We start from the raw sequence: 57252 nt of genomic DNA, 5'->3' as shown, positions 1-57252 counted from the left end.
TGTCGAACACGTACAGCGCGTAGGTGTTGGCCTTGGTGTCGGTGCCAGCGTAGTTGCGCGAGATGGCGCCGTTCCACGGATCGTTCGGGTTCGGATTGGCCAGCGAGGTGCAGTTGAAACCGGTCGAGGCGCCCACAGGGCAGACGGTGGTCCTGCCGCCGTTGGCGGTGAAGCCAGTGGCGGTGGCGACGTTATAGCTGCTCTTCTGCGATTCTTCGTTCGACAGTTCAAGGCCCGTGGAGAAACTGTTCTTGAACCCGGCAATGTAGACGTCACCAAACAGGTCGGTCTGGTTGGTGGTGGTCTCGGTGTTGCTGACGCGGGTGTTGGCGCGGCGCCAGACGGTGCCACGGTTGACGTTGCCCTGGCTGTCATCCGGCTGGGTCAGGATGTAGTCCTGCATGCTGGTGCCGTGACGAAGGGTGTTCTTGATGGTCAGCGCGTCAGTCAGGTCGTGCTCGATGGCGAAGGTCGCGGTGTCGGTACGGCCTTTGCGGAAATCGCGGTCGGCCAGGCCGTAGAAGTTGCTGCTGTCGCCACCGTCATTGGGCTTGTCCGGATTGGCCTTGGTACGCGCTGCCGAACCCGCCGTCGGGATCGAATACGGAATGCCCGAATCCGGCGTGTCATTACTTTCCAGGTGATAGTAATCGAGGTTGACGCGGGTGTCGGTGCCCAGGCCGAACACCAGGGAAGGCGCGACGCCCCAACGGTCGTAGTCGACCTGGTCGCGACCGGCGACGTTGCTCTCGTGGCTCATCAGGTTCAAACGGCCAGCGGCGCTGTCGGTGAACTGGTAGTTGCCATCGAAGGTGTAACGCTGGGTCTGGTCGGAGCCCCAGGTGAAACCGCCATCCAGCGAGTTGCCCAGGTGGGCTTTCTTGCTCACCAGGTTGATCGTGCCGCCAGCCGCACCACGACCCCCAATGGCGGAGTTCGGGCCTTTGCTGACTTCGATGGATTCGACGGCGAAGATCTCACGGCTCTGCGAGCCGGTGTCGCGTACGCCGTCCAGGTAGGTGTCGCCCTGGGCGTCGAAGCCGCGGATGAACGGACGGTCGCCCTGTGGGTTGCCACCTTCACCGGCACCAAAGGTGATACCTGGAACGGTGCGCAACGCGTCTTGCATGTTCAGTGCGCCAGTGTCCTTGAGGACTTGTTGCGGGATGACGGTTACCGAGCGCGGCGTGTCGACCAGCGGTGCGGTGTACTTGGGTGAAGAAGCTTTTTCGACGTTGTAACTGGTCGCGTCCTGGGCTTCGCCAGTGATGGATGTGGCATCCAGGGCAATCGCGCCGTTCGACGCTTTTGCGTCGGTCTTCTCGGCAGCGAACGCCATGTGGCCTGCAGAGCCGGCGGTCAGCGCCATGCCAATCGCAGAAGCGAGCAAACGCGGTGAGCTGACAGGTAATTGTGCTTGTTGGCGCGACATCGGAATTTTCCTTCCCCAAGGATTTGAGGCCGCGAAATATAGGGTAGACGCGTCTTTGTATCAATTGCGAAACGTTACTATTTGCACTGAATTTACATTCTTTACAATTTGCCCTTACGATTTTTGGTGTTTCATTCGTCTGGTGGGTTTTACACTGACAATAAGAATCAATACCATTGCCATCCTTTTGCCTTCAGGACCGTTTCCATGCTGCTGCACATCAAGGGCTTGTTCACCAAAGACGAAGTGCGGCGCATCCGCGAGGCTCTGGAGCAGGCCGATTGGGCTGACGGGAAAATGACTGCCGGCTATCAGTCGGCCAAGGCCAAGCACAATCTGCAACTCCCCGAGGGCCATCCACTCGCCAAGGAAATTGGTGAGGCGATGATCGAGCGCCTGTGGAAAAACCCGCAATTCATGTCCGCGGCGCTGCCGCACAAAGTCTTTCCTCCGTTAGTGAACTGTTACACGGCGGGCGGCAGTTTTGACTTCCATATCGACAACGCCGTGCGCCAGCCCAAGGGCAGCGTCGAGCGCGTGCGCACTGACCTGTCCTCCACGCTGTTCTTCAGCGAGCCCGAGGATTACGACGGCGGGGAGCTGGAAATCCAGGACACCTACGGCGCGCAACGGATCAAGTTGCCGGCCGGCGACATGGTTCTGTATCCCGGCACCAGCCTGCACAAGGTCAATGCCGTCACCCGTGGCGCACGATTCGCGTCGTTCTTCTGGACGCAAAGCCTGGTACGCGAAGACAGCCAGCGAGCGCTCCTGTTCGAAATGGACGGAGCGATCCAGCAATTGACCCAGGACATGCCCGATCACCCTTCGCTGATCCGGCTGACGGGTACCTACCACAACCTGTTGCGCCGTTGGGTCGAGGTATGACGTTCCAGTTGCGCCGCGAAGAAGTGCTCGACGGCGAACGCCTCAGATCGATGCTCGACGAAAGCCCGGCGCGTGCGGCCCAGGCCATTCTGATGGCCGCCCGGGAAGGCGTTGTCGAGGCCCAGGCGCTGCTCGCGCAAATTCTGCTGGATGGGCAGGGTATCGCACAGGATCAGCCACTGGCGTTGCGCTGGTTTGACATCGCCGCCGGCCGGGGACATCTGATGGCGCGTAACATGCTCGGTCGTTGCCACGAACATGGCTGGGGTTGTACGGCGAATGCAGCGATTGCAGCCAGGCACTATCGCATGGCGGCAGACGCAGGCCTGGATTGGGCGATGTACAACTACGCCAATCTGCTGGCCACCGGACGCGGAGTGCTGGAGGATCAGATGCAGGCCTTGCGGTTCTACCGGCAGGCAGCCGAACTCGGCCATGCGAAGTCGATGAATCTGTTGGGGCGTTATCTGGAAGAAGGGCGGTTTTGCCCGGTGGATCTGCCGGCAGCCCGTGACTGGTATCGACGTTCGGCCGAGGGCGGAGACTTTCGTGGGCAGTTCAGTTTTGCCGCAGTGCTCGCCGATGAAGGCAACGTCGATGGCGCTGTGGACTGGCTGCGTCAGGCGTTGGTGGGTGGCAACCTGAATTTTCTGCGCGTCGCTGCACCGGCGCTCGCCAGTGCAATGGACTCACGCATTCGCTCGATGGCCGACAATTATGCCCGCCGCCGAGCCGAACTCGAAGATTCCCCCTGTAGGAGCGAGTTTACTCTCGATGGTCGTCAACGATGACGCTGGTTGCCTGAGGCCCCGCGGTGTCTGTGCCTCCATCGCGAGCAAGCTCGCTCCTACAGGTGCGGCGTTATACGTAGAACGATTTCAGCGGTGGGAAGCCATTGAACTCAACCGCGCTGTAGCTGGTGGTGTAAGCGCCGGTCGACAGCCAGTACAAACGATCACCAATGGCCAGGTTCAGGGGCAGGCCGTACTTGTAGTTTTCGTACATGATGTCGGCGCTGTCGCATGTTGGGCCGGCGATGACCACTTCTTCCATCTCGCCTTTTTTCTCGGTCCAGATCGGGAACTTGATGGCTTCGTCCATGGTTTCGATCAGGCCGGAGAACTTGCCCACGTCGGTGTACACCCAGCGCTCGACGGCGGTACGGGATTTACGGGCCACCAGTACCACTTCGCTGACCAGAATGCCGGCGTTGGCGATCAGCGAGCGGCCAGGTTCCAGGATGATTTCCGGCAGGTCATCACCGAAGTCTTCCTTGAGGAAGCGGATGATTTCCTCGGCGTAGGTTTCCAGGCTGTTGGTACGGGTGATGTAGTTGGCCGGGAAGCCGCCACCCATGTTGATCAGCTTGAGGTGGATGCCGTCTTCTTCTTTCAAGCGCTCGAAGATCACCTTGACCTTGGCGATGGCCGCGTCCCAGACGCTGATGTCGCGCTGCTGCGAACCGACGTGGAACGAGATGCCGTAAGGCACCAGGCCCAGGTCGCGGGCGAGGATCAGCAGATCCATGGCCATGTCGGTCTGGCAGCCGAACTTGCGCGACAGGGGCCAGTCAGCGGTGGTCGAACCTTCGGTGAGAATGCGCACGTAGATCTTCGAGCCCGGTGCGGCCTTGGCAATGTTGCGCAGGTCGGCTTCGGAGTCGGTGGAGAACAGACGCACGCCCTTCTCGTAGAAGTAACGGATGTCCTTGGACTTCTTGATGGTGTTGCCGTAGCTGATGCGGTCGGCGCTGACGCCGCGATCCAGCACTTTGTCCAGCTCGTAGATCGAGGCGATGTCGAAGCTCGAGCCTTTATCCTTGAGCAGGTCGATGATCTCGACAGCCGGGTTGGCCTTCACCGCGTAGTAGACCTTGGCGAACTCGAAACCGGCGCGCAGGTCATCGTAGGCCTGGGCGATCATCGCGGTGTCGATCACCACGAAAGGGGTTTCTTGCTTGTCGGCGAACGCCTTCATTTTCTGAAAAGTTTCGCGCGCGAAATAGTCTTCGACCTGGATCGACATGCTTGGGAGCTCCTATGGGCAAACTCGTGAAATCAATGGGTGCATGAACGCCCTCCGTATCCCCACTTTGGTTCGCCTACTTCCCAAGGCATGTCGCCGAAAGCAAAAAGGCCATGGGATGTGCAGCTTTCCCTTGGCCTTGCTGTCTCGTCGTCAGTACTTGAGCCGGATGGATCGTTTCCAGCATGGACGTTCGGCGCGAACTTTAGGGCGTGAGGGACTTGAGATCAACAAAAAATGTCGCGTTTTTGCACTCTTCTGACGTGCGTGACCGACATCACTCTTTGTAGCGGACAGAGATGACGGGCAGATGTTCCCCGGTGATTTTGAAGTGTTAAAAATACCTGCACGTTCGAAGCTTTTGTGCGCTTGATTGTAGGTAAGTACGTTAGCGGCAGCTTCGGCGACGTTGGCGGCGAGTGGGGTCTGTCGGAGGGGATTTGGCTTGCCGGGGAGGTAAAAAGAGGAGGGGGCCAGGGTTGCCAGTGTTGATATTTCTTTCCGGTGTGTGAAATGCGGAAAACATGGTCTTTTAATCGAGTAATTTTTGAATGCTAGGCCGCCATCGCGACGGTGCGACGCTTCGCCAAGCCCGCTCCCACAGAGTTCGAGTCATACACAAAATTTGTGTATAGCCCAAATCACTGTGGGAGCGGGTTTGGCGAAGCGTCGCACCGCCGCGATGGCGTCAGATCAGACCGCCGCCACCTCGGCTGGCGACACGATACTGGTCTTGCCCCCACGGGATTTGCCCGAACTCAGGTATTCGGCAATCGACTCCTGGGTGACTTCCCCGAGGAACACCCGCTCCGCATCCATCACCGGCAGCCACGAGCGGTTGAACTCGTACATGCGCGACAACAGGATGCGCAGGTGTTCGTCGTAGGCCGCCGTGGCGTTGAACTCGCGCAGGTACTGGCCGCAGGTGCCGGTCTGACGGTGCAGGTCACGGCGTCGTACATAGCCCAGTGCCTTGTTTTCAGCGTCGGTGACGACGACATAACGGCGGTCGTGCTCGTCCATCAACTCCAGCGCTTCGGCCACCGGCGTTTCCGGGCTGACCGATGGGGCATTGTCCGCCGCGTCCTCGGCTTTCACCAGCAGCAGTCGCTTGAGCGTGCTGTCCTGGCCAACGAAGTTGCTGACGAACTCGTCCGCCGGGTGCGCCAGCAGGGTGTCGGGGTGGTCGATCTGCAGCAGCTTGCCAGCGCGGAAGATCGCGATCTTGTCGCCCAGCTTGATGGCCTCGTCGATGTCGTGGCTGACCATGATCACGGTCTTGTTCAGCGCTCGCTGCATCTCGAAAAATTCGTTCTGGATCATCTCGCGGTTGATCGGGTCGACCGCACCGAAGGGTTCATCCATCAGCAACAGCGGCGCCTCGGCCGCCAGTGCGCGAATTACGCCGATCCGTTGCTGCTGGCCACCCGACAACTCCCGTGGATAGCGGTGCAGATACTGCTTGGGTTCAAGCTTGATCATGCTCATCAGCTCGCGGGCGCGGTCGTGGCATTTCTGTTTGTCCCAGCCGAGCAGTTTTGGCACGACCACGATGTTTTCCTCGATGGTCATGTTCGGGAACAGGCCGATCTGCTGGATCACGTAGCCGATGTTGCGGCGCAGCGTCACTTCGTCGAGGTCGGTGGTGTCTTCGCCGTTGATGAAGATCTTGCCCGAGGTCGGCTTGATCAGGCGGTTGATCATCTTGAGCGTGGTGCTTTTGCCGCAACCCGATGGCCCGAGGAATACACAGATTTCGCCTTCGTTGACGGTCAGGCTGACCGAGTCCACGGCTTTTACGTCTTTGCCGTTGCTTTGGAAGGTCTTGCTGAGGTTTTGAAGTTCGATCATTTGAGGAGTCCTTTTGGAGTCAACGAGCGTTGTAGCCATTGCAGGATCAAGTCGGCAAAGATGGCCAGGAGGCTGACCAGTACGGCGCCGACGATCAGCATCGACATGTCGCTGCGGCTGATGGAGGCGAGGATGAGTACGCCGAGACCGCCGGCACCGATGGTGGCGGCGATGGTCATGACACCGATGTTCATGACCACGGCGGTGCGTACACCGGCGAGGATCACCGGCACCGCGATCGGCAGTTCGACCATGCGCAGGCGCTGGCCGAAGGTCATGCCGATGCCGCGCGCAGCCTCACGGATGCCCGGCTCGACGCCGGTCAGGGCCAGGTAGGTGTTGCGCATGATCGGCAGCAGGGAATAAAGAAACACGGCGGTGATCGCCGGCATGGGCCCCAGGCCCTGGCCGAACTTGGAGTAGAACGGCAGCAGCAGGCCGAACAGGGCAATCGACGGCACGGTCAGCAGCACCGTGGCACTGGCTTGCAGAGGGCCGGCGAGTGTCGGGAACCGTATCATCAGAATGCCCAGCGGTACGCCGACCACAATCGCCAGGGTCACGGCGATGCCGACCAGGGTGATGTGCTGCCAGGTCAGGTGCAGGACCTGTGACCAGTCCAGATGGGAAAAGGCGTTGAAGAATTCCATGGCTCTTCCTCCTTAGTTGATAGGGTGCTGGCGCAGGAAATCAGCGGCCACGGTGGAAGGGCTCTGGTGATCGACATCGACCCGCGCGTTGAGCTCGCGCATGGTGTTGTCGTCGAACAGCTCGGCCAGTGGCTTGAGTTGTTCAGCCAGTTGCGGGTGGGCGTCGAGAAACGCCTGACGCACCACCGGTGCGGCGGTGTAGTCCGGGAAGTAATGCTTGTCGTCTTCCAGCAGCTTCAGCTTGAAGGCGTTAAGGCGTCCGTCGGTGGTGTAGACCAGACCGGCAAATACCTGAGCATTGCGCAATGCGGTGTAGACCAGGCCGGCGTCCATCTGGCGGATGTTCTTGCGTGTCAGGTTCATGTCGTACAGTTCGACCATGCCCGCCAGGCCGTCGGAGCGGTTGGCGAACTCGGTGTCCAGGGCCACGAGGTTGTTGGTCTCGGCCTCCTGGCGCAGCACTGTGTTCAGGTCGCTGATGGTGTTGATCTGTGGGTACTCATCAGCGACTTTTTTCGGCAGGGCGAGGGCGTAGGTGTTGCTGAATTTCGACGGAGTCAGCCAGACCAGGCCTTTCTTGGCGTCGAGTTCTTTCACCCGGGCGTAGGACTGTTTGCTGTCGAGTTTTTCAGTGACGTGGTTGTAGGCCACCAGCGACACGCCGGTGTATTCCCAGAGCATGTCCAGTTGTCCGCTTTCGTGGGCGCTGCGGGCCAGGTTGCTGCCCAGACCGCCGGTGACCTGCACGTCGTAACCCTTGGTGCGCAGGTATTGCGAGGTGATTTCCGCCAACAGGGTCTGTTCGGTGAATACCCGGGCGCCGATGCGCAACAGCGGTTTTTCCGCCGCTTGGGCAAAACCTGCGAGCAGCAGGATGCCGCCCAGTATCAAGCATAATTTTTTCATGACGATTCCTTTGCCGAGGCTTAAGACGGGCGCAAGCCGCGTTCGAGCCAGAGGCGGCTGGCGAGTGTCACCAGGCCGTCGAGCAGCAGCGCCAGCAGGGCGGTGCAAGCCGCGCCGAGCAGGAGTTGCGGCTGATTGTTCAGGGCGATGCCGGGGAAAATCAGGCTGCCCAGGCTGTTGGCGCCGATCAGGAACGCCAGCGGTGCGGTGCCGACGTTGATCGCCAGGGACACGCGCACGCCACCGATGATGATCGGCACGGCGTTGGGCAGTTCGACTTTCCACAGCACCTGGCGCGGGGTCATGCCGATGCCGGTCGCGGCTTCCTTGAGCGAGCCCTGCACGTTTTTCAGGCCTTCATAGGTGTTGCGCACGATGGGCAGCAGCGAGGCGAGGAACAGGGCGAAGATGGCGGGGCCACTGCCGATGCCCAGAATACCCAGGGCGATGGCGAGTACGGCGAGCGGCGGCACGGTGTTGCCGATGTTGAAGATTTGCATGAAGCGTTCAGCACGGCCCACCATCGACGGGCGGCTGAGAAAGATGCCGGCGGGAATTCCCACGACAAGGGCCGCCAGCATCGAGGCCAGGACCAGAATCAAATGCGCTTGCAGGTAAAACAATAAATCGTCGCGGTACTGTTGAATCGTGTTGATGCCAATCCAGTGGACCAGCAGGGCCAGAAGGGCGACCGCAACCGCACCTCCTACCAGCCCTTTGCCATAGCGAATAGCCACAGGCGGACTCCTGTTTTCTTTTGTCGGCGAACGCAGTCCCATGTGGCAGGCCATGACTGGCTGCCGGGCAGGGCGTTCGCGAGAAGCAGCTCATACCGAGCATGCCCCTGTAGGAGCGAGCTTGCTCGCGATGAAGGATCAGACGACACGGTCTATCTGACACCCCATCGCGAGCAAGCTCGCTCCTACAGGGGTAGGCGTACGGCATTGAGCCATGAGCGCAGCCTCGTCAGGCTAACTTGCTGATTTTCCAGCCCCTGATACGAGTGTCGTAGCAGGGGAGTGGACGCCTCCACCTTTTAAAAGGTTCCATAATTAGCAGCATTTGGCCACCCTTCATCCTCGCCCGGCGCTTTGCATTGACAGCAAAGCGCCGGGCGAGCGGTGGTCCGACGCCTTCGGTTTACGCTATACTCGCCGCCCTTTTTTGAATCACCGCCAGGCGATTTTCCATGACCAGACAGGCCGCCGAAGTCGCGAAGCGCCGCACTTTTGCCATTATTTCCCACCCCGACGCCGGTAAAACCACCATCACCGAGAAGCTGTTGCTGATGGGCAAGGCGATTGCGGTCGCGGGTACGGTGAAGTCCCGTAAGTCGGACCGCCATGCCACGTCCGACTGGATGGAAATGGAAAAGCAGCGGGGTATCTCGATTACCACGTCGGTCATGCAGTTCCCGTATCGCGAACACATGATCAACCTGCTCGACACCCCGGGCCACGAAGACTTCTCGGAAGATACCTATCGCACCCTGACTGCGGTGGACTCCGCGTTGATGGTGCTCGACGGCGGTAAAGGTGTAGAGCCACGGACCATCGCGTTGATGGACGTCTGCCGTCTGCGCGATACGCCGATCGTCAGCTTCATCAACAAACTTGACCGTGACATCCGCGACCCGATTGAACTGCTCGACGAAATCGAGGCGGTTCTCAAGATCAAGGCTGCGCCGATCACCTGGCCGATTGGTTGCTACCGGGATTTCAAGGGTGTGTATCACCTCGCCGGCGACTACATCATTGTCTACACCGCCGGTCACGGTCACGAACGCACCGAAACCAAGATCATCGAGAAACTCGACTCCGACGAGGCGCGTGCGCACCTGGGCGATGAGTACGAGCGTTTCCTCGAGCAACTCGAACTGGTGCAGGGCGCCTGCCACGAGTTCAACCAGCAGGAGTTCATCGACGGCCAGATGACCCCGGTGTTCTTCGGTACCGCGCTGGGCAACTTCGGCGTCGATCACGTGCTCGATGCCGTGGTGGACTGGGCACCGCGCCCACTGCCACGGGTAGCCAACGAGCGCACCGTGGAACCGGTGGAAGAGAAGTTCTCGGGCTTCATCTTCAAGATCCAGGCGAACATGGACCCGAAACACCGCGACCGGATCGCATTCATGCGTATCTGCTCGGGCAAGTATGAAAAAGGCATGAAGATGCGCCACGTGCGCACTGGCAAGGACGTGCGCATCGGCGACGCCCTGACCTTCTTCTCTTCCGAGCGTGAGCAACTGGAAGAGGCGTTCGCAGGCGACATCATCGGTCTGCACAACCACGGCACCATCCAGATCGGTGATACCTTCACCGAAGGTGAGTCCCTGGGCTTCACCGGTATCCCACACTTCGCCCCGGAACTGTTCCGTCGCGTGCGCCTGCGCGACCCGCTTAAATCCAAGCAACTGCGCCAGGGCTTGCAGCAGTTGGCGGAAGAGGGCGCCACCCAGGTGTTCTTCCCGGAACGCAGCAACGACATCATCCTTGGCGCCGTGGGTGTGCTGCAGTTCGACGTGGTCGCCAGCCGCCTGAAGGAAGAATACAAGGTCGAGTGCTCCTACGAGCCGATCACCGTGTACTCCGCGCGCTGGATCGATTGCAGCGACAAGAAGAAACTCGAGGAATTCTCCAACAAGGCCGTGGAAAACCTGGCCGTCGACGGTGGCGGTCACCTGACCTACCTCGCCCCGACCCGCGTCAACCTGGCCCTGATGGAAGAGCGCTGGCCCGACGTGAAATTCCGCGCGACGCGTGAGCATCACTAAGCGCTGAACGGCTACACCCAAAGCCCCGTTGCGAAAGCCTCGGGGCTTTTTGTTAGCTGCACACCCGACCCTGTAGGAGCGAGCATGCTCGCGATGACGGTGGGTCAGTCTACATTTGTGTTATTTGACACACCGCCTCGCGAGCAATCGAGCGTCGACCGGCTGCTCCTACAGGTGACCATCGCCAATTCGAAATAAGGGTTATGCCAAAGCAATCTCTCCGCCCATGGCATTTCAGGCTCCCCACTCGCGTCCTATCTGGAGAAGCACCCCAATCAGGACTAGATTTTATTCAGCGCGGGAAGGAGGAGATCGGCCATGAACAGATTGTTTCGCGTTTTACTGATGTTGAAGGTATTGGTGATGCTGTCCTTCGGGACGTCGATGGCGTGGGCCGAGTGTGAGGACCACGACACGCAGGCCTCGAGTGGGCCGGTGGGGCATGCCGGGTTGATGATTGCCAAATCGGAGTCTGAGCCGGGCGATCAGGGGCAGGGAGGCAGTGAGGGGGATGATGACTCGACTACCGATGACCCGGATAGCGGTGATGAGGATGACGAAGGTTCGACGTAATCAACCCAACTGATTACACACATACAACTGTGGGAGCGGGCAAGTCGCACCGCCGCTCCCACAGGTTTTCCAACAGGTCGTTATTTCTTCAGGCTGCCGTTACAAAAACTGCTCCGCATAGTGGCAAGCCACCTGCCGGCTATCGAGTGGACGCAGCAGCGGCTCTTCCGTGCTGCAACGCTCGGTCGCATACGGGCAGCGCTTGTGGAAGGCGCAGCCTGGTGGCGGGTTCAGCGGGTTGGGCAGTTCGCCCACGATCTTGATTTTCGGCTTGGACGGATCCGGGTGGATGGTCGGTGTCGCCGAGAGCAAGGCCTGGGTGTACGGGTGCAGTGGACGGGCGTAGATGTCCTCTTTCGGACCGATTTCCACCGGGCGACCGAGGTACATCACCATCACGTCGTCGGCCACGTGTTGCACCACGGCCAGGTTGTGGGAGATGAACACGTAACCGGTGTTGAACTCCTGCTGCATGTCCATGAACAGGTTCAGCACCTGGGCCTGGATCGACACGTCGAGCGCCGAGGTGGGTTCGTCCGCCACCAGCACCTTGGGTTGCAGCATCATGGCGCGCGCCAGGGCGATGCGCTGGCGCTGACCGCCAGAGAACATGTGCGGATAACGCTGGTAGTGCTCGGGACGCAAGCCAACCTGCTTCATCATCGCCTGGACCTTTTCGCGACGCTCGGCGGCACTGAGGCTGGTGTTGATCAGCAAAGGTTCGGCCAGTTGATCACCGATTTTCTGCCGTGGGTTGAGCGAGGCGTACGGGCTCTGGAACACCATCTGTACGTCTTTACGCAGTTGCTTGCGCTGGGCCTTGTCGGCGCCGGCCACTTCCTGGCCGGCGATCTTCAGCGAACCCGAGGACGGCTCCTCGATCAGTGTCAGGGCGCGGGCCAGGGTGGATTTGCCACAACCGGATTCACCGACAACCGCGAGGGTCTTGCCGGCTTCCAGTTCGAACGACACGCCGTTCAGGGCGCGCACGGTGGCGTGGCCCTTGAACAGGCCTCGGGACACTTCGTAGTGACGGGTGAGGTCGCGGGCGGTAAGTACGACGGCCATTACGCCACCTCCTGGTTCAGCGGATAGAAGCAGCGAGCGAGGCTGTTGCTTTTCGGGTCAAGGGCTGGACGCTGCGCGCGGCAGTTGTCCTGCACGTACGGGCAGCGTGGCGACAGCAGGCAGCCTTGTGGGCGGTCGTAGCGACCGGGCACGATGCCGGGCAGGGTCGAGAGGCGCGAGGCGCCCAGGCTGTGCTCCGGAATCGCCTTGAGCAGCGCTTCGCTGTAGGGATGCGCCGGGATGTCGAACAGTTGCGGCACCTGGCCCACTTCCACAGCCTGGCCGGCGTACATCACGCACACACGCTGGGCGGTTTCAGCGACCACCGCGAGGTCGTGGGTGATCAGCACCAGGCCCATGTTCTGCTCTTTCTGCAACGCCAGCAGCAATTCCATGATCTGCGCCTGGATGGTCACGTCCAACGCGGTGGTCGGTTCGTCGGCGATCAGCAGTTTCGGCTCGCCGGCAATCGCCATGGCGATCGCGACTCGCTGGCTCATGCCGCCGGACAGTTGGTGCGGGTAGGCGTCCATGCGGCTGGCCGCGCCCGGGATTTCAACTTTTTCCAACAACTCGATGGCACGCTTGCGCGCGGCCTTGCCGGACATGTTCAGGTGCAGGCGCAGCACTTCCTCGATCTGGAAGCCCACGGTGTAGCTGGGGTTCAGCGCGGTCATCGGGTCCTGGAACACCATCGCCAGGTCTTTACCGACGATCTGCCGACGCTGGCGATTGCTCAGCTTGAGCATGTTCTGGCCGTCAAAGCTCAACGAGTCGGCGGTCACGATGCCCGGGTGCTCGATCAAGCCCATCAGCGCCATCATGGTTACGGACTTGCCGGAACCGGACTCGCCAACGATGGCCAGCACTTCGCCCTTGTCCACCTTGAGGTCGAGGCCGTCGACCACCGGGGTGGCGTTCTTGTCGCCAAAGCGAACGTTGAGATTCTTGATTTCTAGCAGTGACATGGGAATCTCCTCAGGCGGCGTTCTTGAGTTTCGGGTCCAGCGCGTCGCGCAGGCCGTCACCCATCAAGTTGATTGCCAGCACGCTGAGCAAAATGGTCAAACCAGGCAGGCTCACGACCCACCAGGCGCGTTCGATGTAGTCGCGGGCCGAAGCCAGCATGGTGCCCCACTCAGGGGTTGGCGGTTGTACGCCAAGGCCGAGGAAGCCCAGAGCGGCGGCATCGAGAATCGCCGAGGAGAAGCTCAAGGTGGCCTGGACGATCAGCGGTGCCATGCAGTTGGGCAGCACAGTGATGAACATCAGGCGAGGCAGGCCGGCACCGGCCAGGCGGGCCGCAGTCACGTAGTCGCGGTTCAGCTCGCCCATCACAGCGGCGCGGGTCAGGCGCACATAGGATGGCAGGGACACCACGGCGATGGCGATCACGGTGTTGATCAGACCTGGGCCGAGGATGGCGACGATCGCCACGGCCAGCAGCAGGGACGGCAGGGCGAGCATGATGTCCATCAGGCGCATGATGGTGGGGCCGAGCAGTTTCGGGAAAAATCCCGCGAACAGGCCCAGCAGGATCCCCGGGATCAATGACATCACCACCGACGACAAACCGATCAGCAGCGACAGGCGCGAACCCTGGATCAGGCGCGACAGCAGGTCACGGCCCAGTTCATCGGTGCCGAGCAGGAACTGCATTTGCCCACCTTCGAGCCATGCCGGAGGCGTCAGCAGGAAGTCACGGTATTGCTCGCTTGGATTATGCGGGGCAACCCATGGCGCGAAGATCGCGCAGAAAATCACCAGCAGCATGAACAGCAGGCCGGCAACGGCGCCTTTGTTCTTGGCGAACGCTTGCCAGAATTCTTTGTACGGCGAGGGGTACAGCAGGCTTTGATCCGCGGAAGCGGCGGTGGCTACTGAGGAAGTTGGAGTGCTCATGAATATTGACCTCAGCGCTGATGACGGATGCGTGGGTTGGCAAAGCCGTAGAGGATGTCCACCACGAAGTTGACCAGAATCACCAGGCAGGCGATTAACAGGATGCCGTTTTGTACCACCGGGTAGTCACGGGCGCCGATGGCTTCGATCAGCCATTTGCCAATGCCTGGCCAGGAGAAGATGGTTTCAGTCAGGACCGCACCTGCCAGCAGGGTGCCGACTTGCAGGCCGACCACGGTCAGTACCGGGATCAGCGCGTTGCGCAGGCCATGCACGAACACCACGCGCGACGGCGACAGGCCCTTGGCCTTGGCGGTACGGATGTAGTCTTCGCGCAGTACTTCGAGCATCGACGAACGGGTCATACGCGCGATCACCGCCAGCGGGATGGTGCCGAGCACGATGGCCGGCAGGATCAGGTGATGCAGGGCGTCGAGGAACGCGCCTTCTTCGTCGGCCAGCAAGGTGTCGATGAGCATGAAGCCGGTGCGCGGCTCGATGTCATACAAAAGGTCGATCCGCCCGGATACCGGGGTCCAGCCCAGGGAAACGGAGAAGAACATGATCAGGATCAGGCCCCACCAGAAGATAGGCATCGAGTAACCCGTCAGGGAGATGCCCATCACGCCATGGTCGAACAGCGAGCCTCGCTTGAGTGCCGCGATCACTCCGGCCAGCAGGCCGAGGATGCCGGCGAACAGCAGCGCGGCCATGGACAGTTCCAGGGTCGCGGGAAACAGGGAGGTGAACTCGGTCCAGACGCTTTCACGGGTACGCAGGGATTCCCCCAGGTCGCCGTGGGCCAGTTTCCCGACATAGTCCAGGTACTGGGCGTAGAGCGGTTTGTTGAGACCAAGGCGTTCCATTGCCTGAGCGTGCATTTCGGGGTCGACCCGACGTTCTCCCATCATGACTTCCACAGGATCGCCAGGGATCATGCGAATCAACGCGAAAGTCAGCAACGTGATGCCGAAGAACGTGGGGATCAACAACCCCAGTCGGCGGGCAATAAAACTAAACATTGTGCGGTGTACCTCATCAGCCGGTTAGGCGTGCCTGGTGTCCCTGGGGTCAGGGACACCGGGAGTTTTCTTATTTACTTCACCTGGGTGGTGGCGAAGTTATTCGTGGTCAGTGGGCTAATGTAATAACCCTCTACGTTGTTGCGCATTGCGGTGAACATTCTAGTGTGTGCGAGGCTGATCCATGGCTGGTCCTGGTTGAAGAGCGCCTGGGCCTGCTCATACAGGGCTGCGCGTTCGGCGGGGTCGGTTTTCTCCCGGGCCTGGTCGAGCAGGGCCTGAAACTTGTCGTTACACCAGCGCGCGTAGTTTTCGCCGTTTTTCGCCGCCTCGCAACTCAGCAATGGCGTGAGGAAGTTGTCCGGGTCGCCGTTGTCGCCCGCCCAACCGGCGGAAACCATATCGTGCTCGCCGTTTTTCGCGCGTTTGAGCATTTCGCCCCATTCCATCACGCGGATGTCGATCTTGATCCCGATCTTGGCCAGGTCGGCCTGCATCATCTGCGCACCGAGCATCGGATTGGGGTTGGTCGCACCGCCACCGTTGCGGGTGAACAGGGTGAACGTGGTGCCTTCCGGCACGCCGGCTTCCTTGAGCAGGGCGCGGGCCTTGTCCAGGTCACGGGCCGGGTTTTTCAGGTTGTGGTTGTAGCCTAGCAGGGTGTCCGGATACGGGTTGACCGCGACGGTCGCATTGCCCTTGCCAAACAGCGCGTTGACGGCCGCTTCCTTGTCGAAGGCGATGTCGATGGCTTTGCGCACACGGACATCGCTCAGGTATTTGTGCTGGGTGTTCATGGCGATGTAGGCGACGGTCATCGCGTTCATTTCATCGACCTTGAGCTTTGGATCTTTCTTGATGCTCGGAATGTCATCGGGCTTGGGGTACAGCGCAACCTGGCACTCGTTGGCCTTGAGTTTTTGTAGACGCACGTTGTTGTCGGTGGCGATCGCGAAGATCAGCGATTCGGCCGGGACCTTGCCACGGAAGTACTCCGGGTTGGCCTTGAAGCGCACCTGGGCGTCCTTGTTGTAGCGCTGGAAGACGAACGGCCCGGTACCGATCGGCTTGCTGTTCAGGTCGCCCGTCTTGCCGGCCTTGAGCAACTGGTCGGCGTATTCGGCCGGGTAAATCGAGGAAAACGCCATGGCGATGTCGGCCAGGAAGGGCGCTTCGCGGCGGGTCAGGGTGAACTTGACCGTGTTGTCGTCGACTTTCTCGACGCTTTTGAGCAGCTCTTTGAAGCCCATGCTTTCAAAGTAGGGGAAGCCCACGCTCGATTTGTCATGCCACGGGTGTTTCGGGTCCAGCTGGCGCTGGAAACTCCAGACCACGTCGTCGGCATTCATGTCGCGGGTCGGCTTGAAGTATTCGGTGGTGTGAAACTTGACACCTTTGCGCAGATGGAACGTGTAGGTCAGGCCATCTTCGCTGATGTCCCAGGAGTCGGCCAGGGCCGGAACCACATCGGTGGTGCCAGGCTTGAAGTCGGCCAGGCGATTGAAAATGGTTTCAGCCACCGCGTCGGCTGTGACTGCAGTCGTGTACTGAACCATGTCGAAGCCTTCCGGACTGTTTTCGGTACAAACCACCAGGGGTTTGGCCGAGACACCCACCGCAACACTCAGCAAGGCGGCTGCGACGGCCGCACGTAGGGGAAGCATTTTCATCGAGAACCCTCTGCAATCGGTTAGAAAACAAAAAGCCGTGCGGCTTGGTTGAATCAGCCGCACGGCAGGTGCGTTACAGAATGTTGAACGGGATGGTGGTCACGAGACGGAACTCGTTGATGCTGCCATCGGACTGGTTTTCGCTGGCGCGGTGAGTGGTGTAGGTCGCGCGGATAGCGGTGGCCTTGAGCGGGCCACTCTGAATGGCGTAGGACGTACCAATGCCGTATTCGTAATGGTGTTCGCCGTCCATTGCCTTCACGTCGCCGTAGCCGGTGCTGTTGTAGTGAGTACCGTCGATACCCCAGCCGCGAGCCTGGTAGATGTTGAACTTCAGGCCAGGTACGCCGTATTCAGCCATGTTCAGGCCGTAGGCGATCTGGAACGATTTCTCGTTCGGGCCGTTGAAGTCCGACAGCAGGGAGTTGGCGAGGTAAATGCCGTTGGTTTCGTGCAGGTAGTCGAAGTATTCGTTACCGTTCACTTGCTGGTACGAGAAGGTCAGGCTATGAGCCTGGTGGGTCAGGCCGAGCGACAGGGAGTAGGTGTCGTTGTCGATCTGGCCCAGCTTGGCTTTACCTTCGTCTACGGTTTTGTAGTAGTTCAGGCCAGTGGTCAGGCTCAGCTCCTGGCTGTCACCCAATACGTGGCTGGCGCCGAAGTAGTACTGGTTCCAGAAGTCTTCGGCCTGGGTGGCCCAGAGGCTGGTAGTCAGGCTTTCCAGCGGATTGTAAGTGATGCCGCCGGTGTAGATGTGATCGGACTCAACGCTGCGGGTGCCGTACTCTGAGCGGAATTTTTGCTGGCTCTGTTCCATACGTGGCGAGACGCGGTCAAAGGTCGCGAAATCGAAGGTCAGATTGTCCAACTCGCCGATTTTCAGCGCGCCACCCTGGAAGCTCGAAGGCAGCGCACGGTTGCCGATGGTGTCGACTTGCGGGCTGCTGTAGCTCATGCGACCCACTGTCAGGGTGCTGTTGGAGATGCGCGCCTTGACGTTGGCCAGGCCCAGTTTGCTCCACTGATCGACGGCGTCGCCATCGGAGTGGGCGAGGGTACGGTTGGAACCGCCCTTGATGTCTTCGCGGCTACGATCCAGCGCGATGGCATTGTACGCCGCGACTTCAGTGCTCAAGCCTACGGTGCCTTGGGTGAAGCCCGAGGTGTAGTTGAGGATGGTGCCCTGGACCCAGTTGATCCGGCGAGTACCGGTCTCGGTGACTCCGTGGCGCTCGTAGGTGTAGAAGCCGCCACGCTGCTTGTCCTCGTTCGAGTACCAGTTACGGGTCGTACCGCTCAAGGACTGGCCATCGATGAAGCCGGTCGCTTCGCTCTGTGCACTTTTCTCTTTCACGGTAACCGGTGTGAAGGCTTGGCTTTGGGTTTCCGCGTAAGCCGTGGCGGTGATGCTACTGATGGCCAGGGCCAGTATCGCGGTGCTGCTCAGTTTCATGGGTGAAGCTCCTTAACTTTCTTTTTTTTATGCCGGTTTTTTGTGGTGGTCCGGCTACTTGGTTGGAACTCATTCACGCAGTGCAAACGTTTGCCTTGTGCCAAATCGGCGGATTACGGCAATACGCCTGCATGAGGGCGCAAGGCGCCCCCGGGCGTTTAGCTACACGGTTTGGTTATTTATCGATGCTGACACCCGAGAACACGTTGCGGCCGAAGGGGCTCACCTTGAAGCCTTCGACTTTGGCGCTTAACGGCTGGTTGACCGTCGAGTGAGCGACAGGCGTGATTGGCACTTGCTGCTTGAGCAGTTGCTGGGCCTGTTTGTAGAGCACGGTGCGCTGGTCGCGATCAGTGACGATCTTGGCCTGCTTGATCAGCTTGTCATAAGCCGGGTCACACCATTGGGAGTAGTTGTTGCCGCCGATGGCATCGCAGCTGTACAGCGTGCCCAGCCAGTTGTCCGGGTCACCGTTGTCACCGGTCCAGCCAATCAGGCTGATGTCGTGTTCGCCATTCTTGGTGCGCTTGATGTACTCGCCCCATTCGTAGCTGACGATCTTCACCTTGAGGCCAATCTTCGCCCAGTCGGCCTGGAGCATCTCGGCCATCAGCTTGGCGTTGGGGTTGTATGGACGCTGCACCGGCATTGCCCACAGAGTGATTTCGGTGCCTTCCTTGACGCCGGCGGCCTTGAGCAGTTGCTTGGCTTTTTCCGGGTTGTAGGCGGCGTCCTTGATAGTGTCGTCGTAGGACCATTGGGTGGGTGGCATGGCGTTGACCGCTAACTGCCCGGCGCCCTGGTAGACCGCGTTGAGAATGCCCTGCTTGTTCACCGCCATGTCCAGCGCCTGGCGCACTTCGAGCTGGTCGAACGGTTTGTGGCGCACGTTGTAGGCGATGTAGCCGAGGTTGAAACCCGGCTTCTCGATCAGGGTGAGTTTCGGGTCATTCTTGAGTGCATCGACGTCGGCGGGGCGGGGGTGCAGGGTGATCTGGCACTCATTGGCCTTGAGCTTTTGCACGCGCACCGAGGCGTCGGTGTTGATGGCAAAAATCAGGTTGTCGAGTTGGACCCGGCTCGGGTCCCAGTACTGCTTGTTGCCGCTGTAACGGATGTTGGAGTCTTTCTGATAGCTCTTGAACACGAACGGCCCGGTGCCGATCGGCTTCTGGTTGATCTCGCTGGGTTTGCCCGCGGCCAACAATTGGTCGGCGTATTCGGCGGACAGGATGGAAGCGAAACTCATGGCGATGTTCTGGATGAACGCGGCGTCCACGCTGTTGAGCGTCATGACCACGGTCAGCGGCCCGGTCTTTTCGACCTTGGCAATGTTCTTGTTCAGGCTCATCCCGTTGAAGTAAGGGAATTCGGTGGGGTAGGCCTTACGGAAAGGATGTTGCGGGTCGAGCATGCGATTGAAGGTGAAGAGCACGTCGTCGGCGTTGAAATCGCGTGTCGGCGTGAAGTACTTGGTGGTGTGAAATTTCACTCCTTCACGCAAGTGGAAGGTGTATTTGAGACCGTCCTCGGAAATATCCCAGCTCTTCGCCAGCCCCGGTACCACGTTGGTCGCGCCTTTTTCGAACTCGGCCAACCGGTTGTACAACGGTTCGGCGGCATCATTATCGGTGGCGGTGGTGTACTGCGCGGTGTCGAAGCCCGCCGGGCTGCCTTCAGAGCAAAACACCAGACTGTTATTGGCGGCATGGCTCATGGAAGTGGCGGCCAACAGGCCGGTGCCCAGCAATGCGGATAAAACCAAGGTATGGCGCATGACGCTCCCTCTTTCTTTTCGCTAAGTGTTCAATGAACTGCAGCCCCGTCCGGGGGCATGGCAGCCTTTTTGATTTCAAACCATGACGAGCAGCAGTCAGCCGATAGCCTGCACATACACTGTTCAGATACCGACGGTAAGAGCCGAAGGTCTGTCAGTAAATGCGAAAAGTCCTAAAAACTTGTGGGAAAGTTCAACGCACCAGGCACCGCTGCCGTAATACTCAGCGGAATTGGATGTAGGTAATTTCCCAGTCTATCGGCAGACAAAACGGCGGCGACGTTATAAGCGTCGCCGCCGCCCGGTCTTATTTGCTGACGCTGACGCCGTAGAAGGAGTTCAAGCCAAACGGGCTGATCTTGAAGTCCTGCACGTTGGCGCGCATGGGTTGGAACACCGTCGAGTGAGCGATTGGTGTCATTGGAACAGCGTCCTTGAGGACGTGTTGCGCCTGCTTGTACAGTTCGGTGCGCTTGGCCTGGTCCGAAGTACGCTTGGCTTGCTTGACGATGTCGTCAAACTTCTTGTCGCACCACTTGGAGAAGTTGTTGCCTTCCAGCGAGTCGCAACCGAACAGCACGTTGAGCCAGTTGTCCGGGTCACCGTTATCACCGCTCCAGCCAATCAGCATCGCGCCGTTTTCACCACCTTTGGAGCGCTTGATGTACTCGCCCCACTCGTAGCTCTGGATCTTGACCTTCAGGCCGATCTTGGCCCAGTCGGACTGCAGCATTTCAGCCATCAGCTTGGCGTTCGGGTTATACGGACGCTGTACCGGCATGGCCCACAGGACGATCTCGGTACCTTCCTTGACGCCCGCTTCCTTGAGCAGCTCTTTGGCTTTCTCAGGATCGTACTTGGCATCCTTGATAGTGGTGTCGTAGGACCATTGGGTAGGCGGCATGGCGTTGACCGCCAGTTGGCCAGCACCCTGGTAGACAGAGTCGATGATCTGCTGCTTGTTCACTGCCATGTCCATGGCCTGGCGTACTTTCAGCTCGGCCATCGGGTTCGGCTTGTCGTCGCCCTTGATCTTGGGCATCACGTTGTAGGCGATGTAGCCAAGGTTGAAGCCGGCCTGTTCAGGCATCTTCAGTGTCTTGTCTTCTTTCAGTGCCTTCAAGTCGGCTGGACGCGGGAACAGGGTGACCTGGCACTCGTTCTTCTTCAGCTTCTGGATACGCACCGACGGGTCGGTAGTGATGGCGAAGATCAGGTTGTCGATCTTCACGTCTTCAGGCTTCCAGTAGTCCTTGTTCCCGGTGTAGCGGATGTTGGAGTCTTTCTGGTAGCTCTTGAACACGAACGGGCCAGTGCCGACCGGTTTCTGGTTGATGTCGGCAGCCTTGCCTTCCTTGAGCAGCTGGGCAGCGTACTCGGCGGACTGCACGGAGGCGAAGCTCATGGCCATGTTCTGGATGAACGCGGCATCAACGTCCTTGAGGGTGAACTTGACCGTGTGATCGTCGACTTTATCGATCTTGGTGATGTTGGTATCCATCCCCATGTCGGTGAAGTACGGGAATTCGGTCGGGTACGCCTTACGGAACGGGTCATCCTTGTTAATCATGCGATTGAAGGTGAACAGTACGTCGTCGGCGTTGAACTCACGAGTGGGCTTGAAGTACGGCGTGGTGTGGAACTTGACGCCTTCGCGCAGGTGGAAAGTGTAGGTCAGGCCGTCATCGGAGACGTCCCAGCTGGTCGCCAAACCAGGAATAACGGCGGTGCCGCCACGCTCGAACTGAGTCAGACGGTTGAACATGGTCTCTGCAGAGGCGTCGAAGTCGGTTCCGGTGGTGTATTGACCTGGATCGAAACCGGCCGGGCTCCCCTCGGAGCAGAACACCAGGTTAGTCGCAGCTTGAGCGAAGGGCGCGCTAGCCAGCAGACTGGCGCCGACTAAAAACGGAATGACCGCGTGTTTGAGCATGGTGGCCTCATGATTTGTTGTCATTTTTTGATTTTGAGGACGACCTTGTGAGTCGTGCCTGCGGATACTTATGCAGGGGCTGTACCCATTGCAAGATCCCATGAGTGTACAAGCCTTAAACGGTGGCACGAACGTACCTTAATGTCGCATTTGTATAATTTTGATGCATTTTAACGTTTGCGTGACAGTTTCAACGTGTATCTCGCGCCCTGTTTTGGTGCCTGGCAGTTGCCCGGTTGCCCGCGATCAGGGCATAGGTGTTACCGATTTAAACCCCATCCTTGTGCACTTCACTGGCATCGGGTCTTGTGTCACTGAAACCAATCTCGGGCGTGTAGTTGTACCAGGTGCAACTGATGTCGCTTTTCGGGGTTTCACTCACAAAAAAGGCGATCAATACGATCGCCTTTTTTCAAATTACCCAATCACGGCATCTGGACTTCGATCGAACCATCGGCCGTCATGCTGACCTGGCTGGTGCCGGCTTCGACTTGTGGGGTCACCGATTCGCTGTCCATGCTTGCGGCCTTCATCATCATCGGCGCGCGCATATAAGGTTGCGGGAAACCGTTGCTGTTGAAGTTCAGGTTGACGATTTTGTAGCCCTTGCCCCCCAGCGCATCGGTTGCCAATTGGGCGCGAGCCTTGAAGGCCGTTACGGCTTCCTTGAGCAGCTCATCTTCGCTGGCCTTGCGGGTTGGCGTGGCGATGGCGAAATCCATGCCGCCCATCTTCAGGTCGGTCAACAGCTCGCCGGTCAGCTGCGACAGCGCGGCGAAGTCGGTACTTTCCAGGCGCAGTTCGGCACGCTCACGCCAGCCGGTGATCTTCTGACCCTTGGCATCGTAGATCGGATAGCTGTTGCGGCTGCCCTGGCGCAGGGTGATGTCCTTGACCTGCTTGGCCTGGGCCAGCGCCTTGTTCATGGTGGTACTGACGCCTGCGGCGAGCTTGGCCGGGTCCGTGTTCTGTTCTTCGGTGTAGAGGGTCACGATCATCAGGTCGCGAGCCACTTCCTGGCTGACTTCGGCGCGCAGGGAAATCTGGTTGTAATGGAGTTCGTCGGCAGCCAGGGCCGGGAGGCTGGCGACGGTGCCAGCACTGAGGGCAAGAAGGGCGACGCTGCGGCGCAATGTGTGCATGAAAGCTCCTTGGATGATGCGCAGGGGGTGAGTCGGGTCCTGCGTGAAACCATAAGACTGGGTTGCACAGCCGCAAGTTTCAAGCTGCAAGCTGCAAGTTTGCGGGGTGCATTCAGCTTGCAGCTTGCCGCTTGAAACTTGCAGCCGTCGACATGTGGCCGTTTGCCGCACTTTTGCCTGTCAGCCCCTGCGGTTGGTTATACTCCGTGCGATTGCCCTGGAGCGCTCATCAGGAGAGCTCATGCTCGCCCCTTTTCAGATCACTTCCGCCACTCGCCAGAACCTCTGGCGGCTGACGTTCATCCGCATCCTGGTGCTCGTTGCCCAGGCCGGTTCCGTAGGATTGGCCTACTGGCTGGAGCTGTTGCCACTGCCCTGGTTTCAACTGGCCGCCACCCTCGGTTGTTCCATGTTGCTGTGTGCCTTCACCGCGATTCGCCTGCGCACCACCTGGCCGGTCACCGAACTCGAATACGCCGTGCAGCTGGCCTGTGACCTGTTTATACACAGCGCCCTGTTGTATTTCTCCGGTGGCTCGACCAACCCCTTCGTTTCCTATTACCTGGTGCCACTCACCATCGCTGCCGTGACGCTGCCATGGCGCTATTCGCTGATTCTGTCGGGCATCGCGCTGGCGATGTATACCCTGTTGCTGGCGCGTTTCTATCCGCTGCAAACCTTCCCGATTGCCCGGGAAAATCTTCAGGTCTACGGCATGTGGCTGAGCTTCGCCCTGGCCGCCGCCGTGATCACTTTTTTCGCCGCACGCATGGCTGAAGAGTTGCGACGTCAGGAAGAACTGCGTGCCATTCGCCGCGAAGAAGGCCTGCGTGACCAGCAATTGCTCGCCGTGGCGACCCAGGCCGCGGGTGCCGCCCATGAACTGGGCACGCCGTTGGCGACCATGAGCGTGCTGCTCAAAGAGATGCGCCGCGACCATCATGACCCGATGCTGCAGGAAGACCTGGGCGTGCTGCAGGATCAGGTCATGCTGTGCAAGCAGACGTTGCAGCAACTGGTGCGCGCCGCCGAGGCCAATCGCCGTCTCGCCGTGGAGATGCAGTACGTCACCGACTGGCTGGATGAGGCGTTGAACCGTTGGCACTTGATGCGTCCCGAAGCCAGCTACCGTTTCCAGCGACTGGGCCAAGGGGTCGTCCCACGCCTGGCGCCGCCGCCTGACCTGACCCAGGCACTGCTGAATCTGCTTAACAATGCCGCCGATGCCTGTCCCGAAGGCCTGCAAGTGACGCTGGACTGGAATGACGAAGACCTGACCATCAGCATCCGTGATCACGGCGCCGGTGTGCCGCTGGCCATCGCCGAACAGATCGGCAAACCGTTTTTTACCACCAAGGGCAAAGGCTTCGGCCTGGGCCTGTTTTTGAGCAAGGCCAGCGTGACACGCGCCGGCGGCTCAGTGAAACTCTACAGTCATGAGGAAGGTGGCACGCTCACCGAGCTGCGCCTGCCCCGTGTTGCCCGAGGAGAAGAGCATGAGTGACGAGATCCAAGTCGAAGGCGAAGAGCTGCCGCATTTGTTGCTGGTGGACGACGACGCCACGTTCACCCGAGTGATGGCCCGTGCCATGGCTCGCCGTGGTTTTCGCGTCTCCACGGCAGGTTCTGCCGAAGAGGGCCTGACCATTGCTCAGGCCGACCTCCCGGATTACGCGGCGCTGGACCTGAAGATGGACGGCGACTCGGGCTTGGTGCTGTTGCCCAAACTGCTGGAACTCGACCCTGAAATGCGCGTGGTGATTCTCACCGGTTATTCGAGCATCGCCACCGCGGTAGAAGCGATCAAGCGGGGCGCTTGCAACTACCTGTGCAAACCGGCGGATGCCGACGACGTGCTGGCCGCGCTGCTCTCCGAGCACGCCGACCTCGACACCCTGGTGCCGGAGAACCCGATGTCCGTGGATCGCCTGCAATGGGAGCACATCCAGCGCGTGCTGACCGAGCACGAAGGCAACATCTCCGCCACTGCCCGCGCCCTGGGCATGCATCGCCGCACCTTGCAGCGTAAATTGCAGAAGCGCCCGGTTCGCCGCTGAACCTGCGCTGAACAAAGCACTGACACATCTCGCGACAAAACGAACCGATCATCTATGATCGGTTCGTGCGTGTTCTTTTTTCTATCGAGCCTTTTTCATGAGTCAGAACGCTGAATATTCCGCGGTCAATGATGCTGTGCGCGGGCAGTTTTTTCGCAAAGTATGGGCGATGATCACGCCCTACTGGCGCAGTGAAGAAAAGGCCAGGGCCTGGACGCTGCTGATTGCAGTGATTGCCTTGTCGCTGCTGAGCGTGGGCATCTCGGTATGGTTCAACACCTGGTACAAGGATTTCTACAACGCCCTGCAACAGAAGGATGAGGCGGCGTTCTGGCGCCTCATCCTGTATTTCTGCGGGATCGCAGCGGTGGCGATTGTCGGCGCCGTCTATCGGCTTTACCTGACCCAGATGCTGACCATCCGCTGGCGGGCCTGGCTGACCGAGCAGCATTTTGCTCGCTGGCTGGGCAGCAAGAACTACTACCAGCTGGAGCAGGGCGGTTACACCGATAACCCCGATCAGCGGATCTCCGAAGACCTCAATAATTTCACCTCCAATACCCTGGAGCTGGGCATTGGCTTGCTGCGCAACATTGTCAGCCTGGTGTCGTTCTCGATCATCCTGTGGGGCGTATCGGGCAGTATCGAAGTGTTGGGTGTGACCATTCCCGGCTACATGTTCTGGTGCGTGCTGGTCTATGCCGTCGTGGGCAGTTGGCTGACGCACCTGATCGGCCGTCGCCTGATTGGCTTGAACAACCAGCAACAACGTTTCGAGGCCGACCTGCGTTTCTCCATGGTGCGCATTCGCGAGAACGCCGAGAGCATTGCGTTGTACAACGGCGAACCGAATGAAAACCGCCGCTTGAGCAACCGGTTCGGGATGGTCTGGCACAACTTCTGGGACATCATGAAAGTGTCCAAGCGCCTGACGTTCTTCACCGCCGGTTACAGCCAGGCCGCCATTATTTTCCCGTTCATGGTCGCCGCCCCGCGCTACTTTGCCGGCAAGATCGAGCTGGGTGAGCTGATGCAGATCAGTTCGGCATTCGGCAATGTGCAGGAGAGTTTCAGCTGGTTCATCAGCGCGTACCAAAGCCTCGCCTCCTGGCGGGCTACCTGTGATCGCCTGCTCAGTTTCCATCAGGCCATGACCGACAACGAACAGCGTGTGCCGGCCATTGACGTGCACAATTCTGGCTCTGCGCTTGAAGTGCAAAACCTGGGTCTTGACCTCGCTGACGGCCGCCATCTGCTGACCAGTGCCGACATGACCGTGGAGCAGGGCGAGCGGGTCATGCTCAGCGGTCGTTCCGGCAGCGGCAAGTCGACGTTGTTGCGAGCGATGGGGCATTTGTGGCCGGCTGGCCATGGCACTATTCGCCTGCCAGCGGCGCGTTATCTGTTCCTGCCGCAAAAACCCTATCTGCCAATTGGCACCTTGCGTGACGCCCTGAGTTACCCACAAGCAAGTGACGTTTACCCGCAAGAGCGCTATGCCCGCGTGCTGGAAACCTGCCGCTTGCCACATCTGGTTGCCCGTCTGGATGAAGCCAACCACTGGCAACGCATGCTCTCGCCCGGCGAGCAGCAACGCCTGGCGTTCGCTCGTGCGCTGTTGTACGCGCCGCAATGGTTGTACATGGATGAAGCGACATCGGCGATGGATGAAGAGGATGAGGCTTCGTTGTATCAGGCATTGATCGATGAGATTCCGGGCTTGAGCATCGTCAGCGTCGGGCATCGCAGCAGCTTGAAACACTTCCATCCGCGGCATGTTCGAATCGATAATGGCCATTTGGTGGATCAGGCCGCAACCGCCTGAATCCGCACCGCCCCCTGTAGGAGCGAGCTTGCTCGCGATTGGTCGTTAACGATAACGCTGGGCATCTGACACCCAGGGTGGTCTTGAGTCCATCGCGAGCAAGCTCGCTCCTACAGGGGGACAGGGGGGCGTGGATCAGATATGAAAACGGGCGCAGGGTGATCGTACAACCGCGTTGCGCTATGATGCAGTTTCAGCCGAACTTTCGAGACAGACGTTCACCATGGAAAACCCGATCGAAGCTCCACGCCTCCCTCGCAAGCGCCGCAGCCTCGCACAGGAATTGGTGACGGTGCTGTCCGAGCAGATCCGCGATGGTCACCTCAAGCGGGGTGACAAATTGCCTACCGAGTCGGCGATCATGGATGCCCATGGTGTCAGCCGCACGGTGGTGCGTGAAGCGATTTCCCGCTTACAGGCCGCCGGGCAGGTGGAAACCCGTCACGGCATCGGCACCTTCGTGCTCGATACCCCAAGCCCGAGTGGCTTTCGTATTGACCCGGCGACAGTGGTGACGTTGCGTGACGTGCTGGCGATTCTTGAGCTGCGGATCAGCCTGGAAGTGGAGTCGGCAGGCCTCGCCGCACAACGGCGCAATCCTGAACAGTTGGCGCTGATGAGGGCGGCACTGGATGCGTTGAACGAAAGTGCGGCCCATGCCAGCGATGCGGTGGCCTCGGACTTCCAGTTCCACCTGCAAATCGCGCTGTCGACCGGCAACCGTTATTTCACCGATATCATGACCCACCTGGGTGCCAGCATCATCCCGCGTACACGCCTCAACTCGGCGCGCTTGGCTCACGATGACCAGCAGCACTACATGAACCGGTTGAGCCGTGAGCACGAAGAAATCTACGATGCGATTGCGCGCCAGGACTCCGATGCAGCGCGGGCGGCGATGCGCTTGCATCTGACCAACAGCCGTGAGCGGTTGCGTCATGCCCACGAAGAAGCGGAAGCGCAGCGGGGCTGACCCGCAGGATCGTTCCCGGGCGCACCGGGAACGATTTGTCTTGCAGCCCTAATCTCAGGGCTCGATACGTATCAGCAAGGCTTCCGAGGAGAGCTCAAGGCTCGACTCATCGAGAAACTTGTAACGCAGTGCGACCTCTGAACCGAGATACGGCTCCAGGTCGGTCCTGGGGATCTCCAGTTCTATTCCCGTCAGTTCCACCATCTCGTCCGTTGTCTCGTCCCAGACGCCTGCTGGCTGTTCCTCACCGCGCCATTGCGGCTCATCGGGGTTCGCACCGAGGATTGGGTACACCTCCCAGTTCGGCGGAATATCGTGTGGGTCGGGTATTCGCACAATCAGCCCATCTGCCAGGTTCGACAGTGTGACGGTGACGGTCTTGTCCCGAGGGTCGGCGGGGAATTGAGGCAGCAGCGGTGAAGGAAAACACATCGTCGAGTACTCCATCTCTAAGTCGTCACGATCCGTTCGTGACGTCGGAAGACTCTACGTGACGACCTGTCGGTGCGCCGTTCACGATGTTTTTCACAAAATTTCGCAGGGCCTTTCCCGTCGCATCCAAAGGCTCTAAGACACGGCAGACAAGGCTTCAGTGTGGTGCAATTAATTTCTGATGACCCTATTTGTGGCAGAAATTTCACGCCTGACGATGAAATGCAGTTGACGGTTGTTTTTTAAGTTGTACGATGACCTACAACTTCGGCGCAGGCTGAACGATTTCCTCACACAAAAACGTTGATACCCAGGGTGTTCGAATAATGAATCCACAAGAACTGAAGTCCATCCTCTCTTCCGGTCTGTTGTCTTTCCCGGTAACCGATTTCAATGCCCAGGGCGATTTCAACCGCGCTGGCTACATCAAGCGTCTGGAATGGCTGGCCCCATACGGCGCCTCGGCCCTGTTCGCCGCAGGCGGCACCGGTGAGTTCTTCTCCCTGGCGGCCAGCGAATATTCCGAAATCATCAAGACTGCCGTCGACACTTGCGCGACCAGCGTGCCAATTCTGGCCGGCGTGGGCGGTTCGACTCGTCAAGCCATCGAATACGCACAAGAAGCCGAGCGTCTGGGCGCCAAGGGCCTGTTGCTGCTGCCGCACTACCTGACTGAAGCCAGCCAGGACGGCGTTGCCGACCACGTCGAAGCCGTGTGCAAATCGGTCAACATCGGCGTCGTGGTCTACAACCGCAACGTTTGCCGCCTGACCGCCCCGTTGCTGGAACGTCTGGCCGAGCGCTGCCCGAACCTGATCGGTTACAAGGACGGCCTGGGTGACATCGAACTGATGGTGTCGATCCGTCGTCGCCTCGGCGATCGCTTCAGCTACCTGGGTGGTCTGCCGACCGCCGAAGTCTACGCCGCTGCCTACAAGGCACTGGGCGTACCGGTCTACTCCTCGGCAGTGTTCAACTTCATCCCGAAAACCGCGATGGACTTCTACCACGCCATTGCTCGTGAAGATCACGCCACCGTTGGCAAGATCATCGACGACTTCTTCCTGCCATACCTGGACATCCGTAACCGTAAATCGGGTTACGCGGTGAGCATCGTCAAGGCCGGGGCAAAAATTGCCGGCTATGACGCAGGTCCTGTGCGTGCGCCATTGACCGACCTGACCGGCGAAGAGTACGAAATGCTCGCCGCGCTGATCGACAAGCAAGGTGCGCAGTAATACACCCGATTGAACAAGGCCGCTGAGTGATCAGCGGCCTTTTGCGTGAGATCTCTTTGTTTCGAGGGCAGTCCCGTGACAACAGCAAAACGTTACGACAACTACATCAACGGCGAATGGGTTGCCGGTGCCGACTATTCGGCCAACATCAACCCGTCAGAGCTGACCGACACTATTGGCGACTACGCCAAGGCTGACCTGGCCCAGGTCAACGCCGCCATCGACGCCGCCCGTGCCGCTTTCCCGGCATGGTCTACTTCCGGTATCCAGGCCCGTCACGATTCCTTGGACAAAGTCGGTACCGAAATCCTTGCCCGTCGCGAAGAGCTCGGCACCCTGCTGGCCCGGGAAGAGGGCAAGACCCTGCCGGAAGCCATCGGCGAAGTGACTCGCGCCGGTAATATCTTCAAGTTCTTCGCCGGTGAATGCCTGCGCCTGTCGGGCGACTACGTGCCGTCGGTGCGTCCAGGTGTCAACGTTGAAGTCACCCGTGAAGCCCTTGGCGTGGTCGGCCTGATCACCCCGTGGAACTTCCCGATTGCCATCCCGTCGTGGAAGATCGCCCCGGCCCTGGCCTATGGCAACTGCGTCGTGCTCAAGCCGGCCGACCTGGTACCCGGTTGCGCCTGGGCCCTGGCCGAAATCATCTCCCGCGCAGGCTTCCCGGCCGGCGTGTTCAACCTGGTGATGGGCAGTGGTCGGGTCGTGGGTGATGCGCTGGTCAACAGCCCTAAAATCGACGGTATCAGCTTCACCGGTTCCGTGGGTGTGGGTCGTCAGATCGCCGTCAGCTGCGTCTCTCGCCAGGCCAAGGTCCAACTGGAAATGGGCGGCAAGAACCCGCAGATCATTCTCGACGACGCCGACCTGAAACAAGCGGTCGAGCTGTCGGTCCAGAGCGCGTTCTACTCCACCGGCCAGCGTTGCACCGCTTCGAGCCGCCTGATCGTCACGGCCGGTATCCACGACAAGTTCGTCGAGGCCATGGCCGAGCGCATGAAGTCGATCAAGGTCGGTCACGCGTTGAAAGCCGGCACCGACATTGGTCCGGTGGTTTCGCAAGCCCAGCTTGAACAGGACATGAAGTACATCGACATCGGCCAATCCGAAGGCGCTCGCCTGGTGAGCGGCGGCGGCCTGGTGACCTGCGACACCGAAGGTTACTTCCTGGCACCAACACTGTTCGCCGACAGCGAAGCGTCGATGCGCATCAGCCGTGAAGAGATCTTCGGCCCGGTCGCGAACATCGTTCGCGTAGCTGACTACGAGGCCGCGCTGGCCATGTCCAACGACACCGAGTTCGGTCTGTCGGCAGGCATCGCCACCACGTCCCTGAAGTACGCCAACCACTTCAAGCGCCACTCCCAGGCCGGGATGGTGATGGTCAACCTGCCAACCGCCGGCGTGGATTACCACGTGCCGTTCGGCGGGCGCAAAGGTTCGTCCTACGGTTCGCGCGAGCAGGGTCGCTACGCGCAAGAGTTCTACACCGTGGTGAAAACCAGCTACATCGGTTCGTAAGGCAATACCCGCGGTATTGTCATGGATACCGCAAACCCCGCGATATCGACATCGATACCGCAATCCCTGTAGGAGCGAGCTTGTCGCTCCCACAGGGGTACAACTACATCGTTATTACCCGCATAAAAATAATCAGTGGGAGTACATCTACATGCAAGCCACCCAAAAGCCGACTCACGTCCGCTATTTGATCCTGCTCATGCTGTTCCTGGTGACCACGATCAACTACGCCGACCGGGCGACTATCGCAATCGCCGGCTCCAGCCTGCAAAAAGACCTCGGCATTGACGCGGTCACCCTCGGTTACATCTTCTCTGCTTTCGGTTGGGCCTACGTGGCCGGGCAAATCCCCGGCGGCTGGTTGCTGGACCGTTTTGGTTCGAAAAAAATCTACGCATTGAGCATCTTCACCTGGTCGCTGTTCACCGTGCTGCAAGGTTTTGTCGGTGAGTTCGGCATGTCCACGGCGGTGGTTGCACTGTTCATGCTGCGCTTCCTGGTAGGTCTGGCCGAAGCGCCATCCTTCCCGGGCAACGCTCGCATCGTGGCGGCGTGGTTCCCCACCGCTGAACGCGGCACGGCCTCGGCGATCTTCAACTCGGCGCAATACTTTGCCACCGTGCTGTTCGCACCGCTGATGGGCTGGATCGTGTACTCCTTCGGTTGGGAGCACGTGTTCATCGTCATGGGTATCCTGGGCATCATCTTCTCGCTGGTCTGGCTGAAAGTGATCTACAGCCCGCGTGAACACCCGAAAATCAACGAAGCCGAGTTCAAGCACATCTCCGAAAACGGCGGCATGGTCGACATGGACCAGAAGGGCAAGAAGTCCGACGGTCCGAAGTGGGATTACATCCGTCAGTTGCTGACCAACCGCATGATGCTCGGCGTCTACCTGGGCCAGTACTGCATCAACGGCATCACCTACTTCTTCCTGACCTGGTTCCCGGTGTACCTGGTACAGGAACGCGGCATGACCATCCTCAAGGCGGGTTTCATCGCTTCGTTGCCGGCCATCTGCGGGTTCATCGGTGGTGTACTGGGCGGGGTGATTTCCGACTACCTGCTGCGCAAGGGCCACTCGCTGACCTTCGCCCGCAAGGCGCCAATCATTGCCGGCCTGCTGGTCTCCAGCAGCATCGTGGCGTGCAACTACGTGGAAGTGGAATGGATGGTCGTTGGCTTCATGGCCCTGGCATTCTTCGGCAAAGGCGTAGGCGCGTTGGGCTGGGCTGTGGTGTCCGACACCTCGCCGAAGCAGATCGCCGGTCTGAGCGGTGGCCTCTTCAACACCTTTGGTAACCTCGCGTCGATCACCACGCCGATTGTTATCGGCTACATCATCAGCTCCACCGGTTCGTTCAAGTGGGCGTTGGTATTTGTCGGTTGCAACGCACTGGTTGCGGTGTTCAGCTACCTGGTTATCGTGGGTCCGATCAAGCGCGTTGTGCTCAAGGAACCACCGGTCGCAGGTCCTGAAACCAACAACAAATTGTCTGAAGCGCAATCCTGAGGAGCGGCGTTATGCAGTTGATTGAACATTCCGACTCGCCGCGCTACATCCGCCTGCACGAGCGCGACAACGTAGTGATCGTGGTCAACGATCAGGGCGTTCCGGCTGGCACCGAGTTTGCCGATGGCCTGGTGACCGTGGACTTCGTGCCACAGAGCCACAAGGTCACCCTGGAAGACATCCCAGAGGGTGGTCAGGTGATTCGTTACGGCCAGACCATTGGCTACGCCTTACAGCCGATTCCACGCGGCAGCTGGGTCAAGGAAGATCAACTGCGCATGCCGACCGCGCCACCGCTGGACAGCTTGCCGCTGTCCACCGAAGTGCCGGCCGCGCAAGCACCGCTGGAAGGTTATACCTTCGAGGGTTACCGCAATGCCGACGGCACCGTCGGCACGCGCAACATCCTGGGCATTACCACCACCGTGCAATGTGTGACCGGGGTGCTGGACCATGCGGTCAAGCGCATCAAGGACGAATTGCTGCCCAAGTACCCACACGTCGATGACGTGGTGGCCCTGACCCACAGCTACGGCTGTGGTGTGGCGATCACCGCGACGGACGCGTACATCCCGATCCGTACCGTGCGCAACCTGGCACGCAACCCGAACCTGGGTGGCGAAGCCCTGGTGATCAGCCTGGGCTGCGAGAAATTGCAGGCAGGGCAGGTGATGCACGAGAACGACCGTTCGGTGGACTTGAGCGATGAGTGGCTGTATCGCTTGCAGGATTCCAGCCACGGTTTTACCGAAATGATCGAACAGATCATGGCGCTGGCCGAGGTTCGCCTGAAGAAGCTCGATCAACGTCGCCGGGAAACCGTGCCGGCGTCCGAGCTGATCCTGGGCATGCAATGCGGTGGCAGCGATGCGTTTTCCGGCATCACCGCCAACCCGGCGCTGGGTTACGCCTCTGACTTGCTGCTGCGCGCCGGTGCGACGGTGATGTTTTCCGAAGTCACCGAAGTGCGCGATGCCATCTACCTGCTGACGTCCCGAGCCGAAACCGAGGAAGTCGCCCAGGAACTGGTGCGCGAAATGGACTGGTACGACCGTTACCTGGCCAAGGGTGAAGCGGACCGCAGCGCCAACACCACGCCGGGCAACAAGAAAGGCGGGTTGTCGAACATCGTCGAGAAGTCCCTGGGCTCCATCGTCAAGTCCGGCAGCAGCGCGATCAACGGCGTGCTTGGCCCTGGTGAACGCTTCAAGAGCAAAGGCCTGATCTTTTGCGCGACCCCGGCCAGCGATTTTGTCTGCGGGACTTTGCAGTTGGCGGCGGGGATGAATCTGCACGTGTTCACCACCGGTCGTGGTACACCGTACGGCCTGGCGATGGCGCCCGTGGTGAAGGTTTCGACCCGAACCGAACTGGCTCAGCGCTGGCCGGACCTGATCGACATCGATGCCGGGCGGATTGCCACCGGTCGTGCTTCCATCGAAGACCTCGGCTGGGAGTTGTTCCATTACTACCTGGACGTGGCCAGCGGCAAGAAGCAGACATGGTCGGAGCAGCACAAGCTGCATAACGACATTACGCTGTTCAATCCGGCGCCGATTACCTGAGACCGCGTTATCGTTCATCGCGGGCAAGTCGGATCGCTGCACCGCCGCTCCTACAGGTTTTGTGATTGCTGCAAATCTCTGTGGGAGCGGCGGTGCGGCGATCCGACTTGCTCGCGAAGACTTTCTCCCAGACGCCGGTGTCATTAGTGGCTTATCATTAGCCCCCTAACGACACCCACCTCACAGGTCCTCCCCTGCATGCTGGCAATTTTCCTCGAAACCCTGAACATCACCGCTCCGGTGTTTGCCATGCTGTTTCTGGGAGTACTGCTCAAGCGCGTCAACTGGATCAATGACAACTTCATTCACACCGCGTCGGCGCTGGTGTTCAACGTCACCATGCCGGCGTTGCTGTTCCTGGGGATCCTGCATGCCGACCTGCACGCCGCGTTGCAACCGGCGCTGCTGATCTATTTCGCCATTGCCACGCTGGTGAGCTTCGCGGTCGCTTGGGGCTGGGCGATTTTCAAGTGCCCGAAGGAGGATCGCGGGATCTACACCCAGGGCGCCTTTCGCGGCAACAACGGGGTGATCGGGCTTGCACTGGCGGCAAGCATGTACGGCGACTACGGGATTTCCCTGGGGGCAATCCTCGCGGCGCTGGTGATCCTGTTCTACAACACCCTGTCGACCATCGTGCTGGCGGTCTACAGCCCGGTGATCAAGTCCGATCCGTGGAGCATCTGCAAAAGCGTGATGAACAATCCGCTGATCATCAGCGTGATTGCCGCCGCGCCGTTCGCCTACTTCAAGATCCCCCTGCCGGGCTGGTTGGAGACCTCGGGCCAGTACCTGGCGCAAACCACCTTACCCCTGGCGCTGATCTGCATCGGTGGCACGTTGTCACTGGCGGCGATGCGCAAGAGTGGTTCGTTGGCGTTGAGTTCGAGTCTGGTGAAAATGGTCGGCCTGCCGGTGCTGGCGACGCTGGGCGCGTGGCTCTGGGGCTTTCGCGGGGCCGAGCTGGGGATTCTGTTCCTGTACTTCGGCAGCCCGACGGCGGCGGCCAGTTTTGTCATGGCCCGCCAGGCCAATGGCAACCATGAACTGGCGGCGGCGATCATTGTGATCACCACCCTGATGGCGGCGGTGACCACCAATATCGGGATCTTTCTGTTGCAGTGGGGTGGGTGGATCTAGGTCCGGCATTTTCGGCGTTCTTTAGGGCCCCATCGCGAGCAAGCTCGCTCCTACAGAGGATTTATGAACAACATGACCCCCCTGTAGGAGCGGGCTTGCCCGCGAAGGGGCCAGACCTGTCACTCAGGCTTCTGATAACTGTCGATCACTTCCTGCGCCGCCCGAAACGCGTCGATCGCCGCCGGCACACCCGCATACACCGCACAATGCAGCAGCGCCTCGCGAATCTCTTCCACGGTGCAACCGTTGTTCAGCGCACCGCGCACGTGGCCTTTCAGTTCCTGCGGGCACTTCAGCGCGGTCAGCGCCGCAAGGGTGATCAGGCTGCGGGTTTTCAGCGGCAGACCTTCGCGGTTCCATACGCTGCCCCAGGCATGCTCGTTGACGAAATCCTGCAGCGGTTGGGTGAACTCGGTGGCATTGCCCAGGGCGCGGTCGACGAACGCATCGCCCATCACCTGTCGGCGCACTTCAACACCGGGCTTTTTGTGATCGGTCATGGCAACTCCTTTTTGTGATGTTGGCGGCGCCAGGCGCGCAGCGACGTGAACAGCAGAAACGCCACCAGTGCTGGCAAAACGAAAAACAGCATCAGGCGCTCAAGCTTGCCGGCCAGCGGCATACCGGTGGCGAACGACACCACGTGCAGGCCATAAACCAGGTACAAGCCCAGAAACACCAGGCCTTCGGCGCGGGTCACCCGATAACCGGAATAGAACACCGGCAGGCATAGTGCCGCGACGCCAAGCATCACCGGCAAGTCGAAATCCAGCGCGTTGGGTGACACCGACAGCGGCGTGGGTGCAATTAGTGCCGTCACACCCAGCACGCCCAGCAGGTTGAACAGGTTGCTGCCGATCACGTTACCCACGGCAATGTCGCGCTGTCCGCGCAGGGCGGCAATCAAGGAAGTTGCCAGTTCAGGCAGGGAGGTGCTCACCGCGACAACGGTGAGACCGATGATTCGCTCCGACAGCCCGAGGTCGGTGGCCACCGATACGGCGGCTCCCAGTAGCAGATGGCCGGCATACACCAGCAGGGCGAGGCCGCCGACGATCATCAGCAGGCTACTCAGCCAGGAGGCCTCGGGGCCTTCATGTGGCGTCGATTGCGGGCGTGCCGAATGCTGCGACTGGCGCAGCAGCAAGCCCAGATACAATGCCAGCGCCGTCAGCAGGAAGACGCCATCGGTGCGCGTCAGTTCTTCGTTCCACGCCAACAGGAACACCAGCAGGCTGGCGCCAATCATCAACGGAATGTCCAGGCGTACCAGTTGGCGGGACACCCGCAGCGGGATGATCAGCGCCGATAACCCGAGGGTGACGAGGATGTTGAAGATGCTGCTACCGATCACGCTGCTGACCGCGATGTCGACGTTCTGCGCCAGGGTGGCTTGCAGGCTGACCGCCATTTGCGGGGCACTGCTGCCGAGGGCGACGATGGTCAGGCCGATGATCAATGGCCGTACATGCAGGCGGGCGGCGACGCGGACGGCGGCGCGCACCATCAGCTCTGCGCCGATGATCAGCAGCACCAGGCCGCTGAGCAGTTCCAGCACGCTGAGCAGGGGAAGGTCGGCAAGTCCGAAAATGGTCGCGGCTCCCTGGGTCAGTCGAGGGCTTGCACACGAACCCGCGCGGTGCCGCTACGGATCATGCCCAGTTGCTCGGCGGCTTCGTGAGACAAGTCGATCAGGCGTCCACGGGTATGTGGCCCGCGATCATTGATGCGTACGACGCAGGATCTGTCGTTTGAAAGGTTGGTGACCTTCACCCGGGTGCCGAATGGCAACTGGCGATGGGCGGCGGTCAGGGAATTCTTGTCGAAGCGCTCACCACTGGCGGTGCGCTTGCCCTGGTGTTTGGCACCGTAATAGGAGGCGACGCCCGTCTGGTCGTAGCCGTGCGGGTCGACGGTGTCGGTGCTGGCGCAACCGGCCAGGAGCGAGAGCAGGGCGCAGGTGCCGAGGAGACGCTTCATAAACGGTTTCCCAGTTGTAAATGTGGGAGCGGCGCACCGCCGCTCCCACAGGGATTTGAGCCAGGCTTGGGTACTGGCTCCATTCTCATCAGCCCTCGAGCTTGCTTTTCAGCAGTTCGTTGACCTGTTGCGGGTTGGCCTTGCCTTTGGAGGCTTTCATGGCCTGGCCGACGAAGAAGCCGAACATTTTGCCGCGTTTGGCTTCATCTGCCGCACGGTATTGCTCGACCTGTTCTGCATTGGCCGCCAGCATTTCGTCCAGCACCGCCGAGATAGCGCCGCTGTCGGTCACCTGCTTGAGACCGCGCTTGTCGATGATTTCGTCCGCGCTGCCTTCACCGGCGGCCATCGCCTCGAACACCACTTTGGCGATTTTGCCGGAAATGGTGTTGTCCTTGATGCGTAGCAGCATGCCGCCCAATTGCTCGGCCGACACCGGCGACTCGTCGATGTCCACGCCTTGCTTGTTCAACAGGCTGCCCAGCTCGACCATGACCCAGTTGGCCGCCAGCTTGGCGTCGCCGCCGATGCTCGCGACTTTCTCGAAGTAATCGGCTTGCTCGCGGCTGGTCGCCAACACGCTCGCGTCGTAGACCGAGAGGCCGAATTGCTCCTGGAAACGCTCGCGTTTCTGTGGCGGCAATTCCGGCAGGGTGGCGCGTACGTCATTGAGGAACGAGTCCTCGATAACCACCGGCAGCAGGTCCGGATCCGGGAAGTAACGGTAGTCGTTGGCTTCCTCCTTGCTGCGCATCGGACGGGTTTCGTCCTTGTTCGGGTCGTACAGGCGGGTCTGCTGGATGACCTTGCCACCGTCCTCGATCAGCTCGATCTGGCGCTGGATTTCGCTGTTGATCGCCTTCTCGATGAAGCGGAACGAGTTGACGTTCTTGATCTCGCAGCGGGTGCCAAACTCGACCTGGCCTTTTGGACGGATCGACACGTTGCAGTCGCAACGCAGCGAACCTTCGGCCATGTTGCCGTCGCAGATGCCCAGGTAACGTACCAGCGCGTGGATCGCTTTGACGTAAGCCACGGCCTCCTTGGCGCTGCGCATGTCCGGCTCGGAAACGATTTCCAGCAGCGGCGTGCCAGCACGGTTCAGGTCGATGCCACTGGCACCGTTGAACTCTTCGTGCAAGCTCTTGCCGGCGTCTTCTTCCAGGTGCGCACGAGTGATGCCGACGCGCTTGACCGTGCCGTCTTCCAATGCGATGTCCAGGTGGCCCTTGCCGACGATCGGCAATTCCATCTGGCTGATCTGGTAGCCCTTGGGCAGGTCGGGGTAGAAATAGTTTTTACGGGCGAACACGTTGTGCTGTCCGATCTCGGCATCGATGGCCAGGCCGAACATCACCGCCATGCGCACCGCTTCCTGGTTCAGCACCGGCAGGACGCCAGGCATACCGAGGTCAACCAGGCTGGCCTGGGTGTTCGGTTCGGAACCGAAGGTGGTGGAACTACCGGAAAAGATTTTCGACCGGGTGGTGAGCTGAGTATGAATCTCCAGCCCGATCACGACTTCCCATTGCATGTGTGTCTCCTCAGAAGCCGGTTGGGGTGCGGGTGTGCCAATCAGTGTTGAGTTGGTACTGATGGGCAACATTGAGCAAGCGGCCTTCCTGGAAATACGGGGCGAGCAGTTGCACGCCAACCGGCAGACCGTCGACAAAACCGGCCGGCATCGACAGGCCTGGCAGGCCCGCGAGGTTCGCGGTGATGGTGTAGACGTCTTCCAGGTACGCAGCGACCGGGTCGCTGTTCTTGGCGCCCAGCTTCCAGGCCGGGTTCGGCGTGGTTGGGCCGAGAATGATGTCGACCTCGTTGAAGGCGGCCATGAAGTCGTTCTTGATCAGGCGACGGATTTTTTGCGCCTTCAGGTAGTAAGCGTCGTAGTAACCGGCCGACAGCGCGTAGGCACCGACCATGATCCGGCGTTGCACTTCCGGGCCGAAACCTTCGCCACGGGAGCGCTTGTACAGGTCGATCAGGTTTTTCGGGGCTTCGCAGCGGTAGCCGAAACGCACGCCGTCGAAACGCGACAGGTTGGAGGAGGCCTCCGCCGGGGCAATCACGTAGTACGCCGGAATGGCGTGCTGCATGTTCGGCAGGCTGATTTCCTTGACCACGGCACCGAGCTTTTGCAGCTCCTTGACGCTGTTGTGGATCAGCTCGGCGATGCGCGGGTCGAGACCGGCGCTGAAGTATTCCTTCGGCACGCCAATGCGCAGGCCTTGCAGCGAGCCGTTGAGGCTGGCGCTGTAGTCGGGCACCGGTTCGTCGATGCTGGTGGAGTCGTTAGGGTCGAAGCCGGCCATGCCTTGCAGCAGGATCGCGCAGTCTTCGGCGGTGCGCGCCAACGGGCCGCCCTGATCGAGGCTGGAGGCGTAGGCGATCATGCCCCAGCGTGAAACGCGACCATAGGTCGGTTTCAGGCCAGTGAGGTTGGTCAGCGCCGCGGGTTGGCGGATCGAACCGCCGGTGTCGGTGCCTGTGGCCGCCGGCAGCAGGCGCGCTGCCACTGCCGCCGCCGAACCGCCCGACGAACCACCCGGAACGTGTTCCAGGTTCCACGGGTTTTTCACTGCACCGTAGTAGCTGGACTCGTTGGCCGAACCCATGGCGAATTCGTCCATGTTGGTCTTGCCCAGGGTCACGGCGCCGGCGGCGGCCAGTTTGGCAACCACGGTCGCGTCGTACGGGGCCTTGAAGTTGTCGAGCATCTTCGAGCCGCAGCTGGTGCGAATGCCCTGGGTGCAGAACAGGTCTTTGTGGGCGATCGGCGCACCGAGCAGGGCACCGCTCTCACCATTGGCCCGACGTGCGTCAGCGGCTTTGGCCTGCTGAAGCGCCAGCTCTTCGGTGAGGCTGATGAAACTGTTGAGTTGAGGGTCGAGCTGGGTAATGCGCGCCAGCAGGGACTTGGTCAGCTCTTCGGAAGAAAACTTTTTATCGGCGAGTCCGCGGGCGATCTCGGCCAGGGTCAATTGATGCATTGCAGGCTCTTTCCCTTTAGTCGATGACTTTCGGAACCAGGTACAGGCCGTTTTCGACCGCTGGTGCGATGGATTGGTACGCCTCGCGATGATTGGACTCGGTCACGATGTCGGCACGCAGGCGCTGGCTGGCTTCCAATGGATGGGCCAGCGGCTCGATATCGTCGGTATTGACCGCCTGCATTTCGTCGACCAGACCCAGAATACTGTTCAGGGCCGAAGTAATATGTGGAAGATCGTCTTCATTCAGGCCAAGACAGGCCAAATGAGCGATTTTTTCCACGTCGGAGCGTTCAAGCGCCATGGGATTCTCCAGTGGAAAACAGGACGGACGGTGTCCGTGTGTTAGTGTTGTCGGAACACTACCGCACTTCTACGGTCAATAAGGCCGCGATTGTGGGGCTTGGTGCACAGAAAAGCGGCCAATTTAACATATTGGCGCCTTGCCCAAAATCCCTGTCGTTGTTAGAGTTTGCCGCACTTTTTTTACCCACGCGTTGCCTAGGGTCCCTTTCCCATGTTCAAGAAACTGCGTGGCATGTTTTCCAGCGATCTTTCCATTGACCTGGGCACTGCCAACACCCTTATTTACGTGCGCGAGCGCGGTATCGTCCTGAATGAGCCATCGGTTGTGGCTATTCGGACACACGGTAACCAGAAAAGTGTCGTCGCTGTCGGCACCGAGGCCAAGCGCATGCTCGGTCGTACGCCGGGCAATATCGCGGCCATTCGTCCGATGAAGGATGGCGTGATCGCCGACTTCAGCGTCTGCGAAAAGATGCTGCAATATTTCATCAACAAGGTTCACGAGAACAGTTTCCTGCAGCCAAGCCCTCGCGTGCTGATCTGCGTTCCGTGCAAATCCACCCAGGTTGAGCGCCGTGCCATCCGTGAGTCGGCCCTCGGTGCCGGTGCACGTGAAGTGTTCCTGATCGAAGAGCCAATGGCGGCTGCGATCGGTGCCGGCCTGCCGGTTGAGGAAGCACGCGGTTCGATGGTCGTCGATATCGGTGGTGGTACCACCGAGATCGCGCTGATCTCCCTGAACGGTGTGGTTTACGCCGAATCCGTACGGGTAGGTGGCGACCGCTTCGACGAAGCGATCATCACCTACGTGCGTCGCAACTATGGCAGCCTGATCGGTGAGTCCACCGCCGAACGCATCAAGCAGGAAATCGGTACGGCCTACCCAGGCGGCGAAACGCGTGAAGTCGACGTTCGTGGCCGTAACCTGGCTGAAGGCGTTCCGCGCGCGTTCACCCTGAACTCCAATGAAGTGCTGGAAGCTCTGCAAGAGTCCCTGGCCACCATCGTTCAGGCCGTGAAGAGCGCCCTGGAGCAATCGCCTCCGGAGCTGGCTTCCGACATCGCCGAGCGTGGCCTGGTGCTGACTGGCGGTGGCGCCCTGTTGCGTGACCTCGACAAGTTGCTGGCCCAGGAAACCGGTCTGCCGGTCATCGTTGCCGAAGACCCGCTGACCTGCGTGGCTCGCGGCGGTGGTCGTGCACTGGAAATGATGGACAAACACACCATGGACCTGCTGTCGAGCGAGTGATTTCGCTTGATGCATCCTTGCTGTAGCGCCCGCAGGCGGCACTTTGCAGTGCCGCCTGTTGGCGTTTATCTTCTGTCAGTCTTATCCCGGCCGGTCTTGGCGTATGAATAAACGGAATATTTGCCTGGGAGGAGCGGCTTATTAAACCGCTTTTCACCAAAGGGCCTTCACTAGGCGTGCGCTTGTTGGTGCTGGCCGTGCTATCGGTCGCGCTGATGGTGGTCGATGCCCGCTTCGCGCTGCTCAAGCCCGTGCGTAGCCAGATGTCGTTGGTGCTGATGCAGTCCTACTGGATCACCGACCTGCCGCAGCGGCTGTGGCAAGGTGTGGCCAGCCAGTTTGGCAGCCGTACCGAACTCGTCGCCGAAAACGAAAAACTCAAGACTGAAAACCTGCTGTTGCAGGGCCGCATGCAAAAGCTTGCCGCCCTCACCGAGCAGAACGTGCGTCTGCGCGAGTTGCTCAATTCTTCCGCGCTGGTCAACGAGAAGGTCGAAGTGGCCGAGTTGATCGGTATGGACCCCAACCCCTTCACCCATCGCATCATCATCAACAAAGGTGAGCGCGATGGCGTGGTGCTCGGTCAGCCGGTACTCGATGCCCGTGGCCTGATGGGCCAGGTAGTCGAGTTGATGCCGTACACATCCCGCGTATTACTGCTGACCGACACCACCCACAGCATACCGGTACAGGTGAACCGTAACGGCCTGCGGGCGATCGCCAGCGGCACCGGCAACCCGGAGCGCCTTGAACTGCGTCACGTGGCCGACACCGCCGACATCAAGGAAGGCGACCTGCTGGTCAGCTCTGGTCTTGGCCAGCGTTTCCCGGCGGGTTATCCCGTTGCAACGGTCAAGGAAGTGATCCACGACTCCGGTCAGCCGTTTGCCATTGTCCGCGCCGTACCGACGGCCGCCCTGAACCGCAGCCGCTACCTGCTGCTGGTGTTCAGCGATAACCGCACCGCCGAAGAGCGTGCCAATGACGCCGCTCAGGCCCAGGAACACCTTGACGCACTGGGCGGTGGGCCGATCATTCCGCCTGCCGTGGCGAAGCCTGTCGGCGTGATTGCCCCGGCAGCGACGACGCCAGCTGCAACCCCTGCGCCTGCTCCGGCCGCGCCGGCGACTGCGACTCCGGCCAAGCCTGCTGCCACACATCCCGCCGCCAAGCCGCCGGCTGCGGCGAAACCTGCCGCCAAACCGCCTGTCTCCGCGCCAGCCGCTACAGGGGGGAGAGAATAATGCCCGGTGCTACCGCCTCCCGAAACGGCTGGATGGTCTGGCTGACATTCGCCATCGGCCTGTTGCTCAGTGTTTCGCCTTTGCCACAGTTCATGGAAATCCTGCGCCCGTTGTGGCTCGCGTTGCTCCTGGCATTCTGGGCGCTGGCGATGCCGCAGAAAGTCGGCATGGTTACCGCGTTTTGCCTGGGCCTGGCTGAAGACGTGCTCTACGGCACGTTGCTGGGTCAGAACGCACTCATTCTGACACTCATCACGTTCCTGGTGCTCTCGTTGCAACAGCGGCTGCGGATGTTCCCGATGTGGCAGCAGAGCCTGGTGATCCTGGTGATCTTCGGCCTGGCGCAGCTGGTGCAGCTATGGCTGAGCGCCCTGACCGGCAATCGTCAGCCCACGTTGGCGCTGGTCTTGCCAGCCCTGGTCAGTGCCTTGCTCTGGCCGTGGATCAGCTTCGGTTTGCGCGGGTTGCGTCGACGCTACAAAATCAACTGATTCGGTCAGGCATTAGCCCGCACCTCGACAGGGAGATGTCTGGATGAAAGCGCTTTACCTTGCCTCGGGTTCGCCACGTCGGCGCGAGCTGCTTACGCAGATCGGCGTGCCGTTCACCGCCATCAGCGCGGACATTGATGAAACTCCCTTGAATCACGAATCGCCGTCGGCCTATGTCGAGCGCCTTGCGCGCGGCAAGGCCGAAGCGGGCCGCCGTTTTGTGGTGTCCGACGCCCCGTTTTGCGTGCTCGGTGCCGATACCGCTGTGGTGCTGAACGGGAAAATTCTCGGTAAACCGGTGGACGAAGCCGATGCGTGCGCCATGCTTATGATGTTGGCCGGTCAAGAACATGAAGTATTGACCGCCATTGCGGTGCTGGACGGCGAACGTAGTGAGTCGCGGGTGGTGCGCAGTCTGGTGCGTTTTCGCCCCATCGACCGTGCTGAAGCGGCGGCCTATTGGGCGAGCGGCGAACCCCGGGACAAGGCGGGAGGCTATGGTATTCAAGGACTGGGCGCGGTATTTGTCGCAGGGCTCGATGGCAGCTATTCGGCGGTCGTCGGACTGCCACTGTGTGAAACCGCACAGTTGCTGGGCCGTTTCGACATACCCTGTTGGCAAACCCTTGGCGCGCCCTGAGCGTCGTAATGACAAGATGCGACCATAATCGTGAACATGCCTGGACGAGACCCTGCCATGAGTGAAGAGATCCTGATCAACATCACGCCGATGGAATCGCGCGTGGCGGTGGTTGAAAACGGTGTTCTGCAAGAGGTCCATGTCGAGCGCACGCAAAAGCGCGGCATCGTCGGCAATATCTACAAAGGCAAGGTCGTGCGCGTATTACCGGGCATGCAAGCGGCCTTCGTCGACATCGGCCTGGACCGTGCGGCGTTCATTCACGCGTCGGAGATTTCCTTGCGTGAGGGGCCTGCGGTCGAAAGCATCAGCGCGCTGGTGCATGAAGGCCAGAGCCTGGTGGTGCAAGTGACCAAGGACCCTATCGGCTCCAAGGGCGCACGCCTGACCACCCAGTTGTCGATCCCTTCGCGGTACCTGGTGTACATGCCGCGCACTGCACATGTCGGCATTTCCCTGAAGATCGAAGACGAAGCCGAGCGCGAGCGACTCAAGCAGGTGGTTTCAGATTGCGTGGCCAAGGAAGGGATCACGGAAACCGGTGGGTTCATCCTGCGCACCGCCGCCGAAGGGGCGGGCGCCGATGAAATCCTTATGGACATCCGCTACCTGCGCAGGCTCTGGGACCAGATCAGCGATCAGATCAAGACCATCAGCGCGCCGAGCGTGATCTACGAAGACCTTGGCCTGGCGTTGCGCACGCTGCGCGATCTGGTCAGCCCCAAGATCGAAAAAATCCGGATTGACTCCCGGGAAACCTTCCAGAAAACCACACAATTTGTCGGCGAGCTCATGCCGGAAATTGCTGATCGCCTGGAGCATTACCCGGGCGAGCGACCCATTTTCGACTTGTACGGCGTCGAAGATGAAATCCAGAAAGCCCTGGAGCGCAAGGTTCCGCTAAAGTCTGGCGGCTACCTGGTGGTGGACCCGGCGGAAGCCATGACCACCATCGACGTCAACACCGGGGCGTTCGTGGGTCATCGCAACCTTGAAGAAACCATTTTCAAGACCAACCTCGAAGCCGCGACCGCCATCGCGCGTCAACTGCGCCTGCGCAACCTGGGCGGGATCATCATCATCGACTTCATCGACATGGAAGACGAAGAACACCAGCGCCAGGTCCTGCGCACACTCGAGAAGCAACTGGAGCGCGATCACGCCAAGACCAACATCATCGGCATCACCGAACTCGGCCTGGTGCAGATGACGCGCAAGCGCACTCGTGAAAGCCTGGAGCAAGTCCTTTGCGAGCCGTGCAACAGCTGCCAGGGGCGCGGCAAGCTGAAAACCCCGGAAACTGTTTGCTACGAAATCTTCCGCGAAATCCTGCGCGAAGCTCGCGCTTATCAGGCGGAGGGCTATCGTGTATTGGCGAACCAGAAAGTCGTTGACCGCCTGCTCGATGAAGAATCGGGCAACGTCGCCGAGCTGGAAGGTTTTATCGGGCGCACCATCCGATTTCAGGTAGAAACCATGTATTCCCAGGAACAATACGACGTGGTGCTGCTCTGAATCCCTGTGTTTCATCCTCACTAGTACGGCTGGCCTCAGCTTGTCGCAGTTTTCTTGCCATGGGAGCCAACTGACATGGACCGTCTGACACGCCTCATGGCCGTGCTGACCCGCTGGGGACTGGGCCTGTGCGCGTTGGTTTTGGTGTTGATGGCGCTGTATGTCAGCCTGGGGCGTGAACTGACGCCGCTGGTAGCCGAATACCAGGCCGAAGTCGAAGCCAAGGGCAGCGCAGCCCTGGGTATGCCACTGAACATCGGATCGCTGGAAGGCAGTTGGGCGGGTTTCGCGCCGATTCTGTTCGCCCGCGACGTCATGGTCGGTGAGGGCGCCAACGCCTTGCACCTGGATCAGGTGCGCGTGGTGCCGGATATCTGGGCCAGCCTGCTGGCGCGTGAAGTGCGCATCGCCCACCTCGAGCTCAACGGCCTGAAAATCAACCTCAAGGAAGGCGAAGACGGTCATTGGGCGCTGGAAGGTTTGCCGGTGCAGGGGGACCAGCCACTGGACCCCGAGCAGTTGCTCAATCGTATGCAAATCGTGCAGCAGTTGTCGGTGCTCGACAGCCAGGTGACTTTGCAGCCGCTGGACCAGCCGCCGCTGACCTTTACCTACGTGGGGCTGAACCTGAAAACCGGTGCGTACCGCCAGCGCCTCGATGCGCGGCTGAACCTGCCTGATGGCCAGCCGGTAGCGATGAGCCTGCGCACCCGTATCCGCGCCAGCCAGTGGCAGGATGGCGAAGTGGACGCTTATTTGAGCCTGCCGCAAAGCGATTGGTCGAAATGGCTGCCCAAACGCGTGACCCGGCAATGGGATTTTTCCCGGATCAAGGCCGGCGGGGAACTCTGGTTCAACTGGAACAAAGGTGCTTTGCAAAGTGGTGCGGTGCGCTTGAATGCGCCGTTGCTCAAGGGTGCCTACGCCGAACGCAAGCCTGTCCAGATCAACAATCTGGCGCTCAACGGTTACTTCCAGCGCAGCTCCGAAGGCTTGCTGATGACCGTGGATTCCCTGGCCATGAACGTTGGCGAAACCCGCTGGGAATCGCACCTGCAATTGCGCCAGAGTGTGGCGACCGACAAGGCCGAAGAACTTTGGCATCTGCAAGCCGACCGCCTCGACCTGACCCCGCTGACACCCTTGCTCAATGCCCTGGCGCCCCTCCCCCAGGGCGTTGCCACGGCGGTTGAGCGGCTCAAGGTGACCGGTGGGCTGCGCAACGTGCTGCTCGATTTCCGCCCCAATGCCACCGACGACACCAAGGTCAGCTTTGCCGCCAACCTCGACCAGGTCGGTTTTGACGCCTACCACGGCGCGCCGGCAGCGCGAAACGTCAGCGGCAGTATCAGCGGCGATCTGGGTCACGGCGAACTGCGCATGGACAGCAAGGATTTTGTCCTGCATCTGGACCCGATCTTCGCCAAGCCATGGCAATACATCCAGGCCAATGCGCGGCTGACCTGGAAGCTCGACAAGGAAGGCTTCACCCTGATTGCGCCCTATCTGAAGGTGCTGGGCGAGGAGGGCAAGATCGCCGGTGACTTCCTGATCCGCCTGCATTTCGACCACACTCAGGAAGACTACATGGACCTGCGGGTCGGCCTGGTGGAAGGGGATGGCAAATACACCGCCAAATACCTGCCGCAGGTGCTCAGCCCGGAACTGGATGAGTGGTTGCGAACGGCGATCCTGAAGGGCGCCATGGATCAGGGGTTTTTCCAGTATCAGGGCTCGCTCAACCATGGCGCTGCCGACGCAGATCGCAGCATCAGCCTGTTCTTCAAGGTGCATGATGCCGAACTGGCCTTTCAGCCCGGTTGGCCACATGTCAGCAAGGTCAGTGGCGATGTGTTCATCGAAGACAGTGGCGTGCGAATTCTGGCGAGCAAAGGCCAATTGCTCGACACCCAGGTCAGCGACATCTACGTCAATATCCCCCATGCACCGGCCGGACAAAGTGTTCACCTGTTGCTCGACGGCGGGTTCGAGGGTGGCCTGGGCGATGGCTTGAAAATCCTCCAGGAGGCACCGATAGGCACTGCGGACACCTTTGCCGGCTGGCAAGGTGAAGGGGACCTCTCCGGGAAGTTGAAGCTGGACATCCCGCTGGCCAAGGGTGAGGAGCCCAAGATCCTGGTCGACTTCAAGACCGCCAAGGCGCGTTTGAAACTCGCCGAGCCAGCCCTTGAACTGACACAGCTCAAGGGCGATTTCCGCTTCGACAGTGCCAAGGGGCTGAGCGGACAAAACATCAGCGCCCGCGCTTTTGATCGACCGGTTACGGCGCAGATTTTCGCGGACGGCAGCCCTGGCAAGATCAAGACGAGAGTGGCTGCCTCGGGGCAGGTGGAGGTCAAGAAGCTCACCGACTGGCTGAGCGTGACCCAACCGTTGCCGGTGTCCGGGTTGATTCCCTACCAACTGCAATTGAACCTGGGCGGCGATGACAGTCAGTTGATGGTCAATTCCAGTCTCAAGGGCGTGGCCGTCGATTTGCCGGCGCCGTTCGGCATGACTGCGGATGTCGGGCGCGACACGATGTTCCGCATGACCCTGCAAGGGCAGGAGCGTCGGTACTGGGCCAGGTACGGCGAGTTGGCGAGTTTCACCTTTGCGGCGCAGCCCGCCAGCTTCGCCGACGGTCGTGGCGAGTTGTTCCTTGGCAATGGCGAGGCGGTCCTGCCCGGTGCCAAGGGCCTGCGGGTCCGTGGTTCGTTGTCCGAGCTGGACGTCGGCCCCTGGAAAGACCTGGTGGACAAGTACGCCGGGCAGGATCCAGGCAGCAGCGCCAAGCAGTTGCTCAGTAGCGTTGACGTCAAAGTCGGTAAGCTCAGTGGCATTGGTACCACGCTGGATCAGGCGTCGGTGCAATTGAATCGCAAGCCGGCCGCCTGGGCCTTGCAACTCGACAGCCAGCAGGTGAAGGGCAGCGTCGGTATCCCCGATGCAAAAGCCGCGCCGATAGCGGTGAACCTGCAATCGGTGCGTTTGCCGGCGCCGGATCCGACGGTCCAGGCCGATGAAAACGCCCCGGACCCGCTGGCCAGCGTCGATCCGACGAAGATCCCCGCTCTGGATATCACCATCAATCAGTTGTTTCTGGGACCTGACCTGGTGGGTGGCTGGTCGCTGAAAGTGCGCCCGACCGGCAAGGGCATCAACCTCAATACCATGGATATGGGGCTCAAGGGCATTCTGTTGCAGGGTGACGGTGGGTGGGAAGGCGCGCCCGGCGCATCAGCCAGTTGGTTCAAGGGGCGCGCCAGCGGCAAGAACCTGGCCGATGTACTCAAGGGCTGGGGGTTTGCGCCGAGCGTCACCAGTGAGGATTTCCACATGGACATCGACGGGCGGTGGCCCGGTTCACCGGCGTGGCTCGCCACCAAGCGGTTCTCGGGCACTCTCGACGCGTCCCTCAATAAAGGTCAGTTTGTCGAAGTCGAGGGCAGTGCCCAGGCATTGCGGGTGTTTGGCCTGCTCAACTTCAATTCCATCGGACGCCGCTTGCGCCTGGACTTTTCCGACCTGTTCGGCAAAGGGTTGAGCTACGATCGGGTCAAGGGGCTCTTGACGGCTACGAACGGCGTCTATGTGACCAGCAAGCCGATCGTGATGACAGGCCCATCGAGTAACGTGGAACTGGATGGCACGCTCAGTCTGGTGGACGAGAAGATCGACGCCAAGCTCTTGGTGACACTGCCGGTGACTAATAACTTGCCGATTGCTGCTCTGATCGTTGGCGCCCCGGCTGTCGGCGGCGCGTTGTTCCTCATCGACAAGCTGATCGGTGACCGCGTGGCGCGTTTCGCGAGTGTAAAATACACCGTCAAAGGGCCCTACAAAGAGCCGCAAATTACCTTCGACAAGCCGTTTTGAATCACGGCTGTCTGTAGGAGCGAGCACGCTCGCGATGCAATCACAGGCACCGCTGGGAGTCAGACATCCCGCGTTATCGTTAACGACCATCGCGAGCATGCTCGCTCCTACAGGTAATCAGGAACCCGTCATGTCCCTAGCGGTGATTCAAATGGTCAGCCAGAGCGATGTACTGGCCAACCTGGTACAGGCCCGTCGCCTGCTCGAGCGGGCCGCTGCCCAGGGCGCGAAGCTGGCCGTGCTGCCGGAAAACTTCGCTGCCATGGGGCGTCGTGATATTGCCGAAATCGGCCGGGCCGAAGCGCTGGGTGAAGGTCCTATCCTGCCCTGGTTGAAACAGACCGCCCGCGACCTCAAGTTATGGATAGTGGCTGGCACATTGCCGTTGCCGCCGGCGGATCAACCGACGGCCAAAGTGCACGCCTGCTCGTTGCTGGTCGACGATCAGGGAGAAATCGTGGCGCGCTACGACAAGCTGCACCTGTTCGATGTGGATGTGGCGGATAATCGTGGGCGTTATCGTGAATCCGATGACTATGCTTTTGGTAGTGGTGTCGTGGTGGCGGACACGCCGGTCGGCCGGTTGGGCCTGACAGTGTGTTACGACCTGCGCTTCCCCGAGCTGTACAGTGAATTGCGTGCCGCCGGTGCCGAGTTGATCACCGCCCCGTCGGCCTTTACCGCCGTCACGGGGGCGGCGCATTGGGAAGTACTGATTCGTGCCCGGGCCATCGAAACACAATGTTATGTGCTCGCGGCTGCCCAGGGGGGAACGCACCCCGGGCCGCGAGAAACCTGGGGGCATGCGGCGATTGTCGACCCATGGGGCCGGATACTGGCACAACAGGATCAAGGCGAAGCCGTGCTGCTGGCTGAACGCGATAGCAGCGAACAGGCGTCCATCAGGGCGCGGATGCCGGTGTCCAATCACCGGCGCTTTTTCTCGCAGGGCGCCCGGCGACCTGCCTCAGAACGATGAATTTAAGGCGTAAAGCATATGAGCGAGTTGTTGTCCTCAGTCAGTGAACACCTTCTGGCGCCCGGTGGCGTCACCCTCGAGAGCCTGCAAGGTGTGCTCGGCGACCTGGCCGGCCCGGGCATCGATGCTGCCGACCTGTATTTCCAGGGGCAAATTTCCGAGTCGTGGGCGCTGGAAGACGGGATCGTCAAGGAAGGTAGCTTCAACCTTGATCAAGGTGTGGGCGTGCGCGCGCAATCGGGTGAAAAAACCGGTTTCGCCTACAGCAACGCCATCACCCTGGAAGCGTTGGGCGCGGCGTCCCGCGCCGCCCGTTCCATCTCCCGCGCCGGTCAGAACGGCACGGTGCAGGCATTCACTGCGCAGGATGTCGCGCAGTTATACGCGCCGGACAATCCTCTGGAAGTGCTGAGCCGTGCCGAAAAAGTCGAGTTGCTCAAGCGCATCGACGTTGCGACCCGCGCCCTCGATCCCCGTATCCAGCAAGTGACCGTGAGCATGGCCGGGGTCTGGGAGCGCATCCTGGTAGCCGCCACCGACGGCAGCCTGGCAGCGGATGTGCGTCCGCTGGTGCGTTTCAATGTCAGCGTGATCGTTGAGCAGAACGGTCGTCGCGAGCGCGGTGGGCATGGTGGCGGCGGTCGTACCGACTACCGTTATTTCCTCGCCGAAGACCGCGCCATGGGGTATGCCCGTGAAGCGTTGCGTCAGGCATTGGTCAATCTGGAGGCCATTCCAGCGCCGGCCGGTACATTGCCGGTGGTGCTGGGTTCGGGGTGGTCCGGCGTGCTGCTGCACGAGGCGGTGGGCCATGGCCTGGAAGGCGATTTCAACCGCAAGGGCAGCTCTGCCTACAGCGGTCGCATGGGTGAAATGGTTGCGTCGAAACTCTGCACCATCGTCGATGACGGCACGCTGGCCGGTCGTCGCGGGTCGCTGAGCGTCGATGACGAAGGCACGCCCACCGAGTGCACCACGCTGATCGAAAACGGCGTGCTCAAGGGTTACATGCAGGACAAGCTCAACGCTCGCCTGATGGGCGTGGCGCGCACCGGCAACGGTCGTCGCGAGTCTTACGCGCACCTGCCGATGCCGCGCATGACCAACACCTACATGCTGGCGGGCGAAAGCGATCCGGCGGAAATCATCGCCTCGGTGAAACGCGGTATCTACTGCGCCAACCTCGGCGGTGGCCAGGTCGATATCACCAGTGGCAAGTTCGTGTTCTCCACCAGCGAGGCCTACCTGATCGAGGACGGCAAGATTACTGCGCCGGTCAAGGGCGCGACCTTGATTGGCAACGGCCCGGAAGCGATGAGCAAGGTGTCGATGGTCGGCAACGACCTGTCGCTGGACAGCGGCGTGGGCACGTGCGGCAAGGATGGGCAGTCGGTGCCGGTGGGTGTCGGCCAGCCAACGTTGAAAATCGACGCGATCACCGTGGGTGGCACGGGCGCGTAGGACGTGGAGCTGCGGGTGAGTTGCCTTGGCAACTCACCCGCTCGGACACTCAGCGCAGGCCGCGTTGGGTCTCGTCCAGCTCACGGATGTATTTGAAGATTTTACGGCTCGACGCAGGAGGCTTGTTTTGCGCCACCTCGTGCTGGGCCTGGCGGATCAGGGAACGTAGCTGCTGGCGATCGGCGTCCGGGTATTCGGAAACGAATTTTTCCAGTACGGCATCGTCACCGGCAATCAGGCGATCGCGCCAGCGTTCCAGGTTATGGAAACGTTCGTTGTATTGGCGAGTGGAGGCATCGAGTTGATCGAGCAGTACCAGAATCGCGTCAGTGTCCTGATCGCGCATCAGTTTGCCGATGAACTGCAGGTGCCGTTTACGCGCGATGTGCGCAACGTGCTTGGGCGCATCCGCCAGGGCCCGGCGCAAGGCGTCGGTCAGGGGCAGTTTTGCCAGCAAGTCAGGCTTGAGTGTTGTAAGGCGCTCGCCGAGGTCAACCAGAGCATGCAGCTCGCGTTTGACCTGGGATTTGCTTTTTTCTCCCGTATCGAGGGAGTCGTCGTAAGAATCAACCATGGTGGCCGTCCGCAAGAAAACGCCGCCATGATAACCAGTCGGGGGCCGCTTGTCCGGCCCGGTCGCTCGAAGGCCTACACCGACAGCAGAATTTGAGTGGAGAACAGCATGAGTGCAGTTGAAAGCGTCGGCCCCCAAGCATTGCCGGCACTGCAGGAGCAAGTCGAGCAGATCATCGCCGAAGCCAAGCGACAGGGCGCCAGTGCCTGTGAAGTGGCGGTGTCACTGGAGCAGGGCCTGTCGACTTCGGTACGCCAACGCGAAGTCGAAACGGTCGAGTTCAACCGCGACCAGGGTTTTGGCATCACGCTGTATGTGGGCCAGCGCAAAGGCTCGGCCAGCACCTCGGCCAGTGGGCCACAAGCCATTCGCGAAACCGTCGCCGCGGCACTGGCCATCGCCAAACACACTTCCGAAGACGAAGCGTCCGGGCTGGCCGATGCCGCATTGATGGCCAGGGATCTGCAGGATTTTGATCTTTTCCACCAATGGGACATCACGCCGGAGCAGGCCATCGAAAAGGCCTTGATCTGCGAGGCGGCCGCCTTTGACGCCGACCCACGGATCAAGAACGCTGACGGCACCACGCTGAGCACCCATCAGGGCTGCCGTGTCTACGGCAACAGCCATGGCTTCATCGGTGGTTATGCGTCGACGCGCCATAGCCTGAGCTGCGTCATGATTGCCGAGGCCGATGGCCAGATGCAGCGCGATTATTGGTATGACGTGAATCGCCTGGGCAATTTGCTCGCCGATCCGGTGAGCATTGGCCAGCGTGCGGCACAACGGGCGGTAAGCCGTTTGGGCGCGCGTCCGGTGCCGACCTGTGAAGTGCCGGTGCTGTTTTCCGCCGAGCTGGCCGGTGGCTTGTTCGGCAGTTTTCTTTCGGCGATTTCCGGTGGCAGCCTATACCGTAAATCCTCGTTCCTGGAAGGCACTCTCGGGCAGAAGCTGTTCCCCGAGTGGCTGACCATCGATGAGCGACCGCATCTGGCCCGTGCCTTGGGCAGTGCCTCGTTCGACGGTGATGGTCTGGCCACTTACGCCAAGCCGTTCGTCGAAAAGGGTGAGCTGGTGTCCTACATCCTCGGCACTTATTCCGGTCGCAAGCTGGGCATGCCGAGTACCGCCAACGCGGGTGGCGTGCACAACCTGTTCGTCACCCATGGCGACGAAGACCAGGCGGCCTTGCTGCGGCGCATGGGTCGTGGGCTGCTGGTGACCGAACTGATGGGCCATGGCCTGAACATGGTCACCGGCGATTACTCGCGGGGCGCCGCAGGCTACTGGGTGGAAAACGGCGAAATCCAGTTCGCGGTCCAGGAAGTCACCATCGCCGGCAACATGCGCGACATGTTCAAACAGATTGTCGCAGTGGGTAACGATCTGGAACTGCGCAGCAACATCCGCACCGGCTCGGTGCTGATCGAGCGGATGACGGTGGCGGGTAGCTAAAACCGCTCATCGCATGACAAAGGCGCGCCACCCATTGGGTGGCGCGCCTTTTTTGTTGGCCGGACACCTCCCACAAAGAAATGACATACATCTGCGCAGGCTTGTTTTGGTTCTCATTATCATCTAATAATAAATCTCATTATCGAATGAGCCCAGGATCATGAGTTCTGCCTTGCACGAGCATCCGTACCTCGACAGCTGGCGCTGGATGAGTCGCCAGATTCGGTGTGCGCTGGACCCTGACGAGCCCCGCCTGATTGAACATTACCTGGCCGAAGGGCGCTACCTGGCGTGTTGCACGGCCACTTCAGCCTGGACCATCGCCGAAACCACTTTCCGTCTGCTGCTCGACACCGCCGCCGATGTTGCGCTGCCTTGGCACTGGCGCACGTTCTGCCTGGATCAGGCGTGGCGCCCACTGCGCGATCTCGAACGCCTGTCGCTGTGCAAGTGCCGCCTCAAGCGCTGGCAGAGCTACACCTGGCAACTGGCGACCTGCGAGTTGCAACCCTCGATTCCCCTCATAGAACTGGTGCAAGGATTTTCTGATGAACAAGACTCGTATTGAGCGCGACAGCATGGGCGAGCTGCAGGTCCCGGTGGACGCACTTTACGGCGCACAGACCCAGCGTGCTGTGGATAACTTCCCGATCAGCGGCAAGCCGATGCCGACGCAGTTCATCCGTGCGTTGATCCTGGCCAAGGCCGCCGCCGCTCGTGCCAACATCGAACTCGAGCAGATCAGCGAAGCCCAGGGCAGTGCCATCGTCGAAGTCGCACTGGAACTGCTCAAGGGCGATTTCATGCAGCACTTCCCGGTGGACATCTTCCAGACTGGTTCCGGCACCAGCTCCAACATGAACGCCAACGAAGTGATCGCGACCCTCGCCAGCCGCCGGCTCGGCGAGTCGGTGAACCCCAACGACCACGTCAATTGCGGCCAGAGCAGCAACGACATTATCCCGACTACCATCCACGTCAGCGCGGCGCTGGCCTTGCATGAGCAACTGCTGCCGGCGTTGACGCGCCTGGTGCAGGTGATTGAGCACAAGGCGCAGGAGGTTCATCACCACGTCAAAACCGGCCGCACCCATTTGATGGACGCGATGCCGGTACGTATGAGCCAGGTGCTCAACGGCTGGGCGCAACAACTCAAAGCCAATATCGCTCATCTGCAAGGCCTGCTGCCGAGCCTGCAATCGCTGGCACAGGGCGGCACGGCGGTCGGGACCGGAATCAACGCACACCCGCAGTTCGCCGCTCGGTTCAGCCAGCAACTGAGCAAGCTGACCCAGGTGCAATTCCAGCCGGGCACCAACCTGTTCGCCCTGATCGGCTCCCAGGACACCGCCGTGGCCGTTTCGGGGCAACTGAAAACCACTGCTGTGTCGTTGATGAAGATCGCCAACGATCTGCGCTGGATGAACTCCGGCCCACTGGCGGGTCTGGGTGAAATCGAACTTGAGGCCTTGCAGCCGGGGTCGTCGATCATGCCGGGCAAGGTTAACCCGGTCATCCCGGAGGCCACCGCGATGGTCGCTGCGCAAGTGATCGGCAACGATACGGTCATCGCGATTGCCGGTCAGTCCGGCAATTTCGAACTGAACGTGATGCTGCCGATCATCGCCCAGAACCTGCTGAGCAGCATCGAGTTACTGGCCAACTCCAGCCATCTGCTGGGTGAAAAGGCCATCGCCAGCTTCAAGGTCAACGACGCCCGTCTCAAGGAGGCGTTGTCGCGCAACCCGATCCTGGTGACCGCGCTCAACCCGATCATCGGTTACCAAAAAGCCGCTGAAATTGCCAAGAAGGCTTACCAGCAAGGTCGTCCGGTGATCGATGTCGCCCTGGAGCACACCGACCTGAAACGCGGCCAACTGGAAGAACTGCTCAATCCGGAAAAACTCACCGCAGGCGGCGTGTAACCACTGCCATCGCTTTGGAGGCTCATCATGGAACACTGGAAACGCACAATCGAAAGGGCAAACCGCTGTTTCATGCAGGGCGAACTGGTGGATGCCCGCGAGGCCTACCTGCAAGCACTCGCACTGGCGCAGGTGCTGTTCGAGCGGTGGCCGGATGCCGATGAGGCGGTGGCGGCCTGCGTGATTTCCCATCACAACCTGGCGGACCTGCACCTGAGTCTGAACCAGCCGGAGGAGAGCGCCGAGTACCTGTGCGCCATCCACCAACGGTTGCTCAAGACCCTACAGGACCCGCGCCTTTCGCCGGCGCTGCGTGAAGCAGCGTTGCGCCAGAGCAGCAAAACCTACGTCGAGCTGCTGAATTTCATCAGCGAACACGGCGAGTATCCCCGTACCCATCGCCTGCTGCACATGGACGTCGCGTCGCCGTCCACCCCCTTCATCACGGAGTTCATTGAAATGGCCTTTAGCTTGCCCGCCTTGCCGTACGCGTACGATGCCCTGGAGCCGCACATCGATGCGCAAACCATGGAAATCCACTACACCAAGCATCATCAAACCTACATCAACAACCTCAACGCTGCCGTCGAGGGCACCGAGTTCGCTGAATGGCCGGTGGAGAAACTCGTGGCAGCCGTGCAGCAACTGCCGGAAAACCTGCGCGCCGCCGTCATCAACCAGGGCGGCGGTCATGCCAACCATTCATTGTTCTGGGAAGTCATGGTGCCCAACGGCGGCGGCCAGCCGGATGGCGAGTTGGCCAAGGCGATCGACGAGCAATTGGGCGGCCTCGATCGCTTCAAGGAAGCCTTCACCAAGGCGGCGCTGACCCGCTTCGGCAGTGGCTGGGCCTGGCTGAGCGTGACCCCGCAAAAGACCCTGATAGTGGAAAGCAGTGGCAACCAGGACAGCCCGTTGATGAGTGGCAATACGCCGATACTCGGTCTGGACGTCTGGGAACACGCCTATTACCTGCAATACCAGAACCGTCGGCCTGAATACATCAACGCTTTTTACAACGTGATCAATTGGCCAGAAGTCGCTGCGCGCTATCAGGCTGCACTGGTTTAAGGCTCCTATAACAACAATCCAGGGCTGATTATGGGCACTGAAACACTGGCGACCGGAAGTGGGCGGATGTTTCGCTATGCGTTGGGGTCGCTTTTACTACTGGCGGGCATGAGCTTGCTGGTTGCCCAGGGCCTCACGTGGTTGGGGCTTGAGCCGAA

The 57252-nt window shown here is 60.3% G+C and carries 49 protein-coding genes and 1 pseudogene (2 of these 50 running past the window's edge); 27 read left to right on the top strand and 23 right to left on the bottom strand.

The annotated features are described in order from the left end of the window. A protein-coding gene (locus AB4N64_RS21210; RefSeq protein ID WP_460118203.1) for a TonB-dependent receptor crosses the window boundary here: on the bottom strand, positions 1-1432 show its 5' portion. The gene continues 887 nt to the left of window position 1, outside the view; 1432 of the gene's 2319 nt are visible here — the first part of the coding sequence; its start codon is at positions 1430-1432; the stop codon falls past the left edge of the window. A gap of 207 nt (positions 1433-1639) precedes the next feature. On the opposite strand from AB4N64_RS21210, the gene AB4N64_RS21205 reads away from it, so the two are divergent. Beyond that, positions 1640-2320, top strand: coding sequence for a Fe2+-dependent dioxygenase (locus tag AB4N64_RS21205; protein WP_460118201.1), 681 nt, complete (start codon positions 1640-1642; stop codon positions 2318-2320). Further along, complete coding sequence (locus AB4N64_RS21200) at positions 2317-3111, top strand: tetratricopeptide repeat protein (RefSeq protein ID WP_460118199.1); 795 nt, start codon at positions 2317-2319, stop codon at positions 3109-3111. Before AB4N64_RS21205 ends, AB4N64_RS21200 begins: the two co-directional genes overlap by 4 nt. A gap of 70 nt (positions 3112-3181) precedes the next feature. On the opposite strand, the gene AB4N64_RS21195 is transcribed toward AB4N64_RS21200, so the two are convergent. From AB4N64_RS21195 to AB4N64_RS21175, 5 genes are all read right to left on the bottom strand, one after another. Continuing rightward, entirely contained in the window at positions 3182-4345 is a 1164-nt protein-coding gene (locus AB4N64_RS21195; protein WP_460118197.1) for a type III PLP-dependent enzyme, read from the bottom strand. Between the two features lie 693 nt (positions 4346-5038). Then, on the bottom strand, positions 5039-6196 hold the full coding sequence (locus tag AB4N64_RS21190) for an osmoprotectant ABC transporter ATP-binding protein OsmV (RefSeq protein ID WP_460118195.1): 1158 nt from the start codon (positions 6194-6196) through the stop codon (positions 5039-5041). Next, positions 6193-6846 (bottom strand): ABC transporter permease, encoded by a 654-nt coding sequence (locus AB4N64_RS21185; RefSeq protein ID WP_460118194.1) that lies wholly within the window; start codon positions 6844-6846, stop codon positions 6193-6195. Before AB4N64_RS21185 ends, AB4N64_RS21190 begins: the two co-directional genes overlap by 4 nt. A 12-nt stretch (positions 6847-6858) precedes the next feature. After that, entirely contained in the window at positions 6859-7752 is an 894-nt protein-coding gene (locus tag AB4N64_RS21180) for a glycine betaine ABC transporter substrate-binding protein (RefSeq protein ID WP_460118191.1), read from the bottom strand. Positions 7753-7772: 20 nt separating this feature from the next. Beyond that, positions 7773-8531 carry an ABC transporter permease gene (locus tag AB4N64_RS21175; RefSeq protein WP_460118189.1) on the bottom strand — a complete coding sequence of 253 codons (759 nt, stop codon included), beginning with the start codon at positions 8529-8531 and terminating at the stop codon, positions 7773-7775. A gap of 410 nt (positions 8532-8941) precedes the next feature. Here AB4N64_RS21175 and AB4N64_RS21170 point away from each other — a divergent pair, with 410 nt between their 5' ends. Together AB4N64_RS21170 and AB4N64_RS21165 are read left to right on the top strand one after the other, a co-directional pair. Further along, positions 8942-10525 carry a peptide chain release factor 3 gene (locus tag AB4N64_RS21170; protein ID WP_460118187.1) on the top strand — a complete coding sequence of 528 codons (1584 nt, stop codon included), beginning with the start codon at positions 8942-8944 and terminating at the stop codon, positions 10523-10525. Between the two features lie 318 nt (positions 10526-10843). Next, positions 10844-11098 (top strand): hypothetical protein, encoded by a 255-nt coding sequence (locus AB4N64_RS21165; RefSeq protein ID WP_460118184.1) that lies wholly within the window; start codon positions 10844-10846, stop codon positions 11096-11098. A 99-nt stretch (positions 11099-11197) separates the two neighbouring features. On the opposite strand, the gene AB4N64_RS21160 is transcribed toward AB4N64_RS21165, so the two are convergent. The 9 genes from AB4N64_RS21160 to AB4N64_RS21120 all read right to left on the bottom strand — a co-directional run bounded on the left by AB4N64_RS21160 (position 11198) and on the right by AB4N64_RS21120 (position 23065). Beyond that, a complete protein-coding gene (locus AB4N64_RS21160; protein ID WP_460118182.1) occupies positions 11198-12166 on the bottom strand; it encodes a peptide ABC transporter ATP-binding protein in 969 nt (322 codons plus the stop codon). After that, positions 12166-13134: an ABC transporter ATP-binding protein gene (locus AB4N64_RS21155; protein WP_460118180.1), complete on the bottom strand. Its 969-nt coding sequence runs from the start codon at positions 13132-13134 to the stop codon at positions 12166-12168. The genes AB4N64_RS21160 and AB4N64_RS21155 overlap by 1 nt, the downstream gene beginning before the upstream one ends. Positions 13135-13144: 10 nt before the next feature. After that, the gene (locus tag AB4N64_RS21150; protein WP_460118178.1) at positions 13145-14068 is read right to left on the bottom strand and encodes an ABC transporter permease subunit; all 924 of its coding nucleotides are present in this window, start codon (positions 14066-14068) and stop codon (positions 13145-13147) included. An 11-nt stretch (positions 14069-14079) separates the two neighbouring features. Next, on the bottom strand, positions 14080-15090 hold the full coding sequence (locus AB4N64_RS21145; RefSeq protein ID WP_460118175.1) for an ABC transporter permease subunit: 1011 nt from the start codon (positions 15088-15090) through the stop codon (positions 14080-14082). A gap of 74 nt (positions 15091-15164) precedes the next feature. Beyond that, complete coding sequence (locus AB4N64_RS21140; RefSeq protein ID WP_460118173.1) at positions 15165-16760, bottom strand: ABC transporter substrate-binding protein; 1596 nt, start codon at positions 16758-16760, stop codon at positions 15165-15167. Between the two features lie 73 nt (positions 16761-16833). Next, the gene (locus tag AB4N64_RS21135; protein WP_460118171.1) at positions 16834-18213 is read right to left on the bottom strand and encodes an OprD family porin; all 1380 of its coding nucleotides are present in this window, start codon (positions 18211-18213) and stop codon (positions 16834-16836) included. Positions 18214-18388: 175 nt separating this feature from the next. Next, on the bottom strand, positions 18389-19990 hold the full coding sequence (locus tag AB4N64_RS21130) for an ABC transporter substrate-binding protein (RefSeq protein ID WP_460118169.1): 1602 nt from the start codon (positions 19988-19990) through the stop codon (positions 18389-18391). Between the two features lie 307 nt (positions 19991-20297). After that, on the bottom strand, positions 20298-21923 hold the full coding sequence (locus tag AB4N64_RS21125; protein WP_460118167.1) for an ABC transporter substrate-binding protein: 1626 nt from the start codon (positions 21921-21923) through the stop codon (positions 20298-20300). Between the two features lie 425 nt (positions 21924-22348). Beyond that, the gene (locus tag AB4N64_RS21120) at positions 22349-23065 is read right to left on the bottom strand and encodes an SIMPL domain-containing protein (protein WP_460118165.1); all 717 of its coding nucleotides are present in this window, start codon (positions 23063-23065) and stop codon (positions 22349-22351) included. A 241-nt stretch (positions 23066-23306) separates the two neighbouring features. On the opposite strand from AB4N64_RS21120, the gene AB4N64_RS21115 reads away from it, so the two are divergent. From AB4N64_RS21115 to AB4N64_RS21100, 4 genes are all read left to right on the top strand, one after another. Continuing rightward, positions 23307-24569: an ATP-binding protein gene (locus tag AB4N64_RS21115; RefSeq protein WP_460118162.1), complete on the top strand. Its 1263-nt coding sequence runs from the start codon at positions 23307-23309 to the stop codon at positions 24567-24569. After that, positions 24562-25122 (top strand): response regulator transcription factor, encoded by a 561-nt coding sequence (locus tag AB4N64_RS21110; protein WP_007942792.1) that lies wholly within the window; start codon positions 24562-24564, stop codon positions 25120-25122. The genes AB4N64_RS21115 and AB4N64_RS21110 overlap by 8 nt, the downstream gene beginning before the upstream one ends. A 97-nt stretch (positions 25123-25219) precedes the next feature. After that, positions 25220-26947 carry an ABC transporter ATP-binding protein/permease gene (locus AB4N64_RS21105; protein WP_460118160.1) on the top strand — a complete coding sequence of 576 codons (1728 nt, stop codon included), beginning with the start codon at positions 25220-25222 and terminating at the stop codon, positions 26945-26947. Positions 26948-27170: 223 nt separating this feature from the next. After that, a complete protein-coding gene (locus tag AB4N64_RS21100; protein ID WP_460118158.1) occupies positions 27171-27920 on the top strand; it encodes a FadR/GntR family transcriptional regulator in 750 nt (249 codons plus the stop codon). 54 nt (positions 27921-27974) lie between these two features. Here AB4N64_RS21100 and AB4N64_RS21095 read toward each other — a convergent pair whose 3' ends face one another. Then, positions 27975-28352, bottom strand: a complete 378-nt coding sequence (locus tag AB4N64_RS21095) for a hypothetical protein (RefSeq protein ID WP_460118156.1) — start codon at positions 28350-28352, stop codon at positions 27975-27977. Between the two features lie 326 nt (positions 28353-28678). On the opposite strand from AB4N64_RS21095, the gene kdgD reads away from it, so the two are divergent. The 5 genes from kdgD (at position 28679) to AB4N64_RS21070 (ending at position 35329) form a co-directional block, all read left to right on the top strand. Beyond that, a complete protein-coding gene (kdgD, locus tag AB4N64_RS21090; RefSeq protein ID WP_460118154.1) occupies positions 28679-29590 on the top strand; it encodes a 5-dehydro-4-deoxyglucarate dehydratase in 912 nt (303 codons plus the stop codon). Between the two features lie 75 nt (positions 29591-29665). Beyond that, a complete protein-coding gene (locus AB4N64_RS21085; protein WP_460118152.1) occupies positions 29666-31111 on the top strand; it encodes an aldehyde dehydrogenase family protein in 1446 nt (481 codons plus the stop codon). Positions 31112-31262: 151 nt separating this feature from the next. Then, positions 31263-32624 (top strand): MFS transporter, encoded by a 1362-nt coding sequence (locus AB4N64_RS21080; RefSeq protein WP_460118150.1) that lies wholly within the window; start codon positions 31263-31265, stop codon positions 32622-32624. An 11-nt stretch (positions 32625-32635) separates the two neighbouring features. Further along, complete coding sequence (garD, locus tag AB4N64_RS21075; protein WP_460118148.1) at positions 32636-34189, top strand: galactarate dehydratase; 1554 nt, start codon at positions 32636-32638, stop codon at positions 34187-34189. A gap of 198 nt (positions 34190-34387) precedes the next feature. Continuing rightward, the gene (locus tag AB4N64_RS21070) at positions 34388-35329 is read left to right on the top strand and encodes an AEC family transporter (RefSeq protein ID WP_460118146.1); all 942 of its coding nucleotides are present in this window, start codon (positions 34388-34390) and stop codon (positions 35327-35329) included. Between the two features lie 119 nt (positions 35330-35448). On the opposite strand, the gene AB4N64_RS21065 is transcribed toward AB4N64_RS21070, so the two are convergent. The 6 genes from AB4N64_RS21065 to gatC form a co-directional block, all read right to left on the bottom strand. Continuing rightward, on the bottom strand, positions 35449-35829 hold the full coding sequence (locus AB4N64_RS21065; protein ID WP_017336520.1) for a carboxymuconolactone decarboxylase family protein: 381 nt from the start codon (positions 35827-35829) through the stop codon (positions 35449-35451). Further along, complete coding sequence (locus AB4N64_RS21060; RefSeq protein ID WP_460118144.1) at positions 35826-36887, bottom strand: calcium/sodium antiporter; 1062 nt, start codon at positions 36885-36887, stop codon at positions 35826-35828. Before AB4N64_RS21060 ends, AB4N64_RS21065 begins: the two co-directional genes overlap by 4 nt. 50 nt (positions 36888-36937) lie before the next feature. Further along, the gene (locus AB4N64_RS21055) at positions 36938-37309 is read right to left on the bottom strand and encodes a septal ring lytic transglycosylase RlpA family protein (RefSeq protein ID WP_460118141.1); all 372 of its coding nucleotides are present in this window, start codon (positions 37307-37309) and stop codon (positions 36938-36940) included. 88 nt (positions 37310-37397) lie between these two features. Continuing rightward, a complete protein-coding gene (gene gatB / locus AB4N64_RS21050; protein WP_460118139.1) occupies positions 37398-38843 on the bottom strand; it encodes an Asp-tRNA(Asn)/Glu-tRNA(Gln) amidotransferase subunit GatB in 1446 nt (481 codons plus the stop codon). Between the two features lie 10 nt (positions 38844-38853). Continuing rightward, entirely contained in the window at positions 38854-40305 is a 1452-nt protein-coding gene (gene gatA / locus AB4N64_RS21045; RefSeq protein WP_460118137.1) for an Asp-tRNA(Asn)/Glu-tRNA(Gln) amidotransferase subunit GatA, read from the bottom strand. Positions 40306-40321: 16 nt separating this feature from the next. Further along, a complete protein-coding gene (gene gatC, locus AB4N64_RS21040; RefSeq protein WP_460118135.1) occupies positions 40322-40609 on the bottom strand; it encodes an Asp-tRNA(Asn)/Glu-tRNA(Gln) amidotransferase subunit GatC in 288 nt (95 codons plus the stop codon). Positions 40610-40822: 213 nt separating this feature from the next. On the opposite strand from gatC, the gene mreB reads away from it, so the two are divergent. From mreB to tldD, 8 genes are all read left to right on the top strand, one after another. Further along, a complete protein-coding gene (gene mreB / locus AB4N64_RS21035) occupies positions 40823-41860 on the top strand; it encodes a rod shape-determining protein MreB (protein WP_460118133.1) in 1038 nt (345 codons plus the stop codon). Positions 41861-42000: 140 nt separating this feature from the next. Further along, positions 42001-43104, top strand: coding sequence for a rod shape-determining protein MreC (mreC, locus tag AB4N64_RS21030; RefSeq protein ID WP_460126817.1), 1104 nt, complete (start codon positions 42001-42003; stop codon positions 43102-43104). After that, the gene (gene mreD, locus AB4N64_RS21025; protein ID WP_460118131.1) at positions 43104-43595 is read left to right on the top strand and encodes a rod shape-determining protein MreD; all 492 of its coding nucleotides are present in this window, start codon (positions 43104-43106) and stop codon (positions 43593-43595) included. The genes mreC and mreD overlap by 1 nt, the downstream gene beginning before the upstream one ends. Before the next feature lie 43 nt (positions 43596-43638). Further along, positions 43639-44235, top strand: coding sequence for a Maf family protein (locus AB4N64_RS21020; protein WP_460118130.1), 597 nt, complete (start codon positions 43639-43641; stop codon positions 44233-44235). A gap of 57 nt (positions 44236-44292) precedes the next feature. Further along, positions 44293-45750 (top strand): ribonuclease G, encoded by a 1458-nt coding sequence (gene rng / locus AB4N64_RS21015; RefSeq protein WP_460118128.1) that lies wholly within the window; start codon positions 44293-44295, stop codon positions 45748-45750. Between the two features lie 75 nt (positions 45751-45825). Next, positions 45826-49629 carry a YhdP family protein gene (locus AB4N64_RS21010; RefSeq protein ID WP_460118126.1) on the top strand — a complete coding sequence of 1268 codons (3804 nt, stop codon included), beginning with the start codon at positions 45826-45828 and terminating at the stop codon, positions 49627-49629. Between the two features lie 130 nt (positions 49630-49759). Then, the gene (locus AB4N64_RS21005; RefSeq protein ID WP_460118124.1) at positions 49760-50608 is read left to right on the top strand and encodes a carbon-nitrogen hydrolase family protein; all 849 of its coding nucleotides are present in this window, start codon (positions 49760-49762) and stop codon (positions 50606-50608) included. Between the two features lie 18 nt (positions 50609-50626). Next, positions 50627-52069, top strand: a complete 1443-nt coding sequence (tldD, locus tag AB4N64_RS21000) for a metalloprotease TldD (protein WP_460118122.1) — start codon at positions 50627-50629, stop codon at positions 52067-52069. Positions 52070-52118: 49 nt separating this feature from the next. Here tldD and yjgA read toward each other — a convergent pair whose 3' ends face one another. Continuing rightward, on the bottom strand, positions 52119-52643 hold the full coding sequence (gene yjgA / locus AB4N64_RS20995) for a ribosome biogenesis factor YjgA (RefSeq protein WP_192309650.1): 525 nt from the start codon (positions 52641-52643) through the stop codon (positions 52119-52121). Positions 52644-52751: 108 nt separating this feature from the next. Between yjgA and pmbA the strand changes: the two genes are divergently transcribed. From pmbA to AB4N64_RS20965, 6 genes and pseudogenes are all read left to right on the top strand, one after another. After that, on the top strand, positions 52752-54098 hold the full coding sequence (pmbA, locus tag AB4N64_RS20990; RefSeq protein WP_460118120.1) for a metalloprotease PmbA: 1347 nt from the start codon (positions 52752-52754) through the stop codon (positions 54096-54098). 160 nt (positions 54099-54258) lie between these two features. Beyond that, positions 54259-54666, top strand: a complete 408-nt coding sequence (locus AB4N64_RS20985; RefSeq protein ID WP_460118118.1) for a FagA protein — start codon at positions 54259-54261, stop codon at positions 54664-54666. Beyond that, positions 54647-56023 (top strand): class II fumarate hydratase, encoded by a 1377-nt coding sequence (locus AB4N64_RS20980; protein ID WP_460118116.1) that lies wholly within the window; start codon positions 54647-54649, stop codon positions 56021-56023. The genes AB4N64_RS20985 and AB4N64_RS20980 overlap by 20 nt, the downstream gene beginning before the upstream one ends. Before the next feature lie 27 nt (positions 56024-56050). Further along, positions 56051-56481: pseudogene (locus AB4N64_RS20975) on the top strand (hypothetical protein). A 1-nt stretch (position 56482) separates the two neighbouring features. After that, a complete protein-coding gene (locus AB4N64_RS20970; RefSeq protein ID WP_460118114.1) occupies positions 56483-57094 on the top strand; it encodes a superoxide dismutase in 612 nt (203 codons plus the stop codon). A 30-nt stretch (positions 57095-57124) separates the two neighbouring features. Continuing rightward, positions 57125-57252: the 5' end (the start) of a ZIP family metal transporter gene (locus AB4N64_RS20965; RefSeq protein ID WP_460118112.1), read on the top strand. Its footprint extends 766 nt past the window's final position; only the first 128 of its 894 coding nucleotides appear in the window; it begins with the start codon at positions 57125-57127; its stop codon lies off the right edge, out of view.

It is taken from the genome of Pseudomonas sp. S2_C03, assembly GCF_054668405.1.
Note: the sequence above shows the minus strand (reverse complement) of the source record. Positions and strands in the feature narration are given on the sequence as shown.

Excerpts from the sequence above, each read along its gene's own strand:
- gatC (WP_460118135.1), bottom strand. The coding sequence starts at position 40,609 with ATGGCGCTTGAACGCTCCGACGTGGAAAAAATCGCTCATTTGGCCTGT.
- pmbA (WP_460118120.1), top strand. The coding sequence starts at position 52,752 with ATGAGTGCAGTTGAAAGCGTCGGCCCCCAAGCATTGCCGGCACTGCAG.
- gatB (WP_460118139.1), bottom strand. The coding sequence starts at position 38,843 with ATGCAATGGGAAGTCGTGATCGGGCTGGAGATTCATACTCAGCTCACC.
- AB4N64_RS21200 (WP_460118199.1), top strand. The coding sequence starts at position 2,317 with ATGACGTTCCAGTTGCGCCGCGAAGAAGTGCTCGACGGCGAACGCCTC.
- AB4N64_RS20985 (WP_460118118.1), top strand. The coding sequence starts at position 54,259 with ATGAGTTCTGCCTTGCACGAGCATCCGTACCTCGACAGCTGGCGCTGG.
- AB4N64_RS21135 (WP_460118171.1), bottom strand. The coding sequence starts at position 18,213 with ATGAAACTGAGCAGCACCGCGATACTGGCCCTGGCCATCAGTAGCATC.
- AB4N64_RS21115 (WP_460118162.1), top strand. The coding sequence starts at position 23,307 with ATGCTCGCCCCTTTTCAGATCACTTCCGCCACTCGCCAGAACCTCTGG.
- AB4N64_RS21195 (WP_460118197.1), bottom strand. The coding sequence starts at position 4,345 with ATGTCGATCCAGGTCGAAGACTATTTCGCGCGCGAAACTTTTCAGAAA.
- AB4N64_RS21055 (WP_460118141.1), bottom strand. The coding sequence starts at position 37,309 with ATGAAGCGTCTCCTCGGCACCTGCGCCCTGCTCTCGCTCCTGGCCGGT.
- AB4N64_RS21130 (WP_460118169.1), bottom strand. The coding sequence starts at position 19,990 with ATGCGCCATACCTTGGTTTTATCCGCATTGCTGGGCACCGGCCTGTTG.
- AB4N64_RS21080 (WP_460118150.1), top strand. The coding sequence starts at position 31,263 with ATGCAAGCCACCCAAAAGCCGACTCACGTCCGCTATTTGATCCTGCTC.
- AB4N64_RS21125 (WP_460118167.1), bottom strand. The coding sequence starts at position 21,923 with ATGCTCAAACACGCGGTCATTCCGTTTTTAGTCGGCGCCAGTCTGCTG.
- AB4N64_RS21165 (WP_460118184.1), top strand. The coding sequence starts at position 10,844 with ATGAACAGATTGTTTCGCGTTTTACTGATGTTGAAGGTATTGGTGATG.
- AB4N64_RS20980 (WP_460118116.1), top strand. The coding sequence starts at position 54,647 with ATGAACAAGACTCGTATTGAGCGCGACAGCATGGGCGAGCTGCAGGTC.
- AB4N64_RS21065 (WP_017336520.1), bottom strand. The coding sequence starts at position 35,829 with ATGACCGATCACAAAAAGCCCGGTGTTGAAGTGCGCCGACAGGTGATG.
- AB4N64_RS21155 (WP_460118180.1), bottom strand. The coding sequence starts at position 13,134 with ATGTCACTGCTAGAAATCAAGAATCTCAACGTTCGCTTTGGCGACAAG.
- AB4N64_RS21170 (WP_460118187.1), top strand. The coding sequence starts at position 8,942 with ATGACCAGACAGGCCGCCGAAGTCGCGAAGCGCCGCACTTTTGCCATT.
- AB4N64_RS21145 (WP_460118175.1), bottom strand. The coding sequence starts at position 15,090 with ATGTTTAGTTTTATTGCCCGCCGACTGGGGTTGTTGATCCCCACGTTC.
- mreD (WP_460118131.1), top strand. The coding sequence starts at position 43,104 with ATGCCCGGTGCTACCGCCTCCCGAAACGGCTGGATGGTCTGGCTGACA.
- AB4N64_RS21150 (WP_460118178.1), bottom strand. The coding sequence starts at position 14,068 with ATGAGCACTCCAACTTCCTCAGTAGCCACCGCCGCTTCCGCGGATCAA.
- gatA (WP_460118137.1), bottom strand. The coding sequence starts at position 40,305 with ATGCATCAATTGACCCTGGCCGAGATCGCCCGCGGACTCGCCGATAAA.
- rng (WP_460118128.1), top strand. The coding sequence starts at position 44,293 with ATGAGTGAAGAGATCCTGATCAACATCACGCCGATGGAATCGCGCGTG.
- AB4N64_RS21175 (WP_460118189.1), bottom strand. The coding sequence starts at position 8,531 with ATGGGACTGCGTTCGCCGACAAAAGAAAACAGGAGTCCGCCTGTGGCT.
- AB4N64_RS21120 (WP_460118165.1), bottom strand. The coding sequence starts at position 23,065 with ATGCACACATTGCGCCGCAGCGTCGCCCTTCTTGCCCTCAGTGCTGGC.
- AB4N64_RS21110 (WP_007942792.1), top strand. The coding sequence starts at position 24,562 with ATGAGTGACGAGATCCAAGTCGAAGGCGAAGAGCTGCCGCATTTGTTG.
- mreB (WP_460118133.1), top strand. The coding sequence starts at position 40,823 with ATGTTCAAGAAACTGCGTGGCATGTTTTCCAGCGATCTTTCCATTGAC.
- AB4N64_RS21005 (WP_460118124.1), top strand. The coding sequence starts at position 49,760 with ATGTCCCTAGCGGTGATTCAAATGGTCAGCCAGAGCGATGTACTGGCC.
- AB4N64_RS21160 (WP_460118182.1), bottom strand. The coding sequence starts at position 12,166 with ATGGCCGTCGTACTTACCGCCCGCGACCTCACCCGTCACTACGAAGTG.
- AB4N64_RS21095 (WP_460118156.1), bottom strand. The coding sequence starts at position 28,352 with ATGTGTTTTCCTTCACCGCTGCTGCCTCAATTCCCCGCCGACCCTCGG.
- AB4N64_RS21020 (WP_460118130.1), top strand. The coding sequence starts at position 43,639 with ATGAAAGCGCTTTACCTTGCCTCGGGTTCGCCACGTCGGCGCGAGCTG.
- garD (WP_460118148.1), top strand. The coding sequence starts at position 32,636 with ATGCAGTTGATTGAACATTCCGACTCGCCGCGCTACATCCGCCTGCAC.
- AB4N64_RS21100 (WP_460118158.1), top strand. The coding sequence starts at position 27,171 with ATGGAAAACCCGATCGAAGCTCCACGCCTCCCTCGCAAGCGCCGCAGC.
- kdgD (WP_460118154.1), top strand. The coding sequence starts at position 28,679 with ATGAATCCACAAGAACTGAAGTCCATCCTCTCTTCCGGTCTGTTGTCT.
- AB4N64_RS21185 (WP_460118194.1), bottom strand. The coding sequence starts at position 6,846 with ATGGAATTCTTCAACGCCTTTTCCCATCTGGACTGGTCACAGGTCCTG.
- AB4N64_RS21190 (WP_460118195.1), bottom strand. The coding sequence starts at position 6,196 with ATGATCGAACTTCAAAACCTCAGCAAGACCTTCCAAAGCAACGGCAAA.
- AB4N64_RS21010 (WP_460118126.1), top strand. The coding sequence starts at position 45,826 with ATGGACCGTCTGACACGCCTCATGGCCGTGCTGACCCGCTGGGGACTG.
- tldD (WP_460118122.1), top strand. The coding sequence starts at position 50,627 with ATGAGCGAGTTGTTGTCCTCAGTCAGTGAACACCTTCTGGCGCCCGGT.
- AB4N64_RS21205 (WP_460118201.1), top strand. The coding sequence starts at position 1,640 with ATGCTGCTGCACATCAAGGGCTTGTTCACCAAAGACGAAGTGCGGCGC.
- AB4N64_RS21140 (WP_460118173.1), bottom strand. The coding sequence starts at position 16,760 with ATGAAAATGCTTCCCCTACGTGCGGCCGTCGCAGCCGCCTTGCTGAGT.
- AB4N64_RS21070 (WP_460118146.1), top strand. The coding sequence starts at position 34,388 with ATGCTGGCAATTTTCCTCGAAACCCTGAACATCACCGCTCCGGTGTTT.
- yjgA (WP_192309650.1), bottom strand. The coding sequence starts at position 52,643 with ATGGTTGATTCTTACGACGACTCCCTCGATACGGGAGAAAAAAGCAAA.
- AB4N64_RS21105 (WP_460118160.1), top strand. The coding sequence starts at position 25,220 with ATGAGTCAGAACGCTGAATATTCCGCGGTCAATGATGCTGTGCGCGGG.
- AB4N64_RS20970 (WP_460118114.1), top strand. The coding sequence starts at position 56,483 with ATGGCCTTTAGCTTGCCCGCCTTGCCGTACGCGTACGATGCCCTGGAG.
- AB4N64_RS21180 (WP_460118191.1), bottom strand. The coding sequence starts at position 7,752 with ATGAAAAAATTATGCTTGATACTGGGCGGCATCCTGCTGCTCGCAGGT.